Below are 57,671 nucleotides of genomic sequence, written 5' to 3'. Positions count from 1 at the left end.
CTCTTGCCCAGCACCGTGTAGGGCGATCGGTTGCCGTAGGCCGAGGGCGGTTCGGCGCGTGGCACGGGTTCGGCGATGCCGCTGATGTCGAGCGCATGTTCGGGGGCGCTGTCGCGCACGCCTGGCGCATAGAGGCCGCCGGGCGTGTAATCCTCGTCGCGGTGTTCGCGCACCTGCAGGCAGGCAGGCGGCACGCTGGAGGCCGGCGTACCGGCCTGGGCCGCTTCACGTGGCGCGTCGGCGCGCGGTTCGGACGCGACGGGGAAGGTTTCACCGGCTTGTCGGCGCAGCCCGCGAGCAGCGCCAGCGCGAGCAGTCCCGGGTGCAGCCTCATGGGGCGGCGGTGGACACCGCGCCCGCGGCGATCTCGCGGGAAAGCTGGTACACCGCCATCGCGTACATCGGCGAGCGGTTGTAGCGGGTGATGGCGTAGAAGTTCCGGAACCCGAGCCAGTACTCGGTGCCTTCGTTGCCTTCAAAGGTCACCAGCGTGGCGGCGAGGTCGTGGCCCTGTGCTTCGGTCGGGCGATACCCCTTGGCGCCGATCTCGGCCAGGCTGTACTTGGCTTCCAGCGTGTCGGGCACGAACGGCGCGACGCCGTCGGCGGCGATGGCGCGTGCGACGACGGGCTCGTCCTTCTGCCAGCCGTGGGCGACGAAATAGTTCGCGACCGAGGCAAAAACGTCGGGCAAGGAGTTGAACAGGTCGCGGCGGCCGTCGCCGTCGCCGTCGCGCGCGTAGGCGCGGTAGCTCGAGGGCATGAACTGGCCGTAGCCCATCGCGCCGGCGTAGCTGCCCTTGAGCGCGGCGAGATCGAGTTTTTCTTCCTTCGCCAGCAGCATCACCTGCGCCAGCTCGTCGCGGAAGAACCTGCCGCGCATCGTCTCGCGCTCGACCTTGGCCGGGTCGCCGCTGACGGGATAGAAAAAGCCCAATGTGTACAGCGCATCGAGCACGCGGTAGCTGCCGGTGTTGCCGCCGTAGCTGGTTTCGACGCCGATGATGGCGACGATCATTTCCGCCGGCACGCCGGTGTCGGCGGCGACCTGGTCCAGGTTGGCACGATGGCGGGCCAGGAAGGCCTGTCCGTCGCTGATGCGACGATCGGTGATGAAGATCGGCCGATAGTGTTTCCACGGCTTCACCGCCTCGGCCGGGCGCGACATCGCGTCCACGATGCTCTGGCGGTATTCGGACTGCGCCAGCCAGCCTTCGATCTCGTCCGGGGCCAGGCCGTATTTTTCCGCAGCCTCGGCAACGAAGGCGCTGCGCACGGCGGCGTCCGGCGCGGGCTGGGCGAAGGCGATGCCAGCGACCAGGGCCAGCAGCGGCGCGAGCAGTCGGAAACGGGTTCGGGGCATGGGTTTGTTCGGGTCCGGGATGCGGCAATTTAACACGCGTTGCCGCGGCCCGGCCCGGCTCAGGCGTGGGTTTTCCGGTGCGCCTGGGCCGACATCACCATGCCGAAGCCGGCCAGCAGGGACACCGCAGAGGTGCCGCCGTAACTCAGCAGCGGCATCGGCACGCCGACCACCGGCAGCAAGCCGGCGACCATGCCGCCGTTCACCAGCACATAGACCGAGAAAGTCATGGCCAGTGCACCGGCCAGCAGGCGCGAATAGCCATCGCGGGCCTCCGAGGCGATCCACAGGCAGCGGCCGACGATGAACAGGTACAGGGCCAGCACCACCACCACGCCAATCCAGCCCCATTCCTCGCTGAGCACCGAGAAGATGAAGTCGGTGGTGTGTTCGGGCAGGAAGTCCAGGTGCGCCTGGCTGCCCTGCCCCCAGCCCTTGCCGGAAAAACCGCCCGAACCGATCGCGATCTTGGACTGGATGATGTTCCAGCCCGTGCCCAGCGGGTCCGACTCCGGATCCATGAAGGTCAGGATGCGGTCGCGCTGGTAGGGCATCAGGAAATGCCAGCCCACCGGCAGCGCCGCCAGCCCCAGCCCGGCGAACAGGCCGATGCGCCACCAGGCGATGCCCGCCAGGAAGATCGCGAACACACCCGAGGCCGCCACCAGCATGCCGGTGCCCAGGTCGGGCTGCAGGATGATCATGGCCACCGGCAGGCCGATGATGCCGGCCGCCACCGCCAGCGTGCGCCAGCGTGGCGGCAATGGCACCGAGTGCAGGTACCAGGCCAGCATCATCGGCACCGACAGTTTCAGCAGTTCGCCGGGCTGCAGGTAGAACACGCCCAGGTCCAGCCACAGGTTGGCGCTGCGGCCGGAACCGAACACGAACACCAGGGCCAGCAGCGCCAGGCTGCCGAGATAGGCCAGCGGCGTCCACAGGCGCAGTTTTCCCGGCGGCAGGCGCGAGATCAGAACCATCGCTCCCAGGCCGACGCCGAAACGCACTGCCTGCGACAGCACCAGCCGCGAGTTCTCGCCCGAGGCGCTGGCCAGCACCACCAGGCTGACCAGCATCACGCAAAGCAGGGCCAGCAGCAGCGGCAGGTCCACCTTGTCGAACAGGCGCGCCGCCAGGTCACGCAACCAGCGCAGAAAGGCGATCATCGGCTGGTGTCCTCCGGCGGCGGCAGCAGCCAGGCATCGAGGATGCGCCGCGCCACCGGAGCGGCCGCGCCGGAGCCCGAGCCACCGTGTTCGACCAGCACCGCGACCGCGATGGTCGGGTTGTCCGCAGGTGCGTAGGCGATGAACCACGCCTGGTGCCGCAGGTGGAAGGGCAGCTGCTTCGGGTCCATGCGCTCCAGGCCCTTGCGGCTGGTGCGCTGTGCGGTGCCCGACTTGCCGGCGATCAGGTAGGACGCGCCCACGGCCGATGCCCGGCCGGAGCCGGTGGGGCTGTGCATCACCGCCACCAGACCGTCACGCACCGCCGCAAGGTGGCCATCGTCCTGCACGACACGCACGCCGGGCGGCTGCGGCTCCTGCACCTTGGGCTGGTTGAAGCCGGCCTGGCTGGCGCTGACCAGGTGCGGGCGATGACGTACGCCGCCGCTGGCCAGCATCGCCGTGGCCTGCGCCATCTGCAGCGGCGTCGTGACCCAATAACCCTGGCCGATGCCGACGTTGACGGTGTCGCCCGGGAACCATTCCTGGTTGAAGCGGCGCCGCTTCCAGACGCGCGAGGGGCGTACGCCTTCGATCTCGCCGACCAGGTCGATGCCCGTGCGCTCGCCGAAACCCAACCGGCCGAAGTAGCTGTCGATGCGATCGACGCCCAGCTCCACCGCCAGCTTGAAGTAGTAGGTGTTGACCGACTGCGCCAGCGATTCGCGCAGGTCCACGTAACCATGGCCGCCCGGCCGCCAGTCGCGATAACCGCGCGGCTGCCCGGGCAGGAAAAATTCGCCCGTGGAAAGCACGGTTTCTTCGGGCGTGATCAGGCCCAGCTCCAGGCCCGCCAGCGCCATGAACGGCTTGATGGTCGAACCCGGCGGAAACCCGCCCAGCACGTTGCGGTTGAACAGCGGCCGCGCCGGCGCCTGCAGCGCCTGCCAGTCCTTGTGGCTGATGCCGTTGATGAACAGGTTCGGGTCGTAACCCGGCAGGCTGACCATGGCCAGGACCTCGCCGGTGGCCGGGTCCAACGCCACCGCGGCGCCGTCCTGGCCTTCGAAGGCGTCCACCATCGCCTGCTGCAGGCGCATGTCCACGCTCAGCCACAGGTCGGCGCCGGGTTTGGCGTCGTGGCGGCGCACCACGCCCAGGGGCGCGGCCCTCGACATTGGTCTCGACTTCCTCGTAGCCGATCTCACCACGCAGGCGGGTTTCGTAATAACGCTCGAGGCCGGCCTTGCCGATGTGGGTCAGCGCGGCGTTGCGGCTGTCGCCCATCGCCTCGAGGTCTTCCACGTCCACGCGCCCGACGTAGCCGATGATGTGCGAGAACAATTCGCCGTAGGGATAGCGGCGCGTGAGGTAGGGCACCACTTCGACGCCCGGGAACCGGTGCCGGTTCACCGCCAGCCGGGCCAGTTCGCCCTCGTCCAGGCGCAGCTTGAGCGGGATCGGGCGGAAGGCGCGGGTGGCGCGCCGCGCGGAACGGAACCGTTCGAGGTCCTCGTCGTCCAGCCGCACCAGCTTGCCCAGGCCTTCGAGCGTGGCCTCCAGCTCGCCGACCTGTTCGGGCACGACTTCGAGGCGATAGGCCGGCACGTTGTCGGCCAGCAGGCGGCCATTGCGATCGTAGATCAGGCCACGCGCGGGCACGATCGGCCGTGGCTTGATGCGGTTTGCTTCCGAACGCGTCTGGTACTCCTCGTGCTGCAGTATCTGCAGCTGGAAGTAGCCCGCCGCCAGGCCGAGCATGGCCATGGCAATGCCGAGGAAGCCCAGCACCGCGCGGCGTCGGAACTGCTCGGCCTCGGCGTGCAGGTTCTTCAGCTTCTGCCGGCGCTGCGGTTTCATGCCGGCATCAGGGGCTGCGTTCGCGCAGGCGCAGACGCAGTTCGTCGAGCAGCAGGAACAGCCAGGGCCATAGCGCGAACCCCAGTACCGGCGACAGCCAGGTGGCCCAGGGCGCTGCGCCGTCACCCGCGGCCAGGCGGATGGCCAGCGCAATCAGACGGTCGTTGAGCAGCAGCGCGAATACCGCCAGCGCCTGCTGCCACAGCGGAAAGAAGCGCAGCCGGGCGCGGAAACGCTGCACCAGGAAGGCCAGCACCACCAGCCGCATGGCCTGTTCGCCGAACAGCGTGCCCGACACCAGGTCGGCCAGCAGGCCGGCCACGAAGGCCGTGCCCAGGCCGACATGGTCGGGCGCTTCGAGCAGCCAGTAACACAGCAGCATGGCCAGCAGGTAGGGCCGCGCCAGGTCGAAACCGGTGGGCAGCGGCAGCACCAGCACCAGCAGGCCGGTGAACAGGCTGCCGTAGATCACCCAGCCGGAAGGCGATCGGGTCATGGCCGGCGGGTCCCGGACGGGGCGGGGCCGGCATCATCGCCGGCCGGAGTGACAGCGGTTTCCGGCGGCGTTTCGGCGGCGGTTTCCGGTGGAGCTTCGGGGGCGGCAGGCGGCGGCACCGGCGGCCCGACATCGACCTCGTCCAGCGTGTTGCTGACCAGCAGCACCTCCAGGCCCCGGTCCAGGCGTGCCGCGGGCCGGGCCTCGGCGACCACGAACAGGCGCGTGTCGTCGGGATGCAGGCGCTCGACGGTGCCGACCGGAAACCCGGCGGGGAAACGCCCGCCGATGCCGGAGGTGACCAGGCGGTCGCCGACGCGGATGTCGGCGCTTTGCGGGATGTTGGGCAGGCGCAGCTGGTCGGTGCGGCCGGTGCCGAAGGCGATCGTGCGCAGTCCCGAACGCGCCACCTGCACCGGGATCGCATGTTCGGGATCGGTGAGCAGCAGCGCGGTGGCGCGGCGCGGCGTGACTTCGATCACCTGGCCCAGCACGCCGCCGGCGTCGATCATCGCCTGCCCCACTTCCACGCCGTCGCTGCTGCCGGCTTCCAGCAGGATGCGTTGCCGCGACGGGTCGAGGTCGATGTCGGTGATGCCGACGAGCTTGGCGGAAAGCCGGTAGCCGCGGGTGCCGCCCAGCAGTTCGCGCAGGCGCTGGTTTTCTTCCGCCACCGCCGCCAGCCGGTGCAGGCGGCTGGCGTTGACCTGCAGTTCCTGGCGCAGCGTTTCATTTTCACGCAGCAGCTGGCTGTGGGTCGTGACCAGGTCGCTCGCGCTCTCGGCCAGGCGGCCCGGTGCGGCGGCCAGCCACCACACCGGTTCGGCCAGCACGGAAAGTTTCTGCCGCGCCTGCGTGCCGAAGCCGCCGCGCTGGTCGGCGACCATGAGCATCGTCGCGAGCGCGAGGTAGGCCAGCAGCGGCAACGTGCCACCGGCACTGTCGCTCAGGCGTGCGGCAGGGGAGCCGGGGTAGGCCAAGGCGGCGGGATCACTCCGCCGAGAAGAACTCGTTGCCGTGCATGTCGATCAACTCCAGCGCACGGCCGCCGCCACGGGCGACGCAGGTGAGCGGGTCGTCGGCGACGTGCACGTGCAGGCCGGTTTCCTCGGAGATCAGCTTGTCCAGGTCGCGCAGCAGCGCGCCGCCGCCGGTGAGCACGATGCCGCGCTCGGCGACGTCGGCGCACAGTTCCGGCGGGGTCTGTTCCAGCGCCTGCTTGACCGCGCTGACGATGCCGCTGAGCGGTTCGTGCAGGGCTTCGAGCACTTCGTTGGAGTTGATCACGATCATGCGCGGCACGCCTTCGGCCAGGTTGCGGCCGGAGACTTCCATTTCCTTGACCTGGGTCTGCGGGAACGCGCAGCCGATCTCGAGCTTGATGCGCTCGGCCGTGGTCTCGCCGATCAGGGTGCCGTGGTTGCGGCGCACGTAGTTGATGATGGCGTCGTCGAAGCGGTCGCCGCCGATGCGCACCGACTGCGAGTAGACGATGCCGTTGAGCGAGATCACCGCGACTTCCGAGGTGCCGCCGCCGATGTCGATCACCATCGAACCGCGCGCCTCGTCCACCGGGATGCCGGCACCGATCGCGGCGGCCATCGGCTCCTCGATCAGGTAGACCTCGCGCGCGCCGGCCTCTTCCGCCGACTCCTTGATGGCGCGACGCTCGACCTGGGTCGAACCGCAGGGCACGCAGATCAGCACCCGCGGGCTGGGCCGCAGGAAGCGCGACGTGTGCACCTTCTTGATGAACTGCTTGAGCATCTCTTCGGTATGGGTGAAGTCGGCGATGACGCCGTCCTTCATCGGGCGATGCGTGGTGATGTTGCCGGGGTGCGGCCGAGCATGCGCTTGGCCTCGCCGCCGACGGCGGCGACTTCGCGGCCGCCCTGGCTGTGGCGCACGGCCACGACCGAGGGTTCGTTGAGCACGATGCCCTGGCCACGGACGAAGATGAGGGTGTTGGCGGTACCGAGGTCGATCGACAGGTCGTTCGAGAACAGGCCGCGGAGCTTCTTGAACATCAGGGGAAGCCTGTAGGAATGGGGGTTTCGGGGATTGTCTAGGGTAACAACCACCCCCGGTCCGGGCAAGGAAAACCCGCTGTTTTCCGTGCCTTGCCGGCACCGCCGCGGTACCATGGCCGCCTTTGCCGGCCCGGCCGGGCCCCTTGCCACGAGACCCCGAAGATGCCTTCTGCCCTGATCTGCGGTTCCCTGGCCTACGACACCATCATGGTGTTCCAGGACCAGTTCAAGAACCACATCCTGCCGGACAAGGTCCACATCCTGAACGTGTCCTTCCTGGTGCCGCGGATGCGCCGGGAATTCGGCGGCTGCGCGGGCAACATCGCCTACAACCTGAAGCTGCTGGGCGGCGACCCGGTGCCCATGGCCACCGTGGGCCAGGACTTCGCCCCCTACCGGGAGCACTTCGAGTCCTGCGAGATCCGCCTGGACCACGTGAAGGAGATCCAGGACCTGTACACGGCCCAGGCCTTCATCACCACCGACCTGGACGACAACCAGATCACGGCCTTCCACCCCGGCGCCATGATGCGTTCCTACGAGAACCACGTGCGCGACGTGAAGGACGTCGGTTTCGGCATCGTCGGCCCCGACGGTTACGAGGCGATGCTGCAGAACTCGACGGAGTTCGCCGAACTCGGCATCCCCTTCATCTTCGACCCCGGCCAGGCCATGCCGCTGTTCAACGGCAAGGAGCTGACCACGATGATCGAGCAGGCGACCTATGTCACGGTCAACGACTACGAGTCGAGCCTGCTGCAGGACAAGACCGGCCTGAGCGAAAAGCAGATCGCCGAGCGCGTGGACGCCTACATCGTCACCCGCGGCCCGACCGGATCGGAAGTGCACGCCAAGGGCGGCATGCTGCACATCCCCGCCGCCAATGCGATGCGCGTGGTCGACCCGACCGGCTGCGGCGACGCCTACCGCGCCGGCCTGATCTTCGGCCTGATGAACGGGATGGACATGGCCACCACCGGCCGTATCGCCTCGCTGATGGGCGCACTGAAGATCGAACACCTGGGTCCTCAGAACCAGCGTTTCGACTACGGCGAATTCGCCGAGCAGTTCCGCCAGCAGTTCGGCTACGCGCTGCGCTGATCCGGAAAAGAAAACGCCCCGCCGGCTTGCTGCCGGCGGGGCGTTTTTTATGGCTCAGAAGTCCTGCGAGAACCTGATGCCGTAGGTGCGCGGCGGCGCCACCACGGTGTAGGCCTGGTCGCCGCAGACCGCTTCGGCGCACTGGGTGAAGCGCGACAGCTCGGCCCGCTCGTCGAAGGGTTCTACCCCGTTTCCACGGACGGTTTGATTAAGGCCTGAAACTCCCGGTCACGCCGGGCAACTCTACGACGCATTCTCGGGTTGTGGAACCGCTCGAGGTAGCCGAAGACATCGGCCCGGGCCTCATCGCGGGTGCGGTAGCTGGTGTGGTGAATCCACTCGCGCTTGATGATCCCGAAGAAACCCTCGCAGGCCGCGTTGTCGCCGCAGTGGCCGACCGCGCTCATGCTGCAGACCAGGGCGTGGCCTCCGAGGAACTTCTGGTAAGTGTCGCTGATGAATTGCCCGCCGCGGTCGGAATGCAGGATCACCTCGTCGCCGCCTTCGCGCTGTCAAACGACACCCAGTTTCACGCATTAAGGCGACACCCAGATTTACGCACCTCGGGCCGGGGTGAAGGTCAGTTGCGGGGTGTTCCGAGGGTGGCTTCAAGGTCTCTGAGTCGGTAGCTCCTTCCCTTGATGTTGAGGACGTGGGCCTTGTGCAGCAGGCGGTCGAGGATGGCGGCGGCCAGGGCTTCGTCGCCGGCCAGCAGTTCGGTCCAATCGCGCACGGACTTGTTGGTGGTGATCAGGATCGCGCCGCGGCCGTAGCGGTAGGTGACCAGGCGGAAGAACAGGCTGGCCTCGTCGCGGGTCATCGGCTCGAAGCCCAGTTCGTCGATGACCAGCAGGGCGGTGGACAGGTACTTGCGCCGGCGCAGCCGGGCCGGCGGCAGGTGGGCGTCGGCCTTGAGCTGGAGCTTGAGCTCGTCGAAGCGGTAGAACTGGGCGGAGAACCCGTGTTCGACCGCCTTGATGCCCAGGCCGACGGCCAAGTGGGTCTTGCCGACGCCGGGCGGGCCTGGATCAGCACCGTCTCGGCGGCGCGGATGAAGGCGCAGGTGGCCAGGGTATCGATGCGCGAGCGCTCGATCGCCGGCTGGAACGCGAAGTCGAAGTCGGCCAGGGTCTGGCCGCTGGGCAGGCTCGAGAGGCGCAGCGCGGTGCGCACGCGGCGGCCTTCGCGGGCCTGGTGTTCGGCATCGAGCAGCGCGTCGAGGACCGCGTGCGGCGCCTGGCCCTCCTTGACCGCCTCGCTGAGCACGGGTTCGAGCTGGTCGGCGGCGTGGGCCAGGCCCAGTCCGAGCAGGCGTTCGCGGGTGCGGTCGAGGTCGAGCTTGCGCCGGCTCATCGGGCCACCTCCGCCAGGGCGGCGTAGAGGTCCAGGGGCCGGTGCTGGACCGGCATCGCGGCCAGTTCCTGCAGCCTTCGCCCCATCCGTCCCAGCGGCGTCGGGGCCTGCACGGTCGCGGTACTGGGGCCCTCGTAGTGCGCGGGATCGAGCAGCACGCGGCAATCGGTGTGGCGCGGATGCTGGGCGATGATCTGCTGGTCGGCCAGCACCTGTACGCAGCCGGCGGCGCCGCGCACTTCGACGGGGCGATCCAGATACGCGAACGGCACCGAGTACTGGCGGCCTTCGAAGGCGACCAGCCCGTCGCGGCCGACGCGGCGGGTGGCGACGTGGTCGAACGGGGCCGGCAGGATCGGCAACGGGGCCAGGGCCGGGCGTTCGGCCTGCCAGGCGTCGAACACGCTGCTGCCGGTGGCCGGACAGCGGCGACGGCGGGCGCTGTCGCGCAGGGCGTCGTCGGTGGCCGCCTGCAGCTGGTCGACGCTGTCCCAGGCTTGGCGGGCCAGGTCGACGCCGCGATGCGTGCGCACCGCGCGTTCCACCTTGCCCTTGTGTTCGGGGCTGTAGGGCGCGCAGGCATCGACGTGGAAGCGCACGGTGGTGGCATAGCGGCGGTAGCTGTCGTTGAGCTGGCCCCAGGCGCCGGCACCCCGGACCACGGCGGTCTTGGTGTTGTCCACCCGCAGTACCGCCGGGATGCCGCCGACGCGCTCGAACGCGGCGTTGTGCGCGGCCAGCCAGCACAGACTGTCTTGGGCCGGCATCCAGACCACGGCGCCGAAGCGCGAGTGCGAGAGCACCGGGTGGAAGGCGTGCAGCGTCACCGCCTGGCCGGCGACGACCATGCGCGGGAACTGCGCCCAGTCGACCTGCGCCTGCGCACCGGGCGGCGTCTCCACCCGGCGGCGGGCCCGCCGGGGCGGCGGCGGGTAGCGGTCGGCGACGAAGCGCTGCACCGAGCGCAGGCTGCCGGTGTAGCCGTGCTCCGCGGCCAGCCACGCGTGCAGCGCGGCGAGGTTGCTGCGGTCGTGGTGCGCCATCCAGTGCGCGATCGCGTCGGCGGCGACCAGCGCGTGGCGCGGCTGGTGGGCACGCCCGTCCAGGGCGCCGGCCGCCTGCCGGGCCAGGTGGTAGCGGACGGTGCCTTCGCTGAGGTCGAGCTGGCGGGCGATGGCCCGCCGGGGCAGCCCCTTGGCTGCCAGGGTCTTGATCGTCATGCGGATCTCCAGATCGGTGGTCGCCACGCCCGCTCCCGTCCAGGACGAAAGCCAACGAGGCTACGGGGTCGACCCGGAGGTGCGTAAATCTGGGTGTCGCCTTAGCGGCAGATTAGGTGTCGCCTTACACGCGCTGCCAAACGGCCATCTGCACGGCGCGCACGACCATGTGCCGGTCCTGGCGATGATGCATCGACCAGCCCATGACGAGCTTGTTGTAAAGGTCGAGTACGACGCATAAGTGCAGCTTGCCTTCCTGGGTGACGATCTCGGTGATGTCAGTGACCCACTTGGTCTCCGGCTCCAGCGCGGTGAAATCCCTTTCCAGCAAGTTCCTGACGCCGGCCGGCCGAGTGCCCGGCGGGCGCTTGGGCGCGCCCCGCTTCTTGCGGCGTGGCCAGCCCTGCAGGCCGGCCTTCGCCATGATCCGGGCCACCCGGTTCAGGCTGACCTTTTCGCCTTCGTCGGTCAGATCCTCATGCATGCGCGGCGCGCCCAGGATGCCCCGGCTGTCCTCGTGGATCTCCTTCATGCGCTCGAGCAGCCGTGCATTGGCCTGCGCCCGCGGGCCAGGCTTGCGCCCGGCCCACGCGTAGAACCCGCTGGTCGAAACATCCAGGCAGCAGCGGCACATCATCCCCACCGGGTATTCGCTGCGGCAACGCTCGATCACCGTGTACCGCTCGGTGACTGCTTCGCGAAGAACGTTGCCGCGTCTCTTAAAAAATCCCGCTCCTTCGTCACCCGACCCAGCTCGCGCTTGAGGCGGGCGAGCTCTTCATCGCGGGGCGTGCCACCCCCAGGAAAGGCCTTGGTTCCGCCGGCGTCGGCTTCCCGCACCCAGCGGGTCAGCAAGGCCGGGTTGACCCCGACCTCCAGGGCGATCTGGCGGCAGCTGGACTTCGACCGGCGGACCAGTTCAACCAGCTCGTGCTTGTACTCCGGGCTGTAACGCTTGCGCTTGGACATGGACACTCCTTTTCCCCAGTATGGGGCTTAGTGGAAGTGTCCGCAGAATCGGGGTAGAACCCTCGTTTGATATCACGACGTTAAGAAAATGTACACGCGGGGTGAACGTAATGTGGCGTACAGGCACAGGCTGCCTGTCGGCGGCTGGCACCGGCGCAAAGAAAAACGCCGCCCTTTGGGGGCGGCGTTTTAGGATAAAAAAACCCTGGCGATGACCTACTCTTGCATGGCTTAGGCCACACTACCATTGGCGCAGCTGCGTTTCACTTCCGAGTTCGGGATGGGATCGGGTGGTTCCACAGCGCTATGGTCGCCAAGGAGAGGGTGGAGGGTCGCAGTGGCTGCGTCGTATAGACGGAGTTATGCGCTCACGCTCTCAAAGGGGGACGTAGCGAACATTGTTTGGCGATACTTTCATCGACAACGTGTTGTCGAGGGTAAGGCGTCTTGAGGTTATATGATCAAGCCGCACGGATCATTAGTATCAGTTAGCTCAACGCATTGCTGCGCTTACACACCTGACCTATCAACCACCTAGTCTTGATGGTTCCTTTAGGGGACTTGTGTCCCGGGAGATCTCATCTTGAGGCACGCTTCCCGCTTAGATGCTTTCAGCGGTTATCGTTTCCGACCATAGCTACCCGGCAATGCCATTGGCATGACAACCGGAACACCAGGGTCGTCCACTCCGGTCCTCTCGTACTAGGAGCAGCCCCTCTCAAATCTCCAACGCCCACGACAGATAGGGACCGAACTGTCTCACGACGTTCTGAACCCAGCTCGCGTACCACTTTAAATGGCGAACAGCCATACCCTTGGGACCGACTACAGCCCCAGGATGTGATGAGCCGACATCGAGGTGCCAAACACCGCCGTCGATATGAACTCTTGGGCGGTATCAGCCTGTTATCCCCGGAGTACCTTTTATCCGTTGAGCGATGGCCCTTCCATACAGAACCACCGGATCACTAAGACCTACTTTCGTACCTGCTTGATCCGTCGATCTTGCAGTCAAGCACGCTTATGCCTTTGCACACAGTGCGCGATGTCCGACCGCGCTGAGCGTACCTTCGTGCTCCTCCGTTACTCTTTGGGAGGAGACCGCCCCAGTCAAACTACCCACCATACATGGTCCCCGGCCCGGATAACGGGCCCAGGTTAGAACGTCAAGCACATCAGGGTGGTATTTCAAGGATGGCTCCATGCGATCTAGCGACCACACTTCATAGCCTCCCACCTATCCTACACAGACGAACTCAACGTTCAATGTAAAGCTATAGTAAAGGTTCACGGGGTCTTTCCGTCTTGCCGCGGGAACGCTGCATCTTCACAGCGATTTCAATTTCACTGAGTCTTGGGTGGAGACAGCGCCGCTGTCGTTACGCCATTCGTGCAGGTCGGAACTTACCCGACAAGGAATTTCGCTACCTTAGGACCGTTATAGTTACGGCCGCCGTTTACCGGGGCTTCGATCAAGAGCTTCGCCTTGCGGCTGACCCCATCAATTAACCTTCCGGCACCGGGCAGGCGTCACACCCTATACGTCCACTTTCGTGTTTGCAGAGTGCTGTGTTTTTGATAAACAGTCGCAGCGGCCTGGTTTCTGCGGCCCTCACGAGCTCAGCCATGCATATGGCCACCCGTGAAGGCGCACCTTCTCCCGAAGTTACGGTGCCATGTTGCCTAGTTCCTTCACCCAAGTTCTCTCAAGCGCCTGAGAATTCTCATCCTGCCCACCTGTGTCGGTTTACGGTACGGTCTGCGTGACCTGAAGCTTAGAGGCTTTTCCTGGAAGCGTGGTATCAGTGACTTCGTCCGATAGGACTCGTCTCGGTGCTCGGCATAAAGAAGCGCGGATTTGCCTACGCTTCATGCCTACCTCCTTTCCCCGGGACAACCAACGCCCGGTACACCTAACCTTCTCCGTCCCCCATCGCAGTCACGCGAGGTGCTGGAATATTAACCAGCTTCCCATCGACTACACCTTTCGGTCTCGCCTTAGGGGCCGACTCACCCTGCACCGATTAACGTTGTGCAAGGAAACCTTGGGCTTTCGGCGTGCGGGCTTTTCACCCGCATTATCGTTACTTATGTCAGCATTCGCACTTCCGATACCTCCAGCCGACTTCTCAATCGACCTTCAACGGCTTACGGAACGCTCCTCTACCGCGCACACCAAAGGTGTGCACCCTAAGCTTCGGTATACCGCTTAGCCCCGTTAAATCTTCCGCGCAGGCCGACTCGACCAGTGAGCTATTACGCTTTCTTTAAAGGATGGCTGCTTCTAAGCCAACCTCCTGGCTGTCTGTGCCTTCCCACATCGTTTTCCACTGAGCGGTAATTTGGGGACCTTAGCTGTAGGTCTGGGTTGTTTCCCTTTTCACGACGGACGTTAGCACCCGCCGTGTGTCTCCCGTGTAGTACGTCTTGGTATTCGGAGTTTGCCATGGTTTGGTAAGTCACAATGACCCCCTAGCCATAACAGTGCTCTACCCCCAAGAGTATTCGCACGAGGCGCTACCTAAATAGCTTTCGAGGAGAACCAGCTATCTCCGGGTTCGATTAGCTTTTCACTCCTAGCCACACCTCATCCCCTACTTTTGCAACAGGAGTGGGTTCGGGCCTCCAGTCGGTGTTACCCGACCTTCACCCTGGGCATGGCTAGATCACCCGGTTTCGGGTCTATTGCCTGCAACTATGCGCCCTATTCAGACTCGGTTTCCCTTCGCCTCCCTATACGGTTAAGCTTGCTACAGACAATAAGTCGCTGACCCATTATACAAAAGGTACGCAGTCACCGAACAAGTCGGCTCCCACTGCTTGTACGCACACGGTTTCAGGTTCTATTTCACTCCCCTCTCCGGGGTTCTTTTCGCCTTTCCCTCACGGTACTGGTTCGCTATCGGTCGGTCAGGAGTATTTAGCCTTGGAGGATGGTCCCCCCATATTCAGACAGGGTTTCACGTGCCCCGCCTTACTCATCATCATCTACTAGGCCCTTTCACATACAGGGCTATCACCTTCTATGGCCGGCCTTTCCAAGCCGTTTTGCTAGAACCTAATAGACTTCAGGGCTGGTCCCCGTTCGCTCGTCACTACTGGGGAATCTCGGTTGATTTCTTTTCCTCCGGTTAATGAGATATTTCAGTTCACCGGGTTCGCTTCGTACGGCTATGTATTCACCGCACGATACTGCCGAAGCAGTGGGTTTCCCCATTCGGACATTTCCGGATCAAAGTCTGTTGCCGACTCCCCGGAACTTTTCGCAGGCTGCCACGTCCTTCATCGCCTCTGACCGCCAAGGCATCCACCGTGTGCGCTTATTCGCTTGACCATATAACCCCAAGTCGCCTCGGAGCCATCGTTTCGCAAATAGTTACAACGATTAAACTCAATAAGGAATCCCTAGCAAGGATTCCCGCCTTAGCCTCTACGACACGTCTTGATGACAGTTTCGTCTCAAACGCTCGCTACGTCCCATGTTTTCAAAGATCACGAAACCGGCCTCTGTGCCGGTTCGATAAACTTGTGTGTGCGCTGTCATTCCACATGACGACTAAGCCGGAAAGCCTGGTGGAGCCAGTCGGGATCGAACCGACGACCCCCTGCTTGCAAAGCAGGTGCTCTCCCAGCTGAGCTATGGCCCCGTGACAAGAAGTGGTGGGTCTAGGAGGACTCGAACCTCCGACCTCACCCTTATCAGGGGTGCGCTCTAACCACCTGAGCTACAGACCCAGGTCGGATCACGTTGTGGAATGCAGGAAACTTGTGCGGACGCCTGACAAGAGCGAACTCGTCGTTGCTCAAAAGGAGGTGATCCAGCCGCACCTTCCGATACGGCTACCTTGTTACGACTTCACCCCAGTCATGAATCACACCGTGGCAAGCGTCCTCCTTGCGGTTAGACTACCTGCTTCTGGTGCAACCCACTCCCATGGTGTGACGGGCGGTGTGTACAAGGCCCGGGAACGTATTCACCGCGGCAATGCTGATCCGCGATTACTAGCGATTCCGACTTCACGGAGTCGAGTTGCAGACTCCGATCCGGACTAGGATGGGGTTTCTGGGATTGGCTCCGCCTCGCGGCCTCGCGACCCTCTGTCCCCACCATTGTAGTACGTGTGTAGCCCTGGCCGTAAGGGCCATGATGACTTGACGTCATCCCCACCTTCCTCCGGTTTGTCACCGGCAGTCTCCTTAGAGTTCCCGACATTACTCGCTGGCAACTAAGGACAAGGGTTGCGCTCGTTGCGGGACTTAACCCAACATCTCACGACACGAGCTGACGACAGCCATGCAGCACCTGTCTCACGGTTCCCGAAGGCACTCCTCTATCTCTAAAGGATTCCGTGGATGTCAAGGCCAGGTAAGGTTCTGCGCGTTGCATCGAATTAAACCACATACTCCACCGCTTGTGCGGGCCCCCGTCAATTCCTTTGAGTTTCAGTCTTGCGACCGTACTCCCCAGGCGGCGGACTTAACGCGTTAGCTTCGACACTGAGCTCCTAATTGAGCCCAACGTCCAGTCCGCATCGTTTAGGGCGTGGACTACCAGGGTATCTAATCCTGTTTGCTCCCCACGCTTTCGTGCCTCAGTGTCAGTGCTGGTCCAGGTGGCCGCCTTCGCCACAGATGTTCCTCCCGATCTCTACGCATTTCACTGCTACACCGGGAATTCCACCACCCTCTACCGCACTCTAGTCCGCCAGTATCCACCGCCATTCCCATAGGTTGAGCCCGGGGCTTTCACGGCAGACTTAACGAACCACCTACGCACGCTTTACGCCCAGTAATTCCGAGTAACGCTTGCACCCTTCGTATTACCGCGGCTGCTGGCACGAAGTTAGCCGGTGCTTATTCTTTCGGTACCGTCATCCTCCCGACGTATTAGGTCGGAAGATTTCTTCCCGAACAAAAGTGCTTTACAACCCGAAGGCCTTCTTCACACACGCGGCATGGCTGGATCAGGCTTGCGCCCATTGTCCAATATTCCCCACTGCTGCCTCCCGTAGGAGTCTGGACCGTGTCTCAGTTCCAGTGTGGCTGATCATCCTCTCAGACCAGCTACCGATCGTCGCCTTGGTGAGCCTTTACCTCACCAACTAGCTAATCGGACATCGGCTCATCCAATCGCGCAAGGCCTTGCGGTCCCCTGCTTTCACCCTCAGGTCGTATGCGGTATTAGCGTAAGTTTCCCTACGTTATCCCCCACGACTGGGTAGATTCCGATGTATTCCTCACCCGTCCGCCGCTCGCCGCCAGGGTTGCCCCCGCGCTGCCGCTCGACTTGCATGTGTTAGGCCTGCCGCCAGCGTTCACTCTGAGCCAGGATCAAACTCTTCAGTTGAAGTTTTTAGCTTCGACTTACAGATGTCCGACCGTGGCTTTACGTCGCTTGCATAGCAATACAACTTAAAGCTTGTTGGCTAGACGTCTGCAAGAAATGGACTCGTCCATCCCTCGCCAGGCGCCCGCACAAATTTCCTGCGCACACTGTCAAAGATCAATGGGTTGGCACACTCTGCTCAACCCGGCCCAGAGGACGTTTCGTCCAAGGGAGCCGCACATTATAGGGCAATTTAGGAGCACGTCAACACCCCAAAACCGTCCTTTTTCTTCACCCGCCAGCCGCCAAACCAAGCCCGGCCGGTGAAGGGCCGCGAAGAATAGCGGCAAGTCCGCAGATTGGGAAGGGGCACGTGCGCTTGACAGTGGCAACGACCATCACCGAACGTCACGACACCACCCTTGGAGCCGCCCATGCGCCGAAGTTTTCCGCCCATGCTCGCCCTCCTGCTGCTGGCGCCACTGGCCGGCTGCGCCAGCGAAGGCCCCTGGGTCGAACTGAAGGGCCAGCGCTACGTGGTCGAAGTGGCCGACGACCATGCCGAACGCGCGCGCGGACTGATGTTCCGCGACCGGCTGGAGCCGGGCGCCGGCATGCTGTTCGTGCACGACATCGAGCAGCCGCTGGCCTACTGGATGAAGAACACCCGCATCCCGCTAGACATCTTCTACTTCGATGAAGACCGCAAGCTGGTGTCGGTCAGTCGCGGCGTGCCGCCGTGCTCGCTCGGCGACCGCTGCCCGAACTATCCAAGTCGTGCGCCCGCGTTATACGTACTGGAGCTCGACGCCGGCACCGCCGCGCGGATCGATGCGCGCGCCGGCGACACACTGACGCTGGGCCCGGGCATCCCCGAACGCGGAGCACCTTGATACCGTCACCGAAGGGGACCACATTGCCGTGATGAGCACCCACCCCTGCCCGACTGGAACATGCTGGCCACGCTCGGCGACGACGAGCTGCCGCTGCTCGACACCGCCCTGCTGATCGCCCGCGACGAATATCCCGACCTCGACGCCGCCGGCTACGCCGCGCAGGTCGAGACCTACGCCGAAACGCTGCGGCCCCAGCTCGACCGCGACATCGACCTGCCGGCGCGGCTGACCGCGATCAACCGCTACCTGTTCGAGGAAGTAGGCTTCGCCGGCAACAACGTCCAGTACGACGATCCGCGCAACAGCTACCTCAACCAGGTCGTGGACCGGAAGCTGGGCATCCCCATTTCGCTCGCCGTGATCCAGATCGAAGTCACGCGCCGGCTGGGCATGCCGCTGGACGGCGTGTCCTTCCCGGGCCACTTTCTGGTGCGGCTGCCGGTGGACGACGGCATCCTGGTGCTCGACCCCTACAACAAGGGCCGCCCTGTCAGCGCCGAGGAGCTGCGCGAACGCGCGTCACCGCACCTGGGCGGGCAGACGCCCGACGACCAGCAGCTGCTGCAGATCCTGGCGCCGGCGACGCACCGCATGATCCTGATGCGCATGCTGCGCAACCTGAAGGGCCTGTACCTGGAACAGGGCGACTGGGAGCGCGTGGCGCGCAGCGCCGACCGCCTGCTCAAACTGTCCCCCGACACCGCCGAAGCGCTGCGCGACCGTGGCCTGGCCTATCGCGAGCTCGGTTACACCAAGGGCGCGCGCGAGGATCTGGCGCGCTACCTGCAGCTGCTGCCGGAGGCCGACGACCTGGAATCGATCCGGTCCAGCCTGATCGACCTCAGCGGCGCGTCCACGCGGGTGAACTAGGCCGGCTCAGCCGACCGGCATCATCTCGAAGTCGTCCTTGGTGACGCCGCAGTCCGGGCAGACCCAGCTGTCCGGGATGTCTTCCCAGCGCGTCCCCGGGTCGATGCCTTCTTCGGGCAGTCCGTCCGCCTCGTTGTAGATGAAGCCGCAGACCACGCACATCCAGGTGCGGTAGGCGGCGGCGGTCGTGCTCGTGCTCATTTCGGTCTCGGGGGTCGGGGACGGCTATCATTCTCGCATCTTGCCGGCCCTACCGAAATGAAGCCCCCGTTCACCTGGCCGCGCCGCGGCCTGTACCTGATCACGCCGGACGAACCGGACACCGCGTCCCTGCTGGCCCGCGTGGCCGGCCCCTGGGCGCGGGCGTCGCGCTGCTGCAGTACCGGAACAAGGGTGCCGATGCCGCCTTGCGACGCACTCAGGCCACCGCGCTGTTGCCGCTGTGCCGGGCCGCCGGAGTACCGCTGGTGATCAACGACGACTGGAGGCTGGCCGTGGAACTTGGGGCCGAGGGCGCCCATCTGGGCGAAGACGACGGCCAACTGGCCGAGGCCCGCGCAGCACTGGGTCCTCATGGTCTGCTCGGTGCATCCTGCTACAACACACTGGCCCTGGCCGAAAGCGCCGCCATGGCCGGTGCCAGCTATGTCGCCTTCGGCGCATTCTTTGTTTCGGGCACCAAGCCGCTGGCCCGACGCGCGGACCCCGCCCTGCTGCGGGCCAGCGCCGGCCTGGGCCTGCCGCGGGTGGCGATCGGCGGCATCACCCCGGACAATGGCGCTTCCTGGTGGCGGCCGGTGCCGACCTGCTGGCCGTGATTGGCGGCGTGTTCGAGGTCGACGACCCGGTGTCTGCAATCCACGCCTATCAACGCTGTTTCGATCCCCTTCCCCGAGCATTCCATCCCGATGAACACCCGCACCAGCCACGAGCTTTTCACCCGCGCCCAGGCCCTGATGCCCGGCGGCGTCAATTCGCCGGTGCGCGCGTTCAAGTCGGTCGGCGGCGAACCCTTCTTCGCCCAGCGCGCCGAAGGCGCCTACCTGATCGACGTGGACGGCAACCGCTACGTTGACTACATCGGCAGCTGGGGCCCGATGATCGCCGGCCACGCGCACCCGAAGGTGCTCGACGCGGTGGCGCGCACGATGCGCGACGGCCTGAGCTTCGGCGTGCCCAATGCGCTCGAGGTGACCATGGCGGAGACCGTGAAGCGCCTGGTGCCGTCGATGGAAATGATGCGCATGGTGAACTCGGGCACCGAAGCCACGCTGTCGGCGATCCGGCTGGCGCGCGGCGCCACCGGCCGCAGCCGCATCGTCAAGTTCGAAGGCTGCTACCACGGCCACGGCGACAGCTTCCTGGTGAAAGCCGGCTCCGGCGCGCTGACCTTCGGCCTGCCGAACTCGCCGGGCGTGCCGAAAGCGCTCGCCGACCTGACGCTGACGATTCCGTACAACGATTTCGAAGCGGCCACGAAACTCTTCGACGAAGCGGGCAGCGACATCGCCGGCGTCATCGTCGAACCGATCGTCGGCAACGCCAACTGCATCCTGCCGCGCGACGGCTACCTGCGGCACCTGCGCGAGCTGTGCACGAAACACGGCTCACTGTTGATCTTCGACGAAGTGATGACCGGCTTCCGTGTCGCGCTGGGCGGCGCCCAGGCGCGCTACGGCATCACGCCCGACCTGAGCACCTTCGGCAAGATCATCGGCGGCGGCATGCCGGTGGGTGCCTACGGCGGCCGCGCCGAGTTGATGCGGCAGATCGCGCCCAGCGGCCCGATCTACCAGGCCGGCACGCTCAGCGGCAATCCGGTGGCGATGGCGGCGGGCCTGGCCACGCTCGAGCTGATCCAGGCGCCGGGTTTCCACGAGGCGCTGGAAGCGAACACGCACAAACTCTGCGACGGCCTGGAAGAGGCCGCGCGCGAGGCCGGTGTAGCCGTCACCACCACCCGCAGCTGCGCGATGTTCGGCCTGTATTTCACCGACCAGAAAGTCGAGACCTACGCCCAGGCGATCGCCAGTGACAGCGCCGCCTTCGGCCGCTTCTTCCATGCCATGCTCAAGCGTGGCGTGTATTTCGCACCCTCGGCCTTCGAGGCGGGTTTCCTGTCCAGCGCGCACGGCGACGCCGAGATCGGCCATACGATCGAAGCGGCGCGCGAGGCCTTCCGCGAGGTGCGCGGCTGATGCCGGCGCCGGCGCTCGTCCTGTTCGACCTGGACGGCGTGCTGGCGCACTACGACCACGCGCCGCGCCTGCGCACACTGGCCGAACGCAGCGGCGCCTCGTTCGAAGCCGTCGCCACCGAACTGTTCGACTCGGGCCTGGAACGCGCCGCCGACCTGGGCGACTACGACGCCGAAGGCCAGATGCAGGAACTGTCGCGCCGGCTCGGCGTGCCGGTGTCGGTGCAGGACGGCATCGCCGCGCGTGCGGCATCGATGGTGGCGGATCCCGACACGCTCGAGCTGGCGCTAGCCGTGCGTGCGGAAGTCGCGATCCTGACCAACAACGGCCTGCTGCTGCGCGACCACCTGCCGGAAATCTGCCCGCCGCTGTTCCCGCGTTTCACGGACCGGGTGTTCTGCTCGGCGCAGTTCCGGCTGGCCAAACCCGATCCCGAGATCTATCGCCGCTGCGTGGCCGACCTGGGCTTCACGCCGGAACAGACGCTGTTCATCGATGACAAGGCACAAAACGCCGACGGCGCGCGCAGCGCCGGCCTGATGACGTTCCATTTCCGCGACGCCGCCGGCCTGCGCGCCGAGCTGCTCGCCCTGGACCTGCTGGAGCCCGACGCATGACCCGTATTGAAACCCTGGCCGTGCACGCCGGCGCCGAACCCGACCGCGAAACCGGCGCGATCTCGCCGCCGATCCACCTGGCCACCACCTTCCAGCACGGCCCGGCCGGCGAACGGGTCGCGGGTTACGAATACCAACGCGAACACAATCCGACCCAGGCGCGCCTGGAAGAAACCCTCGCGGCACTGGAAGGCGGCGCCGCCGCGCTGGCCTTCGGCTCGGGCATGGCGGCCATGAACGGCCTGCTGGAATCGTTGCCGCCTGGCACCCACTTCCTCTACCCGCGCGACTGCTACACCGGCCTGCGCACGCTGGCGAACGAATTCCTGCCCGAACGCGGCATCACCGGCAGCGCCGTGGACATGGCCGACCTCGACGCGGTGCGCGCCGCGCTGCGTCCGGAGACGAAACTGATCTGGGCGGAAACGCCGTCCAACCCACTGCTGGAAATAGCCGACCTTTCCGCGCTGGCGACGATCGCCCACGGCCACGGCGCACTGCTGGCCTGCGACAACACCTTCGCCACGCCCATGCTGCAGCGCCCGTTGGCGCTTGGTGCGGACGTGGTGATGCATTCGACCACCAAGTACTTCGGCGGCCACAGCGATGTGATGGGTGGCGCGCTTGTGTTCGCGAAGGCGGACGACCTGCATGCGCGCGCCGCGCATCGCCGGCACGTTACCGGCGGCATCCTGGCGCCTTTCAGCGCCTGGCTGATCCTGCGCGGCTGCCGTTCGCTGCCGGCGCGCCTGGCCTGGCATTGCCGCAATGCCCGGGCGCTGGCCGAGCTGCTGGCCACGCATCCGGCGGTGGAAGCCGTGCATTACCCGGGCCTGCCCTCGCACCCCAACCACGCGGTCGCCGCCCGGCAGATGTCGGATTTCGGCGCCATGCTCAGCTTCCAGCTCAAGGGCGGTCGCGATGCCGCGCTGCGCGTCGCGGGCGCGTTTCAGCTGGCAATCAACGCCACCTCTCTCGGTGGCCCGGAAACGCTGGTGGAACATCGCGCCTCGGTCGAGGGCCGGCACCCGCACAGTGCGCAGAACCTGCTGCGCGTGTCGGTGGGGCTGGAACACATGGACGACCTGCGCGCGGATTTCCAGCAGGCGCTGGACCGCGCTTGACGCGGACTACCAGCTGCCGGTGTTCGGCATCGACAGCCACGGTTCCCGCGGCGGCAGCGCCTCGCCGTGCTGCAGAAGTTCGATCGAGATCGCATCGGGCGAACGCACGAAGGCCATGCGGCCGTCGCGCGGCGGGCGGTTGATCACCACGCCGTGCTGCTGCAGCCGTTCGCAGGTGGCGTAGATGTCGTCCACGGCGAAGGCCAGGTGGCCGAAGTTGCGGGCCGACCCGTAGTCCTCGTCGTCGTAGTTGAAGGTCAGCTCGACCTCGGCCTCGGGGTTGGCCGGCGCGGCCAGATAGACCAGGGTGAAACGGCCCTGCGGCACGTCCTTGCGGCGGGTTTCCACCAGGCCCAGCGCGTCGCGGAAAAACGCAGCGACGCCTCCAGGTCGCGCACGCGCACCATGGCATGCAGGTATCTCATGCGTGCAGCCCCTGCCCCAGTTCGGGATCGTCGAGGAAAAGATCGGCCAGCAGCGGCTGGGTCGTATCCACCGCGTAACGCGCGAAATCGGTGGCGCCCCGTTCGCGCAGCAATTCTTCATCGATGATGAAGCGGCCATTCAACTCGCGCGACGGTGTCGTCAGCACCGCATGCGCGGCATCGGCCAGGATTTCCGGCGTGCGGCAGCCGCCCACGCTCACGTCCGGGATCATCTTCAGCGCATCGGTGGCGATCACCGTGCGCGGCCACAACGCGTTCACCGCCACGCCCTGCGGACCGAACTCGGCGGCCAGGCCCAGGGTGACGAAACTCATGCCCATCTTCGCCAGCGTGTAGCCGGTGTGCGGGCCCCACCACTTCGGGTCCAGGTTGGGTGGCGGCGCCAGGGTCAGGATGTGCGGATTGGCGGACCTGAGCAGGTGCGGCAGGCAGGCCTGGGCGCAGAGGAAGCTGCCGCGGCTGTTGACCTGCATCATCAGGTCGAAACGCTTCATCGGTGTGTCCAGCGCACCGCGCAGCCAGATCGCGCTGGCGTTGTTGACCAGGATGTCGATGCCGCCGAAACGCTCGACCGTGGCCGCCACCGCGGCCTGCACCTGGTCTTCCTCGCGGATGTCGCACTGCAGGGCCAGGCCCTGGCCGCCGGCGGCATCCACTTCGGCCGCGGCCGTGTGGATGGTGCCCGGCAGTTTGGGGTTGGGCACGCCGGACTTGGCGGCGATGGCCACGTTGGCGCCGTCCCGGGCCGCACGCAGCGCGATGGCCAGGCCGATGCCACGCGAGGCACCGGTGATGAACAGGGTCTTGCCGCGAAGGTCGGACATGGGCGCTCCTAGGTCTTTGGTCCAAGTGTAAACCGGTGGCCGCAGCGGCCGGCCTATAATCCCGGCCATGGATTCCGCCCGCCTGGACGCTCTCGTCACCTGGATCGGCCAACACCCGATCGCCGCGGGACTGGTCATCTTCCTGATTGCCTTCGGCGACGCGCTGGTGATCGTCGGCGTGGCGATCCCGGCGGTGCCGCTGCTGTTCGCGGTCGGCACGCTGGTGGGCCTGGGCCACGTGGATGGCCTTTATGCGCTGGTCTGCGCCACCCTGGGCGCCTTCCTGGGGGCGATGGCATCAGCTACTGGGTCGGCCACCGGTACGGGCCGCAGCTGCGTCAGCGTTGGCCCTTCTACAAACACCCGCAGTGGCTCGAACGTGGCGAAATCACCTTCCGCCGGCACGGCATGAAGTCCATCGTGATGGCGCGTTATGTCGGCGCCATCCGTCCGTTCGTGCCCGCCATCGCCGGCATGCTGAAGATGAAGCTGCGTCAGTACGTGCCGGCCAGTGCGCTGGCGGCGGCGCTGTGGTCGGTGACCTTCCTGGCGCCGGGCTGGCTGTTCGGCGCATCCATTGATCTCGTGGCCGCCGTGGCGGGGCGGCTGGCGGTGGTGCTGGTGGTGGTGCTGGGACTGATCGCGCTGATCTGGGCAACCGTGTTCTACAGCTGGCGCTGGCTGGGCGCGCACACCACCGGCATGATCGAACGCGCCCTGGCCTGGTCGCACCGGCATCCGGTGCTGGGCAAGTATTCCGAGGCGCTGATCGACCCGAACCGGCCGGAATCGGCCTCGCTGTTGCTGCTGGGCGTGGTGCTGCTGGCGGCGGGCTGGGGGTTTTTCACCATCCTGATCTCGGTCGGCGGCGGCAGCGCGCCCTCGCAGCTCGACCTGGCCGTTCACCAGGCCATGTTCGGTCTGCGCAATCCGCTGGCCGACACGGCCATGGCTTTCCTGGCCACGCTGGGCGATGCGGTGGTGCTGACACCCGCCGTGCTGGGCGTGTTCGCCTGGCTGTGGTGGCGGCGCCGGCACGTCGCCGCCTGGCACTGGCTGGCGGCGCCGGCCTTCGCCCTGGTGCTGACCTGGTTCCTGGGTTATCTGCTCGACATGCCGAAACCGCCGGCCTCTACCGCGGTGCTGGGTTTCAGCTTCCCCTCCGCGACGGTGACGATGGCGACCGTGGTCTACGGATTTTTCGCCGTGCTGATCGCGCGCGAGCTGCCCGGCCGGGGGCGCGCCTGGCCCTACGTCGTCGCCGCGCTGGCGGTCACGCTGCTCGGTTTTTCGCGGCTCTACCTCGGCGCGCACTGGCTCAGCGACGTGCTCGCGGGCACGCTGCTCGGCGTGCTGTGGATCGCCGCACTGGGCATCGCCTACCGCCGGCGCGTGGTGCGTTCGTTCTGGGTGCGGCCGACCGCCACCATCTTCTTCGCCATCATCCTGGGCATGGCCTGCTGGCACGGCAGCCGCAGCACCGGCGCCCTGCTCGAACGTTTCGATCCGCCGCTGGTGGCCACACAGCTCTCGGGCGACACCTGGTGGCGGCAGGACTGGCAACTGGGCCTGCCCGACCGTCGCAACGAACTGCACGGCCGCGACGCCTGGCCGCTGAACGTGCAGCTTGCGGGTCCACTGGACGGGCTGCGCGCACGCCTGCTGCTCTCGGGCTGGGAAAACTATCGCACCGGCGGCTGGCACGGCCTGCTGCAGACGCTGGACAAACGCGCCACGCCGGACGACCTGCCGGTGCTGCCGGCCACACACCTGGGCCGTGCGGAGGTGCTGGTGATGGTGCGCCCGGGCAGCGCACCCGGACGCATGAAGGTGCTGCGGCTCTGGGCGACGCCGGTACAGCTGCAGCCCGGTGACGAGCCGCTGTGGATCGGCACGGTGCAGGAACTGGAGTTCACGCGGCGCCTGGATTTCGTCAGCTACTGGCAGGCGCAGCCGGGCGAGGACGCGCTGCTGGACGACCTGCGCGCCGATGCCCTGGGCCTTGAGTCGGCGCTGGAGGCGCGTGACGACGACGGCCAGCGCGTGCTGCGGCTGCGCGTTCCCGCGCCCGCCACCACCGACTGATCAGTCGGGCTGGAAATCCGGCAGCCGGTCCACCAGCTGCTGCAGGCGCTCGTGCGGATCATCGAGCTGCAGCAGCCATTGCCGCTCCGACGGCGTCAGCGGCAGCCATTCCGCCAGACGCCAGCCTACGTAAGCCGCCTCCGCCAGCCGGCCCTTGCCAATGCCGTCGTGTTCGATGCCGGCCTTGTCCAGGATGCGCGCCAGCAGCACGCCCAGCAGCGCGTGTTCGTCCCGCATCGCCTGCAAGCCGGGTTCGGGCAGCCAGCTGACGTCGGCGACGATCAGGCCGTCGTCGCGCACGCGCGTGCGTTCGACATGGAAACGCCGTCTGCCCTCGACCGTGATGCCCAGCAGGCCGTCGTCGGCCATCGCGAAATCGACGATCGCCGCTTCGGTGCCGTGCGCTGCGGGAATGGCCGGCGCGCCGGCTTCCTGGCCCTCAAGGATCAGGCAGATGCCGAAACCTTCGCCGCTGCGGCCGCAGCGTTTTATCAGGTCGAGATAACGCGGCTCGAAGATGCGAAGGCCCAGGCTGCCGCCCGGGAACAGCACCGAGGACAGCGGGAACAGCGGCAGTTCGCCGGTGGCCACCGGGCCCTCAGTCGCCCAGTTCGGCCAGGAAGCGCCGCGGCGCACCCTCGAAGCCGCCGTTGGACATGAACACCACGTGGTCGCCGCGGCCAGAGCGCGCCTTCAGCGAAGCGATCAATGCCTCCACCGACGGCACCGCCTCGCCGTCGCCGCGCAGCGCGCCGACCACCTTGCCGGCATCCCAGGCCAGTTCCGGCCGGTGCAGGAACACCACCGCGTCGGCCTGCTCCAGCGACGGCGCGATCTGATCGGCGTGCGCGCCCAGCCGCATCGAATTGCTGCGCGGTTCCATCGCCACCAGGATGCGCGCGCCGCCGACGCGCGCGCGCAGGCCTTCGAGCGTCGTGCGGATCGCAGTCGGGTGGTGCGCGAAATCGTCGTACACGGTCACGCCGCGCGATTCGCCCAGACGCTCCAGCCGGCGCTTCACGCTGACGAAGTCCGCCAGCGCCGGAATCGCCTTCGCCAGGTCCGCACCAACCGCGTTCGCCGCGGCGATCGCCGCCAGCCCGTTCATCACGTTGTGCCGGCCCACCAGCGACCAGCGCACGGTGCCCACCGAAACGCCGCGATGCAGTACGTCGAACACACTGCCATCGGCGGCCAGCAGCTTCGCCGTCCAGTCGAAATCGCCGTCCAGGCCGAAGCGTTCCACCGGCGTCCAGCAGCCCATCGCCAGCACCTCGGCCAGCGCGGCCTCCTCGCCATTGACGATCAGCCGCCCGCGCCCGGGCACGATGCGCACCAGGTGGTGGAACTGGCGCTGGATCGCCGCCAGGTCCGGGAAGATGTCGGCGTGGTCGTATTCGAGGTTGTTGAGGATCGCCACCACCGGCCGGTAGTGCACGAACTTGCTGCGTTTGTCGAAGAAGGCGGTGTCGTATTCGTCGGCCTCGACCACGAACTCGCGGCCGCCGCCGATGCGCGCCGACACGCCGAAGTTCTCCGGCACGCCGCCGACCAGGAAACCCGGATCGCGCCCGGCGGCTTCCAGCAGGAAGGCCAGGATGGACGTGGTCGTGGTCTTGCCGTGCGTGCCGGCCACCGCCAGCGTCTCGCGGCCCGGCAGCACGTGTTCGCTCAGCCACTGCGCGCCCGAGGTGTAGGCCAGGCCGTGGTCGAGCACGTGTTCGACCGCGGCATTGCCGCGCGACAGCGCATTGCCGACCACGACCACATCGGTGTCGGCGGCGAGATGCGCGGGCGAATAGCCGGAATTCAGGCCGATGCCCAGCTGCTCGAGCTGGGTGGACATGGGCGGATAGACGTTCTGGTCGGAACCGTCGACCGCATGGCCGAGTTCGCGCGCCAGCGCGGCCACCCGCCCATGAAGGTGCCGCAGATGCCGAGGATGTGCAGTTTCATGGCGCTCAGGATGTCAGGAAGCCGCGGCGCCGGAAACCGGCGGCACCAGCAGCAGGACCAGCAGGGCCTCGGCCAGCATCAGCACCACCGTCAGGGCATAGGCCGGCGCCGGCTGCAGGTCCAGGGCCTGGCGCCAGATCGCCGCGTCCACCCGCAGTTTCCAGAAGAACAGCACGATCGCGGTCAGGGCGTACACCATCACGCTGGCCGGCGGATCCTTGCTGCCGGCATGCGGCACCGGGGCCATGGCCGTCGGCATCATCGCCAGGGCGAACAGCAGGCCGGTGCCGGCCAGGGCCAGCTGGGTCTGCAGGGTGCGGTTCTCGAGGCCACGCATACGCAGCAGCCGCGCCGTGACGGTGAACAGCAGGAAGGCCGTGATCACGGCCCGCAGCGCCGTGCCCAGGGCCGTCACCCCTTGGGCGACCGCGAACAGGGCCTGCACGGAAATCAGGGCCGTCGCCGACAGCGCCAGCGCCTGCGGCGAATACGGCAGGTCCTGCGGACCGGCCCGCAGCAGGCACAACTGGATCAATTGGCGCAGCAGCGCGGCCACGGCGGGCCGGCTCAACCGATCTCGGGGGTCGGCGCCAGGGTGCTGAGGATGCGCGAGAACACCTCGTCCATGCTGCCGACGCCGTCCACGCAGGCCAGGCGGCCGGTGTTGCGGTAGAAGTCCACCACCGGCGCGGTCGCGTCGTCGTAGACCTTCAGGCGGTTGCGCACGGCTTCGGGGCTGTCGTCGGCGCGGCCTTCGGCCTGGGCGCGGCCGGCCAGGCGGCCGATCAGCAGTTCGGTGTCCACGTCCAGCTGCACGGCGATGTCCACCGGCTGGCCCAGCTTCCTGAGCAGGGCATCCAGCGCGTTGGCCTGGACCAGGTTGCGCGGGTAACCGTCCAGCACGAAGCCGTTGCCGGTGTCGCCGGCGGTCAGGCGCTCTTCCAGCATGCCCAGCACGATCTCGTCGGACACCAGGGGAGCCGGCTTCCATCACGGCCTTGGCCTGCAGGCCCAGCGGGGTGCCCGCCTTGACCGCGGCGCGCAGCAGCTCGCCGGTGGAAATGTGCGGCACCTGCAGGTGCTCGCGCAGGCGGGTGGCCTGGGTGCCCTTGCCCGAACCGGGCGCGCCGAGAAGTACCAGTCGCATTGCTCTAAAGCCTCTATAAACAAGGACGCACGGCGCCGTCCTCACCCCGTTTGGCTATAGTGGGGCCGCTGACTGGCCGTGCGGATGGTGAAACGCTACTGGCCGGGCCGGTCCAAGTCAATGAAAGGCAGGAAAACATGGGCAAAGGAACGCTCCTCTACGCGCAGTCCGGCGGGGTCACCGCCGTCATCAACGCCACCGCCGGCGCGGTGATCCAGGCCGCCCGGGCCCGCAAGGTCAAGGTGCTGGCCGCCCGCAACGGCATCCTGGGCGCCCTGCGCGAGGACCTGGTGGACACCTCGAAGGAATCCGCCGCCGCCATCCGCGGCCTGGCCCATACCCCGGGCGGGGCCTTCGGGTCCTGCCGCTACAAGCTCAAGTCGCTGGAACAGGACCAGTCCAAGTACCAGCGCCTGCTGGACGTTTTTGATGCCCACGACGTGCGCTGGTTCCTCTACAACGGCGGCAACGATTCCGCCGACACCGCGCTGAAGCTTTCGAAGATGGCCGCGGCGACGGGGTATCCGCTCACCTGCATCGGCGTGCCCAAGACGGTCGACAACGACCTCGTGGTCACCGACTGCTGCCCGGGTTTCGGTTCGGCCGCGAAGTACACCGCCGTGTCCGTCGCCGAAGCCGCGCTCGATGTCGCCGCGATGGCCGACACGTCCACCAAGGTATTCGTCTATGAAGTGATGGGCCGCCATGCCGGCTGGCTGGCGGCCGCCGGCGGCCTGGCCGGGACCGGCAAGGACGATGCGCCGCAGGTCATCCTGTTCCCGGAGATCGCCTACGACGAGGCGAAATTCCTCGCCCGCGTGCAGGAAACGGTGAAGCGGGTCGGCTGGTGCGTGGTGGTGGTGTCGGAAGGCATCCGCCATGCCGATGGCCGTTTCGTCGCCGACGCCGGCGGCGGCAAGGACGCCTTCGGCCACAGCCAGCTGGGCGGCGTCGGCCCGCTGCTGGCCGCGACCGTGAAGGACAAGCTCGGCCTGAAGGTGCACTGGACCGTGCCCGACTACCTGCAGCGTTCGGCCCGGCACCTGGCCTCGAAAACCGATCTGGCGCACGCCCAGGCCGTGGGCAAGGCCGCCGTCGAGTACGCGCTGAAGGGAATGAACGGCGTGATGCCGGTGATCGTGCGTACCAGTCAGAAACCCTACCGCTGGAAGGTCGAACCGGCCGCGCTGGAGCGCATCGCCAACCACGAAAGACCATGCCCAAGGGTTTCATCGACAAATCCGGCTACGGCATCACCGCCGCCTGCCGGACCTACTTGGAACCCCATGGTCCGCGGCGAAGCGCCGCCCCCTACGGCCCGGACGGCCTGCCGCGCTACGTGCGGCTGAAGAACCATGCGGTGCCGCGGAAACTGCCCGACTGGGCCGGCTGAAGCTTTCCGGGACGCCTGTTCCGGAGTTTTGTGGCGCCCCCTCCCCCTTTGCCATACTCGGGCGGAGCGGCCTTCCGGCCGCTTAAGTTTGTTCATGGTTTGAACTCTGGGGAGGGTTTGCATGTTCGAGCAATACGGTTTGCATCTCGCGATCGCCTGTGCGGCGGTCGCCATCCTTTACGGCATCGTGGTGGCGCGCTGGATCGTGGCGCAACCGGCCGGCAACGAAAAATGCAGAGCATCGCCGCGGCCATCCAGGAAGGTGCCGGCGCCTACCTGAGCCGGCAGTACCGCACCATCGCCATCGTCGGCGTGGTGCTGTTCCTTATGATCGGCTTCGTGCCGGTGCTGGGCTGGCCCACCGCGATCGGTTTCGCGATCGGTGCGCTGCTGTCTGGCGCGGCCGGTTTCATCGGCATGTTCGTCTCGGTGCGCGCCAACGTGCGTACCGCACAGGCGGCCACGGTGAGCCTGAACACCGCGCTCAACGTCAGCTTCAAGGGCGGCGCCATCACCGGCATGCTGGTGGTGGGCCTGGGCCTGCTGGGTGTCGCCGGCTACTTCTGGTACATCCTGGGCGGCAGCGGCGCGCAGAGCGCCGAAGCGGTGAACGCCGCGCTGCAGCCGATGATCGGCCTGGCCTTCGGCAGCTCGCTGATCTCGATCTTCGCGCGCCTGGGCGGCGGCATCTTCACCAAGGGCGCCGACGTCGGTGCCGACCTGGTGGGCAAGGTCGAAGCCGGCATCCCGGAAGATGACCCGCGCAACCCGGCGGTGATCGCCGACAACGTGGGCGACAACGTCGGCGACTGCGCCGGCATGGCGGCCGACCTGTTCGAGACCTATGCGGTGACCGTGATCGCGGCGATGCTGATCGCCGGCATCTCGTTCTCGCAGTTCGGCTGGGCGGGCGTGCTGTATCCGATGGTGCTGGGCGCGGTTTCGATCCTCGCCTCGATCGTCGGCACCTTCTTCGTGAAGGTGCGCGACGGCGGCAAGATCATGAACGCGCTCTACCGCGGCCTGGCCGTGTCGGGTGTGCTGGCGGCGGTGGCGTTCTGGTTCGTCACCGACGGCATGTTCGCCGATGGCGCCGGCATGCCGCTGTTCTACTGCGCACTGGTCGGCCTGGCGCTGACCGCGGCCATGGTGGTGATCACCGAGTACTACACCGCCACCGAATACGCGCCGGTGCAGCAGGTGGCCAAGGCCTCGGAAACCGGCCACGGCACCAACGTGATCGCCGGCCTGGCGGTTTCGATGAAGTCCACGGCGGCGCCGGTGCTGGCGGTGGTCGCGGCGATCTGGTGCTGCTACGAGATCGGCGGCCTGTTCGGCATCGCCATCGCGGCGACGTCGATGCTGTCGATGGCGGGCATGATCGTCGCGCTCGACGCCTACGGCCCGATCACCGACAACGCGGGCGGCATCGCCGAGATGTCGGGCATGGACAAGGAGATCCGCAAGACCACGGACGCCCTGGACGCGGTGGGCAACACCACCAAGGCCGTGACCAAGGGTTACGCCATCGGTTCGGCCGGCCTGGCCGCGCTGGTGCTGTTCGCGGACTACGCCCACAAGCTGCAGGAATCCGGGCAGCAGGTGAACTTCTCGATCGACAACCCGAACGTGGTGATCGGCCTGCTGATCGGCGGCATGATCCCCTACCTGTTCGGCGCCTTCGCCATGCAGGCGGTGGGCCGCGCGGCGGGTGCGGTGGTCGAGGAAGTGCGGCGCCAGTTCCGCGAGATCCCGGGCATCATGGAAGGCACCGGCAAGCCGCAGTACGACAAGGCGGTGGACCTGCTGACCAAGTCGGCGATCCGCGAAATGATCGTGCCCTCGATGCTGCCGCTCTTCATCCCGATCATCGTCGGCTTGGTGCTGGGCGCCGACGCGCTCGGCGGCCTGCTGATGGGCACCATCGTCACCGGTCTGTTCGTGGCCATCTCGATGTGCACCGGCGGCGGCGCCTGGGACAACGCCAAGAAGTACATCGAGGAAGGCCACCACGGCGGCAAGGGCAGCGAGGCCCACAAGGCCGCGGTCACCGGCGACACCGTCGGCGATCCGTACAAGGACACCGCGGGCCCGGCGATCAATCCGTTGATCAAGATCATCAACATCGTGGCGTTGCTGCTTATCCCGATGCTCTGACAGGTCCTGCGGAGTTGTGCGATTCTGGAAACCCCGGCCTGGCCGGGGTTTCTTTTTCCGGAGAGGCGCTCATGGCGACAAGTGGATGGATCGCGGTCCTGACGATGGCGCTGGCTCCGACCGCCGGCGCCGTCACTCTGCCCGTCGCCAATCCTGGATTCGAGGACGCACCTGTGGGCGAGTCATGGCAGGCGCCGGCCTGGTACGACGCTTCCGGCGCCGGGGGCAACTTCGTGGACGAAACGGTCGCCCATTCCGGAACCCGATCGCTCCGGCTTGAACACCGGGCACCGTTCGCCGGCGTGAGCCAGGGGCTGGATGCCCATGCCTACCGCGGTCAGAGACTCGTATTCCGCGCGATGATGCGCAGCCACGACCTTGCGGAAGGCACTTCCGGCCTGTGGATCCGCGCCGACACCGCCGCGGGCGAGGCCGCGGCCTTCGAGCACACGTACCTGCAGCCGATCGCCGGAACCCGCGACTGGGAATCGCGCGAGGTCGAACTGATCGTCCCGGCATCGGCCAGCACGCTGCAGTTCGGTATCGTGGCCGGCGCCGAAGGAAGCCTCTGGGTGGACGATGTCGAACTGTCGGCATCGCAGATGCAGGCACTGCCGGAGGGACTCACCGCCCGCCAGTATCTGGACAAGGCCCTGGACCTGATCCAGCAATATGCCTACTACTCGGACCGGATCGATTGGCCCAAGCTGCGGGCATCGAGCCACGCACTCAGCAAGGAGGCCGGGCAACCGGCCGATACCTACCCGGCGATCAAGCAGGCGCTGGCCGCACTCGACGACAACCACAGCCACTTCGTGTCGCCGCGGATGATGACGCACAGGCGCAGCGAAACGGTCCGCGAAGACTACGGTTTCCGTAGCGAGGTCCTGGGAACGGTCGGCTACCTCCGGGTGCCGGAGTTCATGGGCGGCGGCGAAGCGCCCAGCGCGGCCTTCGCCACGCAGATCCGAACGGCGCTGCGCACGCAGGCCGAGGGCGGCGCCTGCGGCTGGATCGTCGACCTGCGCGGCAACATGGGCGGCGCCATGCACCCGATGCTGTCCGGCCTGCGCGACCTGCTGGGCGAGGACGAGCTCGGCTATTTCGTCCATCGAGGCGACCGACGCCAGCCCTGGCGCGCGACGGGCGAGGGAAAACCCGCGCAGGTCGATGCTCCCGTCGCGGTCCTGATCGACGGCCAAACCGCCAGTTCCGGCGAAGCGGTGCTCGTGTCCTTCATCGGCCGGGCAAACACCCGCAGCTTCGGCACCGCGACCTACGGCGTCTCCACCGCCAACGCCCCGTTCCCGCTCGACGACGGCGCGGCGCTGGCCATCACCACCGCGCTGCAGGCCGACCGGACGGGCCGCACCTATGGCGGTGCCATCGCGCCGGACGAACCGGTGCGGAGCGATGCCACCGCCGTATCCCTCGCCGATGATCCGGTGGTGTCGGCGGCACGAACCTGGCTCCAGGCCCGACCCGCCTGCCAGCCGTCGGGAAAATGAAGGCATCAGGGGCGGAGAAGATGACAAACCCGTCGTCGCGAGATCTGGAGAAAGAGCCGGAATACACGCCCGCCGTTCGTTGGGGGTGGATCCACATGCTGGCCACCTGGCTGGCCTTGTGCCTGCTGCTGGTCTGGCCGACATGGCTTTGGCGTGCCTTCGGGCCGCCGACGGGATCCGACCCGCTGCACTGGCTCCAAGGCGGACTGATCTATTACTCGGCGATTTTTGTCGGCGCCGCCTGCGTGCTGCTGCGGGGCGCCTGGCGCATCGCGCGAAGCGGGCAGACGCCCTATCCCGGGGAATGGCTGTTCGCGCGCCGGCGCATCCGCCGCGGTTGGTTCGCGTACGCCGTCGCCGCGTGCAACGCGTTCGGTGGAGTCTGGCTTCTAGTGGCGGTCGTCGCCTTCTGGCTCGATATCCAGGCTCCGGCACTCTTTTTCGGTATCGGCACCTACGTGCCCGATCCGCCGGCCGGCTGTTGACCCGACCCGGGAAAACCGCCCTGGGACCGGCCTTCCAAACCCGCCAAACGGTTGATTGGAGTAGGGATTCAAATCCGGTCCGGGCCCGGAAAAATCTTCCCGGACCCCCTTGACTTCTTTTTAACACCGTGTTCATCTCGGCCCATGCCCGCCGCAACCGCCACCGCCACGACCCCGCAGCCGACCCTCAAGGTCCGGCTCATGGTCGCGTCCGTGACGCTGCTCGCCCTCGTCGTCGTCGTCCTTATTACCTCACTCCAAGGTGCGGGATAGACGAGCGCGAATAAGTAAAACAGCCCTCGAAACTAGAACCCCGCACCGGAAACGGTGCGGGGTTCTTCGTTTCGGGGTCCGGAATTCCGGGTCGGGGCTGAAGCCCCTCCCACAACCGTGATGTCAGGACCCAAGCCCAGTGAACAGCGACGCGATCAAGACAGGCCCCGCCCGCGCTCCCGCCCGCGCCATGCTGCGCGCCACCGGGCTGGACGATGCCGCCATCGCCAAACCGCTGATCGCGGTGGTGCACACCTGGTCCGACGTTTCGCCCTGCAACCTGACCCTGCGCGACCTGGCGCAGCACGCGCGCGCCGGCATCCAGGCCGCGGGCGGCACGCCGATCGAGTTCAACACCATCGCGATCACCGATGGCATCGCGATGGGGAGTGAGGGCATGCGCGCCTCGCTGGCCTCGCGCGAGGTGATCGCCGATTCGATCGAACTGGCCGTCAGCGGCCACTGTCTGGACGGCGTGGTGGTGCTGGTGGGCTGCGACAAGACCATCCCGGCCGCGGCGATGGCGCTGGCGCGGCTGGACCTGCCCAGCGCCATCCTCTACGGCGGCACGATCATGCCGGGCCAGTGCAAGGGCAAAAAACTGACGGTGCAGGACGTGTTCGAGGCGGTCGGCGCGTTTTCGGCCGGCAAGCTCGATGACGCCGGACTGGCCGAAGTGGAACGCCACGCCTGCCCCGGCGCCGGCGCCTGCGGCGGTCAGTTCACCGCCAACACCATGGCGATGGTGCTGACCTTCCTGGGGGCTGTCGCCGCTGGGCCTGAACGACATCCCCGCCCTGCATCCCGACAAGGCCGCGGCGGCCTTCGCCTGCGGCGAGCTGGTGATGCAGCGGCATCGCGACCAGGGCCCGACGCCATCGACGATCCTGACGCGGGCGGCATTCACCAATGCCGCCCGCGCCGTTTCCGCCACCGCCGGGTCCACCAATGCGGCCCTGCACCTGCTGGCGATCGCGCACGAGGCCGGGGTCGAGTTCACGCTGGAGGATTTCGAGCAGGCCGCGCGCACGCCGGTCATCGCCGACCTGAAGCCGGGCGGCCGTTACACCGCGGCAGAGATGTTCGACCTGGGCGGCAGCGCCCTGATCGCCAACGAGTTGCGTGCGGCCGGCCTGTTGCTGGATGGGGCGACGGTGACCGGCCGCACGCTGTTCACTGAGCTGGACGCCGTGCCCAAGCCGGCGCCGCAGGACTGCGTGTTCCCCGTGGCCAGGCCGCTGAAGCCGCGTGGCGGTTATTCCATCCTCTACGGCGACCTGGCGCCCGAGGGCTGCATCGTCAAACTCGCCGGCCACGGCCGCGACCACTTCGAAGGCCCGGCGCGTGTATTCGATTCCGAGGACGCCGCCTTCGCCGCCGTGCAGTCGCGCGCGATCCAGGCGGGCGACGTGGTGGTGATCCGCTTCGAAGGCCCGGCCGGCGGCCCCGGCATGCGCGAGATGCTGGCGGTGACCGCGGCGCTGGTGGGCCAGGGCCTCGGCAACGACGTGGCGCTGGTGACCGATGGCCGGTTCTCCGGCGCCACCCACGGTTTCATGGTCGGCCATGTCTCGCCCGAAGCCGCGCACGGCGGCCCGATCGCGCGCCTGCGCGAAGGCGACCGCGTGCGCATCGATGTCGCCACGCGGCGCATCGATGTGGATGCCGATCTCTCGACCCGCGAACCCGTGCGCATCGCGCCACGCGTGGCTGGCGGCGCCCTCGCCAAGTACGCACGCGATGTCGGATCTGCTTCGTTCGGCGCCGTCACTAGTCCGCCGCCTGCGCCGAAACCCACACGCATCGCCTTGCAATTGCTCGATCCGGAGCCCGCGAAACAAACCTCCGACGCCCTTCCCGCCTGACCCTCGACCCATCACCCAAGGACCCGCCGCCATGACCCAGCCCAACGCCAAGACCACCGAACAACTCCGCCCCCGCGTCGCCGTCGTCGGCTACGGCAGCCAGGGCCGTGCGCATGCGCTGAACCTGCGCGAGTCCGGCTTCGAGGTCACGGTCGGCCTGCGTCCAGGCGGCCCGACCGAGGCCAAGGCCCAGGCCGACGGCTTCACGGTGAAGACACCGGCCGAAGCCGTCGCAGGCGCCGAACTGGTGGCGGTGCTGACGCCTGACATGGTGCAGCCGCGGCTGTATCGCGAAGCCATCGAGCCGTACCTGGCGAAGGGCGCCTGCCTGCTGTTCGCGCATGGCTTCAACGTGCACTACGGCCAGATCGCGCCGCGTGCGGATCTCGATGTCGTGCTGGTCGCGCCCAAGGGCCCGGGCGCGCTGGTGCGTCGCGAATACGAGATCGGCCGTGGCGTGCCCTGCGTCTACGCCGTGCAGCAGGACACCAGCGGCCGCGCCGAGCAGCTGGCGCTGGCCTATGCCGCCGGCCTCGGCGGCGCCCGCGCCAACGTCATCAAGACCACCTTCAAGGAAGAAACCGAAACCGACCTGTTCGGCGAACAGGCGGTGCTGTGCGGTGGCGCCACCAAACTGGTGCAGGCCGGCTGGGAAACCCTGGTCGAGGCCGGCTACCAGCCCGAAGTCGCGTATTACGAGTGCCTGCACGAGCTCAAGCTCATCGTCGACCTGCTGTACGAAGGCGGCATCACCCGCATGCACGAGTTCATCAGCGAAACCGCGCAGTACGGCGACCTGACCCGCGGCCCCTACGTCATCGACGCGCACGCCCGCGCGCAGATGAAGAAGATCCTGACCGAGATCCAGGACGGCACCTTCGCGCGCCAGTGGATCGCCGAATACGCGGCCGGCAACGCCAACTACAAGGCGCTCAAGCAGGCCGACCTGGAGCACCCGATCGAAGCCACCGGCCGCAAGCTGCGTGCGGCCATGAGCTGGATCGGCGCCGACGGCAATGTGCAGCCCGCGCGGCCCGCCGCGCCCCGACCCACGGCGGAGGCCGCCGCCGCATGAGCACACGACAAAACGGCGCGCAGCTGCTGGCGCGATGCCTCGAGGCCGAAGGCACCGACCGCCTGTTCGGTTATCCCGGCGGCGCCATCATGCCCTTCTACGACGCCCTGCCCGGCTCGAAACTCCGGCACATCCTGGTGCGCCATGAACAGGGCGCGGCACTGGCCGCCAACGGCTACGCGCGCCAGCGGCCGGGTCGGCGTCTGCATCGCGACCTCGGGGCCGGGCGCGTCCAACCTGGTGACCGGCATCGCCGACGCTTTCCTGGATTCGGCGCCGATGGTGGTGATCACCGGCCAGGTCAGCACCGCGCTGATGGGCACCGACGCCTTCCATAACTGGACGTGTTCGGCATGACCCTGCCGATCGTCAAGCACAGCTTCCTGCTGCGCCATGTCGACGACCTGCCGGGCGTGGTGCACGAAGCCTTCCGCATCGCCCGCGAAGGCCGCCCGGGCCCGGTGCTGATCGACTTGCCAAAGGACGTGCAGCTGGCCGATGCCAGCCATCTTTCTCCCCGGATTCCCGCGGCGGCGGTTCCTCCCCCGCCGCCGTCGCGGGAATCGCTTTCCGCCGCGATCGCCGCGATCGAAGCGGCCGAACGCCCGGTGATCTACGGCGGTGGCGGCATCGCCCTGGCCGAGGCGGTGAACGCCTTCCGCGGCTTCGTCGACTCCAGCGGCATCCCGACCGTGCTGACCCTGCGCGGCCTGGGCGCCCTGCCCACCGGCCATCCGCTGCTGCTGGGCATGCTGGGCATGCACGGCTGCCGCGCCGCCAACATGGCGGTGCAGGAGGCCGACCTGCTGATCGTGGTTGGCGCGCGGTTCGACGACCGCGCGACCGGCAAACTGGCCGAGTTCGCGCCGCGCGCGCATCGTGCATCTGGACGCCGACCGCCGCGAGATCGGCAAGCTGCGCCACGCCGACGTCGGCGTGCCGGGCGATGTCGCCACCGCGCTGAAGTCGCTGACCGGCGTGCATCCGGACTGCACCGACTGGCGCCAGCACTGCCTGGAACAGCGTGAACGCCACGCCTCGCGTTACGACGCACCCGGCCGTGACGTGTACGCACCGGCCCTGTTGCGCCGGCTGTCCGAGATCGCGCCACGCGACGCCATCGTCGCCTGCGATGTCGGCCAGCACCAGATGTGGGTCGCGCAGCACTGGAAGTTCAGCCATCCGCGCAATCACCTGACTTCCGGTGCGCTGGGCACGATGGGTTTCGGCCTGCCGGCGGCGATCGGCGCGCAGTTCGCCTGCCCCAACCGCACGGTGGTGCTGGTCAGTGGCGACGGCAGTTTCATGATGAACCTGCAGGAGCTGGCGACGGTCGCGCGCTGCAAGCTGCCGATCAAGATGGTGCTGCTCGACAACCAGGCCCTGGGCATGGTTCGGCAGTGGCAGGAGCTGTTCTTCGACCAGAACTACAGCGAGGTGGACCTGAGCGACAACCCGGACTTTGCCGCGCTCGCCCGCGTGTTCGGGATTCCGGCGCTGCAGGTGGATCAGCGTGCCGACGTCGAGGATGCACTGCATGCGCTGATGTCGACGCCGGGCCCGGCCTTCCTGCACGTCGCCATCGACGCGCGCAGCAATGTCTGGCCGCTGGTGCCGCCCAACCACAGCAACGCGACGATGCTGGAAGGCGAACCCGCCGCCGTGCAGATCGCCGCGCCGGAGCCCGCCCATGCGTTACCGGCTTGACCTGGTGCTGCGCCCGGCCGAAGGCGCGTTGCTGCGCGTGCTCGGCACCGCCGAGCGCCGCGGTTTCACACCGCTGTCGATCGAAGGCGCGCAACCGCCCGACGGCGGCGACTGGCGCCTGCAGCTGACCGTGCGCGGCCAGCGCCCGCCCGAACCGCTGCAGCGCCAGATCGAACAACTGCACGACTGCCTTTCCGTGGAGATCGCCCCATGTCCCTGAATCTCTGGTTCGACGGCCGCATCGGCCCGCAGGACCAACTCGCCGCCCCGCTCACGACCCACGCCATGCACTACGGCACGGCCGTCTTCGAGGGCATCCGCAGCTACGCCACGCCCGACGGCGCCGCCGTGTTCCGCCTGCCCGAACACCTCGAGCGCATGCGCAAAGGTGCGGAAGCGTTCGGCGCGAAGTTCGATGTCAACGAAGCGGCCGCGGCAGTGATCGCCGTGCTGCAGTCCAACCACCACCGCGACGCCTACATCCGGCCGCTGCTCTGGTACGGCACCGGCTCGCTGGGCCTGGACGTGGCGCCGCTGAGCAAGCACCTGATGGTGGCCTCGATGCCGTGGAAGCCGCACCTGGGCGACAAACCCGTGCGTCTCACCGTCTCGCCCTTCCGCCGTAATCGCGCCGACGCAATGCCGCCGCTCAAGCTCAGCGGCGCCTACGTCAACTCGATTCTGGCCAAACGTGAAGCCGGAAGCCGGGGTTTCGACGACGCGCTGTTCCTGGACGACGCCGGCTTCGTGGTCGAGTGCACCGGCGTGAACGTGTTCCTGGTGAAGGCCGGACAGGTGACCGCGGTCGAACACTCCGACGCGTTGCCCGGCATCACCCGCGACACCATCGTCGAACTCGCGGGTGCGGCCTCGCGACCGGTCACGCTGGAAGAGCTACTGGAGGCAGACGAAGTCTTCCTCACCGGCACCTCGGCCGAGGTGATGCCGGTGGCGGCGCTGGACCGCAAGGACTTTGGCGCGACCCCGGTCGCGGACGAACTGCGCGCCCGCTACCTGCGGGTCGTGCGTGGCGGGTCACCGGCGCATGCGCGCTGGCTGACCCCGGTTTGAGGAGCACAGACCCCATGGAGAGCGATGTCCGCATCTTCGATACCACCCTGCGCGACGGCGAGCAGTCGCCCGGCTGCAGCCTGCGTCCGGCCCAGAAACTGGTGATGGCGCGCGCCCTCGCCGAACTGGGCGTGGACGTGATCGAAACCGGCTTCCCGGCCAGCTCGGCCAGCGATGTCGAAGCGACCCGGCTGATCGCCGCCGAGCTGCACCGGCCCATTCTCTGCGCGCTCTCTCGCTGCGCGCCGGGCGACATCGAAGCCGCGGCGAAAGCGCTGGAGAAGGCGCGCAAGCCGCGCATCCACGTTTTCATCTCCACCAGCCCGCTGCACCGCGAGCACAAGCTCGGCCTGAGCCGGCAGCAGGTGCTCGACCGCGCCATCGAAGGCGTGCGGCTGGCGCGCTCGCTGGTGGACGATGTCGAGTTCTCCGCCGAGGACGCGCTGCGTACCGAGGAGGATTTCCTGGTCGAGGTGTTCGGTGAAGCCATCGCCGCCGGCGCCCGCACCATCAACGTGCCCGACACCGTCGGTTACACCACGCCGGAGGAGATCCGCGGCCTGTTCCGCCGTCTGCGCACCAACGTGCGCGGTGCCGGGCAAGCGGTGTTCAGCACGCACTGCCACGACGACCTCGGCCTGGCCGTGGCCAATTCGCTGGCGGCGATCGAAGGCGGCGCGCGCCAGGTCGAATGCACCATCAACGGCATCGGCGAACGCGCCGGCAATGCCGCGCTGGAGGAAATCGTGATGGCGCTGAAGGTGCGCGGCGGCCTGTACGGCGCCGGCACCGGCATCGACACCCGCGCCCTGCTGCCGGCCTCGCGCCTGCTGTCGCGCCTGACCGGCATGGCCGTGCAGCGCAACAAGGCCGTGGTCGGCGCCAACGCCTTCGCGCACGAGGCCGGCATCCACCAGCACGGCATGCTGCGCAACCGCAACACCTACGAAATCATGCGGCCCGAGGACGTGGGCTGGCCGGCCTCGCAGATGGTGCTGGGCCGGCACAGCGGCCGGCATGCGGTGAACGAACGGCTGCGTGGGCTGGGTTTCGTGCTCGAGGAATTCGAGTTCGAGCGCGTGTTCGCCGCCTTCAAGAAACTCTGCGACCACCAGCGCCTGGTCGGCGACGCCGACCTGCAGCGCCTGGTCACCGGCGACGAAGGCAGCGCCGGCCGCGGCTACCGGCTGGCGGCGCTGTCGATGAGCGACAGCGGCAAACGCGCCCGCGCCCATGTCGAACTCTCGGATCCGGACGGCCACCTGGTGGCCGAGATCGCCGAGGCCGACGGTCCGGTCGCGGCGCTGTTCGAGGCCATGACCCGCGCCACCGGCGTCGCCCTGCAGCTCGAGAGCTACCAGGTGCACAGCATCGGCATCGGCGCCGATGCGCGCGGCGAAGCCAGCCTGAGCGTGCGCTGCGACGAGGTCGAGTACACCGGCATCGGCACCAGCCGCGACATCATCGAGGCCAGCGCCCTGGCCTGGCTGGACGTCGCCAACCGCGTGCTGCGCCAACGCGATGCCGCCACCGTCACCCAAACCGCCGCTGCGGCCATCGCCTGAGAATTCCCATGCCCACGCCCAAGACCCTGTTCGACAAACTCTGGGACGCCCACGTGGTGGTGCCCGAGACCGCCGAAGCGCCGGCGGTGCTCTACATCGACCTGCACCTGGTGCACGAGGTCACCTCGCCGCAGGCCTTCACCGAGCTGCAGGCCCGCGGCCTGAAACCGCGCCGGCCGGACCGTACGAAGGCCACCCTGGACCACAGCACGCCGACCCTTCCCGCCGGTGCCGACGGCCGCCTGCCCTATGCCAGCACGCAGTCCGAGGCGCAGGTCGAGGCGCTGCGCCGCAACTGCGCCGAGCATGGCATCGAGCTGTTCGACCTGGGCGATGCGCGCCGAGGCATCGTGCACGTGGTCGCGCCCGAGCTGGGCCTGACCCAGCCCGGCCTGACCATCGTCTGCGGCGACAGCCACACCAGCACCCACGGCGCGTTCGGCGCATTGGCCTTCGGCATCGGCAGCAGCGAGGTCGGCCATGTGCTGGCCACGCAATGCCTGCTGCAGCGCAAACCGAAGTCATTGGCGATCACGATTGATGGCCCGCTCGGCCCCGGCGTCAGCGCCAAGGACGTGGTGCTGCACGTGATCGGCCAGATCGGCGTCAACGGCGGCACCGGCCATGTCATCGAGTTCCGCGGCTCGACCGTGCGGGCGATGTCCATGGAACAACGCATGACCGTCTGCAACATGGCGATCGAAGCCGGCGCCCGCGCCGGCCTGGTGGCGCCGGACGCCACCACCTTCGACTGGCTGGCGAACACGCCGCGCGCGCCGCAGGACGAGGCTTTCGACGAAGCCGTGGGCCACTGGCTGGAGCTGGCCAGCGATCCCGACGCCGTGTTCGACCGGGAAGTCCATATCGACGCCCGCGCCATCCGCCCGACGCTGACCTGGGGCACGCATCCGGGCACGGCGATCGCCGTTGACCAGCGCGTGCCGGCGCCCACCGACAGCGCCGAAGCCAAGGCCCAGGCCTACATGGGCCTGGCTGCCGGCGCGCCGATCGCCGGCACGCCGGTGGACGTGGTGTTCGTCGGGTCCTGCACCAATGGCCGTCTCTCGGACCTGCGCGACGTCGCCCGCGTTCTCGACGGCCGCCATGTGCACCCGCGCGTGCGCATGCTGGTGGTGCCGGGTTCCGAACAGGTCAAGCGCGAGGCCGAGGCCGAAGGCATCGACGCCATCGTGCGCGCCGCCGGCGCCGAATGGCGCGAGCCGGGCTGTTCGATGTGCATCGCCATGAACGGCGACCTGGTCGCACCCGGGCAGTTGGCCGTCAGCACCAGCAACCGCAATTTCGAAGGGCGCCAGGGCCCCGGCGCCCGCACCCTGCTGGCGTCGGCGCTGACCGCCGCGGCCTGCGCGGTTGCCGGCGCCGTCGCCGACGTGCGCGAACTCGAAGCCGCCACGGAGGCCGCATGAGCACCGCCATCCGCAGCATCCGATCCGCCAGCATGGTGCTGGCGCAGGCCAACATCGACACCGACCGGATCATTCCGGCGCGGTTCCTGTCCACGACCACGCGGACCGGACTTGGAAAGCATGCCTTCGCCGATTGGCGAAAGAAAAGCGACGGCAGCGAGGATCCGGACTTCGTGTTCAACCTGCCGGAGAACGTGGGGCGCGCGATCCTCATCGCGGGCCGCAACTTCGGCTGCGGCAGCTCGCGCGAACACGCACCCTGGGCGCTCACCGACGCCGGCCTTCGCGCCGTGATCAGCAGCCAGGTGGCCGACATCTTCCGCGCCAACGCGCTCAAGAACGGACTGGTGCCGGTGGTGCTGGACGAAGACGTCGTGCAGGGACTGATGCAGCGGCCGGACGACGAACTCGAGATCGACATCGCCGCCGGTGAACTGCGCACGCCTTCCGGCGCCGTCCATGTTTTCCCGCTCGATGCCTTCGCCCGCACCTGTCTGCTCGAAGGCGTTGACGAACTGGGCTACCTGCTCGCCCGCGACGCCGACATCACCCGTTACGAATCCTCACGCACCCCGGAGTTCCGCCATGGCCTTTGAGATCGTTGTCCTGCCCGGGGACGGCATCGGTCCCGAAGTCACCCGCGCCGCGGTCTCCGTGCTGCAGGCGGTCGGGCGCCGCCACGACCACGCCTTCCGCTTCGACACCCAGCTGATCGGCGGTGCGGCGATCGACGCCACCGGCGAACCGCTGCCCGCCGCCACCCTGCAGGCCTGTCGCGACGCCGACGCCATCCTGCTCGGCGCGGTCGGCGGCCCGAAGTGGTCCGACCCTTCGGCGAAAGTCCGGCCGGAACAGGGCCTGCTGGCCCTGCGCCAGGAACTCGGCCTCTACGCCAACCTGCGGCCGGTGCGCCCGCATGCGGTGGCGCTGGGCGCCTCGCCGGTGAAACCGCACCTGCTGGCCGGCGTGGACCTGCTGGTGGTGCGCGAACTCACCGGCGGCCTGTACTTCGGCGAAAAGAAGCGCCACGCCGATCGCGCCAGCGACCTGTGCGAATACAGCGTGGCCGAGATCGAACGCGTGCTGCGCCGGGCCTTCGGCTTCGCCCGCGCGCGCCGCGGCAAGCTGGTGTCGGTGGACAAGGCCAATGTGCTGGAAACCTCGCGGCTGTGGCGCGAGACGGCGATCCGGCTCGGTCGCGACGAGTTCCCCGACGTCGCGCTCGACCATCAGCTGGTGGACTCGATGGCCATGCATCTGATCGCCCGCCCGCGCGACTTCGACGTGGTGGTGACCGAAAACCTGTTCGGCGACATCCTCACCGACGAAGCCTCGCTGCTCGCGGGTTCACTCGGCCTGCTGCCTTCGGCGTCGCTGGGCGAGGGCAGACGCGGCCTGTACGAACCGATCCATGGTTCGGCGCCCGACATCGCCGGACGCGGCATCGCCAACCCCTTCGCGGCCATCCTCAGTGCCGCGCTGCTGCTGCGGCATTCATTGGGACTGGAGGCCGAAGCCGTCGAGGTCGAACTGGCCGTGGCCGCGGCGCTGGACGAAGGTGCCCTGACGGCGGACCTGGCGGCCCCGGGACGCGCGGTGACCACGCAGGCCGCGACCGAGGCGGTACTGGAACGGCTGGAGCCCCGCTGCCACGTCAGCGAACTGCGCGACTGAGAAAGATCAGATCTGGGGGACTTCCTGCAGCAGCAGGATCAGCGCGTCGCGGGTGCGGCGACGCAGTTCATCCAGGCGGCCGGCCATTTCGGGCGCCTGCAGCTGGGCGGCGTCCAGGTGTTCCAGGCCATGGCAGACGTCCACCAGCTGCACCGCGCCCATGGCCAGGGCGGCGGAACGCAGGTAATGGGCCGCGTTGCCCAGGGCTTCGGGGTCCCCGGCCTGCTGGGCCTGTTCCATCTTGCGCACCAGGTCCGGCGCTTCGTGCACGAACACCCGCACGAACTCACTGAACGAGCCGGGCCGGTCGCGGTCGAGCATGCGCAGCAGTTCGAGCGCCTTCGGGTCGAGCAGGGATTCGGCCATGGCAGGGGGTTCCGATCGAGGTCGGGCCTATTCTGGCGGCTGGGCCCGGCCCTGCCTAGCCCGCCCCTGGCAGCCCGCCCGAGTGCGGGTGGCTGGCCTTTCAAACGCCCGCCCGAGTGCGGGCCACTGACCTTTCAAACGCCTGCCCGAGTGCGGGCTCCAGGCCTTTCCCGTATCCTTGCGCCCCCACTGGACACGCCCTCCCCGGGTAAGAACAAGGAGTTTCCCCATGGCCCTGGACCTGGTCCCGACCGGCCGCGACGTGCCGAACGAAATCAACGTCGTCATCGAGATCCCCAAGGACGCCGACCCGGTGAAGTACGAGGTCGACAAGGCCACGGGCGCCATCTTCGTCGACCGCATCCTGTCCACCCCGATGCGTTACCCCTGCAACTACGGTTACGTGCCCCACACCCTGTGCGGCGACGGCGACCCGGTGGACGTGCTGGTGATCCTGCCGCTGCCGCTGATCCCCGGTTCGGTCGTCCGCTGCCGCCCGGTCGGCATGCTGAAGATGAAGGACGAGGCGGGCGAGGACACCAAGCTGCTGGCTGTCCCGGTGGACAAGGTGTTTGGCGGCTACAGCCATATCAAGGACATCGGTCAGGTCAGCCCGCACTGGCTGGAGCGCATCGGACATTTCTTCGAGCACTACAAGGACCTGGAAAAGGGCAAGTGGGTCAAGCTCGATGGCTGGGAAGGCGTGGAAGCGGCCCGCCGCGAAATCCTCGAGTCGGTCGAACGTTTCGAGGCCAGTCCCGAGAAGCTCAACTTCTGACCTGCGCGCCGAAACAGGACAAGAAAAAGCCGCCCGAGGGCGGCTTTTTTCTTGTCCCGGTGTACCCAGGCGTCAGCCGCCACCGGCCCGGTGCGGATAATGGGCGAAGATCTCGGCGATGGTGGTGTTGATGCGCGCCGTGCGGTCCACCGATTTCATGTTGGACAGGCGGCCGACGGCGATGCCTTCCCAGACCAGGTTCTTGCCACGGGCATCGACCAGGTCGATGTTGAGCGTGCCTTCCTTGTAGTTGCGCACGTAGGTGTCGCTGCCCCAGAACCCACCCGGGTACCCGTAATAACCGTAGCCGCGGTACCCGTAATAGCCGTAGCCCATGTAGGGGTAGTCGATCACGTCGGTGCGTTCGGTGATGAAGGCGTTGATGTTGACCAGCAGGTCAGGCGCTGTCTCGTCGTAGACATAACCCCGGGCCTCCATCTCGCGCCGGGCCGCCGCCCGCATGGCCTGGGTCGAGGGGGTCGAATATCCCTTGTCCTCGGCCGCCAGCGGCGCATAGAAGCCGAAGCTGCGGTAGCTGGTGAAGTCCGCCCTCGGATCGGTGTCGAAGCTGTATTCGGGGCTGGTGACGCAGCCGGCGAGCAGCAGTGCCAGCAGTGCGAGGAGAAAGAGGCGGGCAGCGGGGCGGGCGTTCATGACGAGTCTCCGGGTACGTCGCAAGCCGACGCTACCACGCCGTGGCAATTCCGGATGAATACGGGCTGTCCATTCCCGGCACCGGCATGTCGTTCCCGACGAACGGCAGCGACCGGCCGGCACGGCGTATGCTTGCAGGGACTTCGACAGGAACGATCCATGAGCAGACCAATGGCCTCGATGCTGGTGTTGTTCGGTGCAACCGGCGACCTGGCCCAGCGGATGTTGCTTCCCGCCCTATACGAACTCCAGCGCGACCGCCTGCTGCCCGACGGCCTCAGGATCCTGGCCAGTTCACGCAGCGACCTGGACGACGCCGGCTTCCGCGCCCTGGCCGCCGGTTCAATCGAACGCCATGGCCATCCGCTCGATCCCGCCGTGCTGCGCGCCCTGGTCGACCGCATTCAATACCAGCCCGCCGACAGCCAGGACCCTGCCTCGATGGCGAAACTGGCCGCCGCCGCGCGCGACCGCCACGACGGCGACGTGGTCAGCCACCTGTCCACGGCGCCGCGGCTTTACGCCTCGATCTGCGAAGCGCTCGGCCAGCATGGCCTCGGCGGCAGCGACAGCCGGGTGCTGCTGGAAAAGCCCATCGGCCACGACCTGGCCAGCGCGATCGCCATCAACGACGGCGTTGCCCGCGTGTTCGACGAGGAGCGTGTTTTCCGGGTCGACCACTACCCGGGCAAGGAAGGTGTGCAGAACCTGATCTCGCTGCGTTTCGGCAACGCGTTGTTCGAGCCGCTGTGGAACGCCCGGCATGTCGAGCAGGTGCAGATCACCGTGTCCGAGACCGTCGGCGTCGAGGGCCGCGGCGACTACTACGACCATTCCGGCGCGATGCGCGACATGCTGCAGAACCACCTGCTGCAGCTGCTGTGCCTGGTGGCGATGGAACCACCCTCGCAGCTCGAACCCAGCGCCGTGCGCAACGAGAAGATCAAGGTGCTGCGTTCGCTCCGCGCGATCGAGGGCGCCGACGCCGCCAGCCACAGCGTCGCCGGCCAGTACACCGCCGGCGCCATCGACGGCCGCGCGGTGCCCGGGTACCGCGAGGAACTGGGCCGCGACAGCCGCACCGAAACCTTCGTCGCCCTGCGCGCCCACATCGACAACTGGCGCTGGTCCGGCGTGCCCTTCTACCTGCGCACCGGCAAGCGCCTGCCACGCCGCTGCACCGAGATCTACCTGCAGTTCCGGGCCGTGCCGCATTCGATCTTCGGCGGTGTCGAGACCCAGCCCAACGCACTGGTGATCCGCCTGCAACCCGAGGAGCGCATCTCGCTGACGCTGATGAGCAAGACCCCGGGCCTGGACCGCCAGGGCCTGAAGCTCTCGCAGGTATCGCTGGACCTGGACCTGCACGATGCCTTCGAGAAGGTGCGCCGGCGCAGCGCCTACGAACGCCTCTATCTGGATGCACTGGAAGGCAACGGCACCCTGTTCGTACGCCGCGACGAAACCGAAACCGCCTGGCAGTGGGTGGACGGCATCCTGCATGCCTGGCACCAGCAGGGCCTCGCGCCCAAGCCCTACCCGGCCGGCACCTGGGGGCCGAGCGCCGCGGTGACGCTGACCGAACGCCACGGCCACAGCTGGCGGGAATAAGGCAATCCGATGCCCTGGCGACTGCACGAACACGCTGACGGCAACGCACTCGCGGCGGCCTGTGTGGACATCCTGCGCGAAACCGCGGGCACCGCGCTGCGGGAACGTGGCCAGGCGCAGCTGGCGCTCGCGGGTGGACGCACGCCGCTGCCGGCGTACCGGCGATGGGCCGAAGGCATGCCGGCGGACACGCGCATCGCCATCGCACCGACCGACGAACGCTGGGTGGCCGCGGACCATCCGCACAACAACCTCTCGCAACTTCAGGCCTGCTTCGCCGGCGAAACGCAGCCACGCTGGCTCCCGTTGGTGCCGGAACGGCCCGGCGCAGAACCCGACCTGGCGCAGGCGCGGCGGAGCCTGTCCACGCTCGGCGGAGGCTGGGACCTGGTGCTGCTGGGCATGGGCGAAGACGGCCATTTCGCCTCGCTCTTTCCCGGCGACCCCGGGCTCGCCGCCGCACTCGATCCCGACGCGGCCGCCGATGCGGTGATCGGCCGGCCCGATCCGCTGCCGCCGGAAGCGCCACATCCGCGCATCAGCCTCAACCTGGCGAACCTGCTGCACAGCCGGCGCCTGCTGCTGGTCGTGTCCGGCGCCCGCAAACACGAATTGCTCGCCCGGGTGCAACCGCACCCGGACCCGTCCCGCTGGCCCGTTTCCGCGCTGCTGCACAGCCGCGCCACCGTCGAGATCCACTGGAGTCCCTGACATGTCCCTGCATCCCGTCGTCGCGCGCGTCACCGAGCGCATCCGCCAACGCAGTGCCGGCCCCCGCGCCGACTATCTGGCCAGGATCGACGACGCCCGTGAACGCGAGCCGGCCCGTGGCCGCCTGAGCTGCGGCAACCTGGCGCATGGTTTCGCCGCCGCCGAAGACGACAAGCCGCGGCTGCGCAGCGTGCGCGGGCCGAACATCGGCATCGTCACCTCTTACAACGACATGCTGTCGGCGCACCAGCCGTTCCGTTTCTATCCCGAGCTGATCAAGATGGCCGCGCGCAACGCCGGCGGCAGCGCCCAGGTGGCGGGCGGCGTGCCGGCGATGTGCGACGGCGTCACCCAGGCCGGCCGGCGATGGAACTGTCGCTGCAGTCGCGCGACGTGATCGCGATGGCGACGGCGGTGTCGCTGTCGCACGAGATGTTCGACGCCGCGCTGCTGCTGGGCGTCTGCGACAAGATCGTGCCGGGCCTGCTGATGGGCGCGCTGTCCTTCGGCCACCTGCCGGCGATCTTCGTACCGGCCGGGCCGATGCCCTCGGGCCTGCCCAATGCCGAGAAGGCGCGCGTGCGCCAGGCTTACGCGGAAGGCAAGGCCACGCGCGAGGAACTGCTGGCCGCCGAAGCGGCCTCCTACCACTCCGCCGGCACCTGCACCTTCTACGGCACCGCCAACTCCAACCAGATGCTGCTGGAGATGATGGGCCTGCAGCTGCCGGGCACGTCCTTCGTCAACCCGAACACGCCGCTGCGCGACGCACTGACCGTCGCCGCCGCCGAACGTGCATGCGCCATCACCGGCCAGGGCGAACAGTTCACGCCGATCGGCCACACCGTGGACGAGAAGGCGATCGTCAACGCCATGGTCGGCCTGGCGGCCACCGGCGGCTCCACCAACCACGCGATCCACCTGGTCGCGATCGCGCGCACCGCCGGCCTGCTGATCACCTGGGACGACCTGGACGAACTCTCGCGCGCGACGCCGCTGCTGGCCCGCGTCTATCCCAACGGCCAGGCCGACGTGAACCATCTCGCCGCGGCCGGCGGCCTGCCCTTCGTCATCCGCGAACTGCTGGCCGGCGGCCTGTTGCATCCGGACATCGCCTGCGTCGGCGGCGGCGACCTGCACCAGCAGGCGCGCGAGCCGTGGCTGGACGACGGCGTGTTGCGCTGGCGTGATCCGCCGGCACATTCGGGCGACGCGAATGTGCTGCGTCCCTTGAGCGATCCTTTCGACCCCGAGGGCGGGCTGCGCTGCCTGAGCGGCAACCTGGGCCGCGCCATCGTCAAGGTGTCGGCAGTGAAACATGAACACCGCCGCATCGAGGCGCCGGCGCGCATCTTCGGATCGCAGGACGCCCTGCTCGCGGCCTTCAAGGCCGGCGAACTCACCGGCGACCACGTGGTGGTGGTGCGCGGCCAGGGCCCGCGCGCCAACGGCATGCCCGAACTGCACAAGCTGACGCCGACCCTGGGCGTGATGCAGGACCGCGGCCAGCGCGTGGCCCTGCTCACCGACGGCCGCATGTCCGGCGCGTCCGGAAAGGTGCTGGCGGCCATCCACGTGGTGCCGGAAGCGGTGTGCGGCGGCGCGATCGCCAAACTGCGCGACGGCGACCTGGTGCGCATAGACAGCGAGGCCGGCGTGGTCGAGGCGAAGGTGCCGGCGGCCGAATGGGCCGCGCGTGAAGCGAGCCGCCCCGACACCGCCGGCAACCGCCATGGCGTCGGTCGCGAACTGTTCGGCCTGATGCGCGCGCACGCCAACTCCGCCGAAGAGGGCGGCAGCGCCTTGTTCGTCGAAGGCTGAGGCACCGCCGGCCCACTGCGGGACGGCGGCGCGCCCGGGCTCAGTCGCGCCGGTACAGCTGGGCGCCCTGGGCGCGGAACTCCTCGGCCTTCTCGGCCATGCCCTGCTCCAGCGCGGCGGCCTCGTCGGCGACGCCGTGGCTGGCGGCGTACTCGCGCACGTCCTGGGTGATCTTCATCGAACAGAAGTGCGGGCCGCACATCGAGCAGAAGTGCGCGACCTTGTGCGCGTCCTTGGGCAGGGTCTCGTCGTGGTATTCGCGGGCGCGCTCCGGGTCCAGGCCCAGGTTGAACTGGTCTTCCCAGCGGAACTCGAAGCGCGCCTTGCTGAGCGCGTTGTCGCGTGCCTGCGCGCCGGGATGGCCCTTGGCCAGGTCGGCGGCGTGCGCGGCGATGCGGTAGGCCATCAGGCCTTCGCGCACGTCGTTCTTGTCGGGCAGGCCCAGGTGTTCCTTCGGCGTGACGTAGCAGAGCATGGCGGTGCCGAACCAGCCGATCATCGCCGCACCGATCGCCGAAGTGATGTGGTCGTAGCCCGGCGCGATGTCGGTGGTCAGCGGGCCCAGGGTGTAGAACGGCGCCTCGCCACAGACGGCGAGCTGCTTGTCCATGTTCTCCTTGATCAGGTGCATCGGCACGTGGCCGGGACCCTCGATCATGGTCTGCACGTCGTGTTTCCAGGCGATCTTGGTCAGCTCGCCCAGGGTCTCGAGCTCGCCGAACTGGGCGGCGTCGTTGGCGTCGGCGATGCTGCCCGGACGCAGGCCGTCGCCCAGCGAGAAGCTGACGTCGTAGGCCTTCATGATTTCGCAGATTTCCTCGAAGTGCGTGTAGAGGAAATTTTCCTTGTGGTGCGCCAGGCACCACTTCGCGAGGATGCTGCCGCCACGCGACACGATGCCGGTGACGCGCTTCGCCGTCAGCGGCACGTAGCGCAACAGCACGCCGGCGTGGATGGTGAAGTAGTCCACGCCCTGCTCTGCCTGCTCGATCAGGGTGTCGCGGAAGATCTCCCAGTTGAGTTCCTCGGCCTTGCCATCGACTTTCTCGAGCGCCTGGTAGATCGGCACGGTGCCGATGGGAACGGGCGAGTTGCGGATGATCCACTCGCGGGTTTCGTGGATGTTCTTGCCGGTGCTCAGGTCCATCACCGTGTCGGCGCCCCAGCGGATCGACCAGACCAGCTTCTCCACTTCCTCGGCGATGCCCGACGACACGGCGCTGTTGCCGATATTCGCGTTCACCTTGGTCAGGAAGTTGCGGCCGATGATCATCGGCTCGAGTTCCGGGTGGTTGATGTTGGCCGGAATGATGGCGCGGCCGCGGGCGACTTCGTCGCGCACGAATTCAGGCGTGATGGACTTCTGGATGTTGGCGCCGAAGGTTTCGCCCGGGTGCTGGCGCAGCAGGTGCGCCTCGGTGATGGCCTCGATGCGCTGGTTCTCGCGGATGGCGATGTATTCCATCTCCGGCGTGATGATTCCACGCCGGGCGTAGTGCATCTGGGTGACGTTGGCGCCGGCTGTCGCCCGGCGCGGCGGCCGCAGCGCGGGGAAACGCACGCTGTCGAGCTTGTGGTCGGCGGCACGTTCGCGGCCGAAGGACGAACTCAGGCCGGGCAGCGGTGCGCTGTCGCCACGTTCGGCGATCCACTGCGCACGCAGCGCGGCCAGGCCGGCACCCAGGTCGATGACCGCGTCCGGGTCGCTGTACGGGCCGGAGGTGTCGTAAACGGTGAAGGGCGCGTTCGGCTCCTGGATGCCGTACATGCGCGGCGTCGGGTCCAGCGCGATCTCGCGCATCGGCACCTGGATGTCCGGGCGCGAACCCTCGACGTGGACCTTGCGCGAGCCGGGGATCGGCCGGGTCACGGATTCGGAGAGTTGCTGCGCCTGGCGCAGCAGTTCGGTCGGCAGGGCATTCATGCGTTTCGTCCTCTGTAGCCCCGGGCGGGGCGGAACGAAGCGGCGGCGCGACAAGAAATCCGGGGTCAGAGTGCATTTATCTGATCGCGGCCAGATAAATGCACTCTGACCCCGGATTTCTTCGCGAAGCTTCCCTACGCCGGTACCAGCCGGATCAGGTTCGAAGGGTATATCTCAGCCCGCATCCCGCCGGGCACCCCCGCTTCCGGGGGCCATTCTTCCACAAGTCGGCGGGCAGCCCCAGCGGTACCGGCCCGGGCCGCCGCTGATAAGCTCGGCGGGACCCCGGGAGCCCTGCCATGACACCGATCCGCGCCGGTATCGCCGCCTGCCTGCTGTCCGTCTTCCTGGTTCCGTTCGCCCATGGTGCTCCTGCCCCGGTCGAGGTCGAGGCCCGCGCCATGCTGGAAGACCTGGTGGCCTTCCCGACCACCGCCGACGGCGATGCCGTGCCGCGCATGGCGGACTATCTGCGCGGACGTTTCCTCGCCGCCGGGTTCGCGCCGGAAGACATCGAGCTCGTGCCTGCCGGAAAGTCCGTCGGGATGCTGGTCCGTTACCGCGGCGCGGCCGGCTCACCGCACAAGCCCGTGGTCTTCATCGCGCACATGGACGTGGTCACCGTGCAGCGCGAAGACTGGAACACCGACCCCTGGACGCTGACCGAGAAGGACGGCGCGCTCTACGGCCGGGGCGCGGTCGACAACAAATACGGGCTGCTCACGGTCGCCCAGGCCTTCATGCGCCTGAAGCGCGAGGGTTTCGTGCCCGATCGCGACCTGGTGGCCGCCTTCACCGGCGACGAGGAAAGCGGGATGCTGACGACGCAGGCGCTGGCGCAGCGCCTGCAGGGCGCCGCGTTCGCGCTCAATGCCGACGCCGGAGGCGGCTTCCGCGCCGCCGACGGCAAGACCTCCTACGTCTACCAGGCGTCGGAGAAGACCTACGTGACCTTCGAACTGACCGTGCGCAACTCCGGTGGCCACTCTTCGGCGCCGCGCAAGGACAACGCCATCTACGAACTGTCGACCGCGCTGCAGCGCATCGCCGCCCATCGTTTTCCGGTGAAGTGGAACGACATCTCGCTCGCCAGCCTCGCCGCCATCGTCGATGCCGTCGAGGGCGAGTCGCGCGCGTCGCTGCAGGCCTTCATCGCCCGGCCCGGCGACGAAGCCGCGGTCGAGGTGCTCCAGGAAGACCCGTACATCGACCGCGAACTGCGCACGACCTGCGTCGCGACCATGCTGCGGGCCGGCACGGCCGAAAACGCCCTGCCCGCCAGTGCCACCGCGACCGTGAACTGCCGGCTCTTCCCCGGCGAGACCGTCGCGCAGACCCTCGCCGTGCTGAAGGACGTGGTCGGCAACCCGGAGGCGGAGTTCGCCACCCTGGCGATCCCGTCGAGAGCCCGGCGTCGGAGATGCCGGCGGAAGCGCTGGCCGCGCTGGAAACCGTGATCGCGGCACGCGCACCGGGCACGAAGATCACGCCCTACCAGGAAGCCGGCGGCACCGACGGCCTGCGCTTCCGGCGCGCCGGCATTCCCACCCTGGGGGGTCGGTCCGCTGTTCGCGACCGTGGACAGCGAATACAACTTCCACGGCAACAACGAGCGGCTGCCGCTGGATCAGTTCCGCGACGGCCTCGACCACATCTACCTGCTGATCAAGGCGCTTTCCGGCAGCGGGGACTGAGGGCAGGCCCGGGCCAGTCCCTTTCAGCGCAACGAGGTGTTGATCCGCTCCAGCGTCGCGCAGCCGGGGAAAGTTCCTCCGGCCCCAGGGGTGTTCAGCGGTGCCGGTACGGTTCCCAGGTGGGCGTGCAGGTCCTCGGCGCCCGGGTCGAGGTAGAGCAGCCCCGTCGCGACTTCTCCGCGGGCGTGCCGCTGCTGGATCAGGTTCATCGCCGCGATGCGGTCGCGGGGATCGTAGCCTGCGTCGAGCTTGTGCAGCCGCAGCACCGAACCGTCGTGCTGCGGCACGTCGATGCTCTCGCCGTGCCCGTAGTCGGCCACGATCGCCGTGCGCGGCGGCATCACGTCCAGGCGGTTCACCGCCTCGTTGTGCTCGCGCACGTAGTCGTAGCTCTTGGTGCTGCCGTCGTGGTTGTTGAAGGCCACGCAGGGGCTGATGATGTCGAGGAAGGCCGCGCCGCGATGCATCAGCGCGCCCTTGATCAGCGGCACCAGCTGCGCCTTGTCGCCCGAGAACCCGCGCGCGACATAACTGGCGCCGAGCTGCAGCGCCATCGTCACCATGTCCAGCGGGCTGTCGCTGTTGGCCACGCCCCGCTTGGACACCGAGCCCTGGTCGGCGGTGGCCGAGAACTGGCCCTTGGTCAGGCCGTAAACGCCGTTGTTCTCGACGATGTAGGTCATGTTCACGCCGCGGCGGATGGCATGCACGAACTGGCCGATGCCGATCGAGGCCGAATCGCCGTCGCCGGACACGCCCAGGTAGATCAGTTCGCGGTTGGCCAGGTTGGCGCCGGTGAGCACCGAGGGCATGCGCCCGTGTACGGTGTTGAAACCGTGCGACTGGCCGAGGAAGTAGTCCGGCGTCTTCGAGCTGCAGCCGATGCCCGAGAGCTTGGCGACGCGGTGTGGTTCGATGTCCAGCTCCCAGCAGGCCTGGATGATCGCGGCCGAGATCGAGTCGTGTCCGCAACCGGCGCACAGCGTGCTGATCTTGCCCTCGTAGTCGCGGCGGGTGAACCCGATCGCGTTGCAGGCCAGGGTCGGATGGTGCAGCTTGGGTTTGGCGATGTAGGTCATCAGGCCACCTTTTCCCGTTCGCCCCGCGGCCGCAGCTGCGCCGCGATGGCGTCGGCGATGAAACGTGCGGTGATCGGCGTTCCGTCGTAGTGCAGCACCGGCACCAGCCGCGCCGGGGCGATGCCGAATTCGTTCACCAGCAGCGTGCGCAGCTGGCCGTCCCGGTTCTGCTCGACCACGAACACCGCCTCGTGTGCGTCGATGAAGTCGCGCACGCCGTCCGGGAACGGGAAGGCGCGCACCCGCAGCGTGTCCAGCGCGATGCCATCGTCCTGCAGGCGGTCGATGGCCTCGGCCATCGCCGGGCTGGTCGAGCCGTAGAAGATCGCGCCGTGCCGCGCCGGCATCCCGGCCCGGGACAGCACCGGCTGCGGCACCAGCGCCTTGGCGCTATCGAACTTCCGCAGCAGCCGCTCCATGTTGTAGACGTAGTCCGGCCCGCGCTCGGAATAACGCGCCGACGGGTCACGCGAGGTGCCGCGGGTGAAGTAGGCGCCCTTGTCCGGATGGGTGCCGGGCCAGGTGCGCCAGGGAATGCCGTCGCCGTCCACGTCCTTGTAGCGCGCGAACTCCGCGCCCGCCTCCAGCTGCTCGGCCGTCATCACCTTGCCGCGGTCGTAACGACTGGCGTCGTCCCATTCGAAGGGCGCGCACAGGCGCTGGTTCATGCCGATGTCCAGGTCGCTCATGACGAACACCGGCGTCTGCAGGCGGTCGGCCAGGTCGAAAGCGGCGACGGCGAAGGTGAAACACTCGTGCGGATCTTCCGGAAACAGCAGCACGTGTTTGGTGTCGCCATGCGAGGCGTAGGCGCAGGCCAGCACGTCCGACTGCTGTGTGCGCGTGGGCATGCCGGTGGACGGGCCGCCGCGCTGCACGTCGATGATGGTCACCGGGATCTCGGCGAAATAGGCCAGGCCGATGAACTCGTTCATCAGCGAGATGCCCGGGCCGGCGGTGGTGGTGAAGGCGCGCGCGCCATTCCAGCCGGCGCCGACCACCATGCCGATCGAGGCGATCTCGTCCTCCGCCTGGACCACCGCATAACGCGCACGGCCTTCGCCATCCACCCGGTATTTCTGGCAGTCCTTCTGGAAGGCCTCGGCCAGCGACGAGGACGGCGTGATCGGATACCAGGCGCAGACCGTGGCGCCGCCGTACACGCAGCCGAGCGCGGCGGCGGCATTGCCCTCGACGAAGATGCGGTCGCCCACCGCATCGGCCTTGCGCAGGCGCAGGCCGATCGGGTGCGGCAGGTGTTCGCGCACCCAGTCGCGGCCCAGGTGCAGCGCTTCGATGTTCGGCCTGAGCAGCTTCTCCTTGCCCCGGTACTGCTCGCCGACCAGGGTCTCGATGATCGCCGGGTCGACTTCGAGCAGTGCGCTCAGGGCGCCGACGTACATGATGTTCTTGAACAGCTGGCGCTGGCGCGGATCGCTCCAGGTCTCGTTGCAGATCCCGGTCAGCGGCACGCCGATGACGGTGATGTCGTCGCGCACCCGCGATCTGCTCAGCGGCCGCGTGCTGTCGTATAGAAGGTAGCCGCCGGGTTCGATCGCGGCGACGTCCTCGTCCCAGGTCTGCGGATTCATCGCCACCATCAGGTCGACGCCGCCGCGGCGCCCCAGCCAGCCGCGCTCGTTCACCCGCACCTCGTACCAGGTCGGCAGACCTGGATGTTGGACGGAAAGATGTTGCGCGGGCTGACCGGCACGCCCATGCGCAGGATGGCCTTGGCGAAGAGTTCGTTGGCCGAAGCCGACCCCGAGCCGTTGACGTTGGCGAAC

At 67.7% G+C, this 57,671-nt stretch carries 40 protein-coding genes, 2 tRNA genes, 3 rRNA genes, 14 pseudogenes and 1 riboswitch (2 of these 60 only partly in view); of the genes and pseudogenes, 28 read left to right on the top strand and 31 right to left on the bottom strand.

Annotated elements, in window-relative coordinates; genetic code table 11:
- From FRZ33_RS17250 to FRZ33_RS05105, 8 genes and pseudogenes are all read right to left on the bottom strand, one after another.
- Nucleotides 1-194 carry the beginning of a septal ring lytic transglycosylase RlpA family protein gene (locus FRZ33_RS17250; protein WP_194163163.1) on the bottom strand. The gene continues 610 nt to the left of window position 1, outside the view, so only the first 194 of its 804 coding nucleotides appear in the window; it begins with the start codon at nt 192-194; its stop codon lies beyond the left edge, outside the window.
- A 136-nt stretch (nt 195-330) separates the two neighbouring features.
- Nucleotides 331-1,390 (bottom strand): annotated as a pseudogene (mltB, locus tag FRZ33_RS05130) (lytic murein transglycosylase B).
- A gap of 31 nt (nt 1,391-1,421) precedes the next feature.
- On the bottom strand, nt 1,422-2,528 hold the full coding sequence (gene rodA, locus FRZ33_RS05125; protein WP_146908093.1) for a rod shape-determining protein RodA: 1,107 nt from the start codon (nt 2,526-2,528) through the stop codon (nt 1,422-1,424).
- Nucleotides 2,525-3,706 carry a penicillin-binding protein 2 gene (gene mrdA, locus FRZ33_RS16040; RefSeq protein ID WP_227978142.1) on the bottom strand — a complete coding sequence of 394 codons (1,182 nt, stop codon included), beginning with the start codon at nt 3,704-3,706 and terminating at the stop codon, nt 2,525-2,527. The genes rodA and mrdA overlap by 4 nt, the downstream gene beginning before the upstream one ends.
- A gap of 46 nt (nt 3,707-3,752) precedes the next feature.
- Nucleotides 3,753-4,289: pseudogene (locus FRZ33_RS16035) on the bottom strand (penicillin-binding protein 2); the annotation flags it as partial.
- Between the two features lie 106 nt (nt 4,290-4,395).
- Nucleotides 4,396-4,884: a rod shape-determining protein MreD gene (gene mreD / locus FRZ33_RS05115; protein ID WP_146908091.1), complete on the bottom strand. Its 489-nt coding sequence runs from the start codon at nt 4,882-4,884 to the stop codon at nt 4,396-4,398.
- Nucleotides 4,881-5,864 carry a rod shape-determining protein MreC gene (gene mreC / locus FRZ33_RS05110; protein WP_146908090.1) on the bottom strand — a complete coding sequence of 328 codons (984 nt, stop codon included), beginning with the start codon at nt 5,862-5,864 and terminating at the stop codon, nt 4,881-4,883. Before mreC ends, mreD begins: the two co-directional genes overlap by 4 nt.
- A gap of 10 nt (nt 5,865-5,874) precedes the next feature.
- Nucleotides 5,875-6,911 (bottom strand): annotated as a pseudogene (locus FRZ33_RS05105) (rod shape-determining protein).
- A 165-nt stretch (nt 6,912-7,076) separates the two neighbouring features.
- Here FRZ33_RS05105 and FRZ33_RS05100 point away from each other — a divergent pair.
- The gene (locus FRZ33_RS05100) at nt 7,077-8,015 is read left to right on the top strand and encodes a carbohydrate kinase family protein (protein ID WP_146908088.1); all 939 of its coding nucleotides are present in this window, start codon (nt 7,077-7,079) and stop codon (nt 8,013-8,015) included.
- A gap of 182 nt (nt 8,016-8,197) precedes the next feature.
- On the opposite strand, the pseudogene FRZ33_RS05095 reads toward FRZ33_RS05100, so the two are convergent.
- The 10 genes and pseudogenes from FRZ33_RS05095 to FRZ33_RS05045 form a co-directional block, all read right to left on the bottom strand.
- Nucleotides 8,198-8,527, bottom strand: a pseudogene (locus FRZ33_RS05095) (IS3 family transposase); the annotation flags it as partial.
- A gap of 68 nt (nt 8,528-8,595) precedes the next feature.
- The gene (locus tag FRZ33_RS17940; RefSeq protein ID WP_146908828.1) at nt 8,596-9,012 is read right to left on the bottom strand and encodes an ATP-binding protein; all 417 of its coding nucleotides are present in this window, start codon (nt 9,010-9,012) and stop codon (nt 8,596-8,598) included.
- A gap of 41 nt (nt 9,013-9,053) precedes the next feature.
- A pseudogene (locus FRZ33_RS17935) lies at nt 9,054-9,368 on the bottom strand (ATP-binding protein); the annotation flags it as partial.
- Nucleotides 9,365-10,615: an IS21 family transposase gene (gene istA, locus FRZ33_RS05080; RefSeq protein WP_146908084.1), complete on the bottom strand. Its 1,251-nt coding sequence runs from the start codon at nt 10,613-10,615 to the stop codon at nt 9,365-9,367. The gene istA and the pseudogene FRZ33_RS17935, both read right to left, overlap by 4 nt.
- A gap of 103 nt (nt 10,616-10,718) precedes the next feature.
- Nucleotides 10,719-11,557 (bottom strand): annotated as a pseudogene (locus FRZ33_RS05075) (IS3 family transposase); the annotation flags it as partial.
- A gap of 203 nt (nt 11,558-11,760) precedes the next feature.
- A 5S ribosomal RNA gene (gene rrf, locus FRZ33_RS05065) occupies nt 11,761-11,875 on the bottom strand.
- Between the two features lie 139 nt (nt 11,876-12,014).
- Nucleotides 12,015-14,891: ribosomal RNA gene (locus FRZ33_RS05060) — 23S ribosomal RNA — on the bottom strand.
- Nucleotides 14,892-15,128: 237 nt separating this feature from the next.
- Nucleotides 15,129-15,204, bottom strand: a tRNA-Ala gene (locus FRZ33_RS05055).
- 11 nt (nt 15,205-15,215) lie between these two features.
- Nucleotides 15,216-15,292: transfer RNA gene (locus tag FRZ33_RS05050), tRNA-Ile, on the bottom strand.
- A gap of 71 nt (nt 15,293-15,363) precedes the next feature.
- Nucleotides 15,364-16,904: ribosomal RNA gene (locus tag FRZ33_RS05045) — 16S ribosomal RNA — on the bottom strand.
- The 16S, 23S and 5S rRNA genes sit together here with 2 tRNA genes alongside, the layout of an rRNA operon.
- A gap of 434 nt (nt 16,905-17,338) precedes the next feature.
- Between FRZ33_RS05045 and FRZ33_RS05040 the strand changes: the two genes are divergently transcribed.
- On the top strand, nt 17,339-17,776 hold the full coding sequence (locus tag FRZ33_RS05040; protein WP_425480618.1) for a DUF192 domain-containing protein: 438 nt from the start codon (nt 17,339-17,341) through the stop codon (nt 17,774-17,776).
- A gap of 60 nt (nt 17,777-17,836) precedes the next feature.
- Nucleotides 17,837-18,649 (top strand): SirB1 family protein, encoded by an 813-nt coding sequence (locus FRZ33_RS05035; RefSeq protein ID WP_146908076.1) that lies wholly within the window; start codon nt 17,837-17,839, stop codon nt 18,647-18,649.
- Between the two features lie 6 nt (nt 18,650-18,655).
- Here FRZ33_RS05035 and FRZ33_RS05030 read toward each other — a convergent pair whose 3' ends face one another.
- On the bottom strand, nt 18,656-18,850 hold the full coding sequence (locus tag FRZ33_RS05030) for a rubredoxin (protein ID WP_146908074.1): 195 nt from the start codon (nt 18,848-18,850) through the stop codon (nt 18,656-18,658).
- Between the two features lie 57 nt (nt 18,851-18,907).
- Here FRZ33_RS05030 and thiE point away from each other — a divergent pair.
- The 4 genes and pseudogenes from thiE to FRZ33_RS05010 all read left to right on the top strand — a co-directional run.
- Nucleotides 18,908-19,529, top strand: a pseudogene (gene thiE / locus FRZ33_RS05025) (thiamine phosphate synthase); the annotation flags it as partial.
- Nucleotides 19,530-19,557: 28 nt separating this feature from the next.
- Nucleotides 19,558-20,847, top strand: a complete 1,290-nt coding sequence (gene hemL, locus FRZ33_RS05020; protein ID WP_146908072.1) for a glutamate-1-semialdehyde 2,1-aminomutase — start codon at nt 19,558-19,560, stop codon at nt 20,845-20,847.
- A complete protein-coding gene (locus FRZ33_RS05015) occupies nt 20,847-21,464 on the top strand; it encodes an HAD family hydrolase (RefSeq protein WP_146908070.1) in 618 nt (205 codons plus the stop codon). The genes hemL and FRZ33_RS05015 overlap by 1 nt, the downstream gene beginning before the upstream one ends.
- Nucleotides 21,461-22,588: a trans-sulfuration enzyme family protein gene (locus FRZ33_RS05010; protein ID WP_146908068.1), complete on the top strand. Its 1,128-nt coding sequence runs from the start codon at nt 21,461-21,463 to the stop codon at nt 22,586-22,588. The genes FRZ33_RS05015 and FRZ33_RS05010 overlap by 4 nt, the downstream gene beginning before the upstream one ends.
- Nucleotides 22,589-22,594: 6 nt before the next feature.
- On the opposite strand, the pseudogene FRZ33_RS05005 reads toward FRZ33_RS05010, so the two are convergent.
- Both FRZ33_RS05005 and FRZ33_RS05000 read right to left on the bottom strand, forming a co-directional pair.
- Nucleotides 22,595-23,013: pseudogene (locus FRZ33_RS05005) on the bottom strand (VOC family protein).
- Entirely contained in the window at nt 23,010-23,858 is an 849-nt protein-coding gene (locus FRZ33_RS05000) for an SDR family oxidoreductase (RefSeq protein ID WP_146908066.1), read from the bottom strand. The pseudogene FRZ33_RS05005 and the gene FRZ33_RS05000 overlap by 4 nt, the downstream one beginning before the upstream one ends.
- A gap of 67 nt (nt 23,859-23,925) precedes the next feature.
- Between FRZ33_RS05000 and FRZ33_RS04995 the strand changes: the two genes are divergently transcribed.
- Both FRZ33_RS04995 and FRZ33_RS04990 read left to right on the top strand, forming a co-directional pair.
- On the top strand, nt 23,926-24,270 hold the full coding sequence (locus FRZ33_RS04995; RefSeq protein ID WP_146908064.1) for an SNARE-associated domain-containing protein: 345 nt from the start codon (nt 23,926-23,928) through the stop codon (nt 24,268-24,270).
- The gene (locus tag FRZ33_RS04990; protein ID WP_227978282.1) at nt 24,156-25,943 is read left to right on the top strand and encodes a bifunctional DedA family/phosphatase PAP2 family protein; all 1,788 of its coding nucleotides are present in this window, start codon (nt 24,156-24,158) and stop codon (nt 25,941-25,943) included. The genes FRZ33_RS04995 and FRZ33_RS04990 overlap by 115 nt, the downstream gene beginning before the upstream one ends.
- Here FRZ33_RS04990 and FRZ33_RS04985 read toward each other — a convergent pair whose 3' ends face one another.
- From FRZ33_RS04985 to FRZ33_RS04970, 4 genes and pseudogenes are all read right to left on the bottom strand, one after another.
- Nucleotides 25,944-26,534, bottom strand: a complete 591-nt coding sequence (locus FRZ33_RS04985; RefSeq protein WP_146908060.1) for an LON peptidase substrate-binding domain-containing protein — start codon at nt 26,532-26,534, stop codon at nt 25,944-25,946. It abuts the gene before it with no gap.
- Nucleotides 26,535-26,541: 7 nt separating this feature from the next.
- Nucleotides 26,542-27,855 (bottom strand): UDP-N-acetylmuramate:L-alanyl-gamma-D-glutamyl-meso-diaminopimelate ligase, encoded by a 1,314-nt coding sequence (mpl, locus tag FRZ33_RS04980; protein ID WP_425480617.1) that lies wholly within the window; start codon nt 27,853-27,855, stop codon nt 26,542-26,544.
- 57 nt (nt 27,856-27,912) lie between these two features.
- A complete protein-coding gene (locus FRZ33_RS04975; protein WP_227978140.1) occupies nt 27,913-28,470 on the bottom strand; it encodes a hypothetical protein in 558 nt (185 codons plus the stop codon).
- Nucleotides 28,467-29,046: pseudogene (locus FRZ33_RS04970) on the bottom strand (adenylate kinase). Before FRZ33_RS04970 ends, FRZ33_RS04975 begins: the two are co-directional and overlap by 4 nt.
- Nucleotides 29,047-29,183: 137 nt before the next feature.
- Here FRZ33_RS04970 and FRZ33_RS04965 point away from each other — a divergent pair.
- The 14 genes and pseudogenes from FRZ33_RS04965 (at nt 29,184) to leuB (ending at nt 45,246) form a co-directional block, all read left to right on the top strand.
- Nucleotides 29,184-30,439 (top strand): annotated as a pseudogene (locus FRZ33_RS04965) (6-phosphofructokinase).
- Between the two features lie 121 nt (nt 30,440-30,560).
- Nucleotides 30,561-32,596 (top strand): annotated as a pseudogene (locus FRZ33_RS04960) (sodium-translocating pyrophosphatase).
- 104 nt (nt 32,597-32,700) lie between these two features.
- Nucleotides 32,701-34,104, top strand: coding sequence for a S41 family peptidase (locus tag FRZ33_RS04955; RefSeq protein WP_158637090.1), 1,404 nt, complete (start codon nt 32,701-32,703; stop codon nt 34,102-34,104).
- Nucleotides 34,105-34,199: 95 nt separating this feature from the next.
- Nucleotides 34,200-34,589, top strand: coding sequence for a hypothetical protein (locus FRZ33_RS04950; protein WP_146908050.1), 390 nt, complete (start codon nt 34,200-34,202; stop codon nt 34,587-34,589).
- Between the two features lie 463 nt (nt 34,590-35,052).
- Nucleotides 35,053-35,577 (top strand): annotated as a pseudogene (locus FRZ33_RS17245) (dihydroxy-acid dehydratase domain-containing protein); the annotation flags it as partial.
- A gap of 49 nt (nt 35,578-35,626) precedes the next feature.
- Nucleotides 35,627-36,727: a dihydroxy-acid dehydratase domain-containing protein gene (locus FRZ33_RS17240; protein ID WP_322619036.1), complete on the top strand. Its 1,101-nt coding sequence runs from the start codon at nt 35,627-35,629 to the stop codon at nt 36,725-36,727.
- A 31-nt stretch (nt 36,728-36,758) separates the two neighbouring features.
- Entirely contained in the window at nt 36,759-37,802 is a 1,044-nt protein-coding gene (ilvC, locus tag FRZ33_RS04940) for a ketol-acid reductoisomerase (protein ID WP_146908048.1), read from the top strand.
- Nucleotides 37,799-39,509: pseudogene (ilvG, locus tag FRZ33_RS04935) on the top strand (acetolactate synthase 2 catalytic subunit). Before ilvC ends, ilvG begins: the two are co-directional and overlap by 4 nt.
- Nucleotides 39,493-39,729 (top strand): ACT domain-containing protein, encoded by a 237-nt coding sequence (locus tag FRZ33_RS04930; RefSeq protein ID WP_146908047.1) that lies wholly within the window; start codon nt 39,493-39,495, stop codon nt 39,727-39,729. The pseudogene ilvG and the gene FRZ33_RS04930 overlap by 17 nt, the downstream one beginning before the upstream one ends.
- The gene (locus FRZ33_RS04925) at nt 39,720-40,580 is read left to right on the top strand and encodes an aminotransferase class IV (RefSeq protein ID WP_146908045.1); all 861 of its coding nucleotides are present in this window, start codon (nt 39,720-39,722) and stop codon (nt 40,578-40,580) included. The genes FRZ33_RS04930 and FRZ33_RS04925 overlap by 10 nt, the downstream gene beginning before the upstream one ends.
- A gap of 14 nt (nt 40,581-40,594) precedes the next feature.
- Nucleotides 40,595-42,145, top strand: a complete 1,551-nt coding sequence (locus FRZ33_RS04920; protein WP_146908043.1) for a 2-isopropylmalate synthase — start codon at nt 40,595-40,597, stop codon at nt 42,143-42,145.
- 8 nt (nt 42,146-42,153) lie between these two features.
- Nucleotides 42,154-43,572, top strand: coding sequence for a 3-isopropylmalate dehydratase large subunit (gene leuC, locus FRZ33_RS04915; RefSeq protein ID WP_146908041.1), 1,419 nt, complete (start codon nt 42,154-42,156; stop codon nt 43,570-43,572).
- On the top strand, nt 43,569-44,168 hold the full coding sequence (gene leuD / locus FRZ33_RS04910; RefSeq protein WP_146908040.1) for a 3-isopropylmalate dehydratase small subunit: 600 nt from the start codon (nt 43,569-43,571) through the stop codon (nt 44,166-44,168). Before leuC ends, leuD begins: the two co-directional genes overlap by 4 nt.
- Nucleotides 44,158-45,246: a 3-isopropylmalate dehydrogenase gene (leuB, locus tag FRZ33_RS04905; RefSeq protein WP_146908038.1), complete on the top strand. Its 1,089-nt coding sequence runs from the start codon at nt 44,158-44,160 to the stop codon at nt 45,244-45,246. The genes leuD and leuB overlap by 11 nt, the downstream gene beginning before the upstream one ends.
- Nucleotides 45,247-45,252: 6 nt before the next feature.
- On the opposite strand, the gene FRZ33_RS04900 is transcribed toward leuB, so the two are convergent.
- Nucleotides 45,253-45,612, bottom strand: a complete 360-nt coding sequence (locus tag FRZ33_RS04900) for an Hpt domain-containing protein (protein ID WP_146908036.1) — start codon at nt 45,610-45,612, stop codon at nt 45,253-45,255.
- A 229-nt stretch (nt 45,613-45,841) separates the two neighbouring features.
- On the opposite strand from FRZ33_RS04900, the gene ppa reads away from it, so the two are divergent.
- Nucleotides 45,842-46,390 carry an inorganic diphosphatase gene (ppa, locus tag FRZ33_RS04895; protein ID WP_146908035.1) on the top strand — a complete coding sequence of 183 codons (549 nt, stop codon included), beginning with the start codon at nt 45,842-45,844 and terminating at the stop codon, nt 46,388-46,390.
- 72 nt (nt 46,391-46,462) lie between these two features.
- Here the strand turns inward: ppa and FRZ33_RS04890 are convergent, their stop codons facing one another.
- Entirely contained in the window at nt 46,463-47,044 is a 582-nt protein-coding gene (locus FRZ33_RS04890; RefSeq protein WP_146908033.1) for a DUF4136 domain-containing protein, read from the bottom strand.
- 159 nt (nt 47,045-47,203) lie between these two features.
- On the opposite strand from FRZ33_RS04890, the gene zwf reads away from it, so the two are divergent.
- The 3 genes and pseudogenes from zwf (at nt 47,204) to edd (ending at nt 51,187) form a co-directional block, all read left to right on the top strand.
- Nucleotides 47,204-48,655 carry a glucose-6-phosphate dehydrogenase gene (gene zwf / locus FRZ33_RS04885; RefSeq protein WP_146908031.1) on the top strand — a complete coding sequence of 484 codons (1,452 nt, stop codon included), beginning with the start codon at nt 47,204-47,206 and terminating at the stop codon, nt 48,653-48,655.
- A gap of 9 nt (nt 48,656-48,664) precedes the next feature.
- Complete coding sequence (locus FRZ33_RS04880) at nt 48,665-49,366, top strand: 6-phosphogluconolactonase (RefSeq protein WP_146908029.1); 702 nt, start codon at nt 48,665-48,667, stop codon at nt 49,364-49,366.
- 1 nt (nt 49,367) lies between these two features.
- Nucleotides 49,368-51,187: pseudogene (gene edd, locus FRZ33_RS04875) on the top strand (phosphogluconate dehydratase).
- Between the two features lie 40 nt (nt 51,188-51,227).
- Here the strand turns inward: edd and thiC are convergent.
- Nucleotides 51,228-53,111 (bottom strand): phosphomethylpyrimidine synthase ThiC, encoded by a 1,884-nt coding sequence (gene thiC, locus FRZ33_RS04870; protein WP_146908027.1) that lies wholly within the window; start codon nt 53,109-53,111, stop codon nt 51,228-51,230.
- Nucleotides 53,112-53,224: 113 nt separating this feature from the next.
- Nucleotides 53,225-53,322, bottom strand: a riboswitch (TPP riboswitch).
- An 88-nt stretch (nt 53,323-53,410) separates the two neighbouring features.
- Between thiC and FRZ33_RS04865 the strand changes: the two genes are divergently transcribed.
- Nucleotides 53,411-54,568 carry a M20/M25/M40 family metallo-hydrolase gene (locus FRZ33_RS04865; RefSeq protein ID WP_146908025.1) on the top strand — a complete coding sequence of 386 codons (1,158 nt, stop codon included), beginning with the start codon at nt 53,411-53,413 and terminating at the stop codon, nt 54,566-54,568.
- Between the two features lie 260 nt (nt 54,569-54,828).
- Here FRZ33_RS04865 and FRZ33_RS04860 read toward each other — a convergent pair whose 3' ends face one another.
- The 3 genes in view from FRZ33_RS04860 to FRZ33_RS16030 are tightly spaced (each overlapping or abutting the next) and all read right to left on the bottom strand, a layout consistent with a single transcriptional unit that may run on beyond the window.
- Entirely contained in the window at nt 54,829-55,884 is a 1,056-nt protein-coding gene (locus FRZ33_RS04860) for a 2-oxoacid:ferredoxin oxidoreductase subunit beta (RefSeq protein ID WP_146908023.1), read from the bottom strand.
- On the bottom strand, nt 55,884-57,554 hold the full coding sequence (locus tag FRZ33_RS04855; protein WP_227978279.1) for a 2-oxoacid:acceptor oxidoreductase subunit alpha: 1,671 nt from the start codon (nt 57,552-57,554) through the stop codon (nt 55,884-55,886). The genes FRZ33_RS04860 and FRZ33_RS04855 overlap by 1 nt, the downstream gene beginning before the upstream one ends.
- Nucleotides 57,527-57,671, bottom strand: partial view of a hypothetical protein gene (locus FRZ33_RS16030; RefSeq protein ID WP_227978371.1) — the 3' portion only. The gene runs 50 nt beyond the window's last position; only the last 145 of its 195 coding nucleotides appear in the window; its start codon lies beyond the right edge, outside the window; it ends in the stop codon at nt 57,527-57,529. The genes FRZ33_RS04855 and FRZ33_RS16030 overlap by 28 nt, the downstream gene beginning before the upstream one ends.

The organism is Arenimonas daejeonensis, assembly GCF_007993735.1.
Lineage (GTDB): Bacteria > Pseudomonadota > Gammaproteobacteria > Xanthomonadales > Xanthomonadaceae > Arenimonas > Arenimonas daejeonensis.
This window is presented reverse-complemented; position numbering and strand designations above follow the sequence as displayed.

Coding starts and splice junctions, on each gene's coding strand:
- ppa (WP_146908035.1), top strand. CDS start 45,842: ATGGCCCTGGACCTGGTCCCGACCGGCCGCGACGTGCCGAACGAAATC.
- FRZ33_RS05015 (WP_146908070.1), top strand. CDS start 20,847: ATGCCGGCGCCGGCGCTCGTCCTGTTCGACCTGGACGGCGTGCTGGCG.
- ilvC (WP_146908048.1), top strand. CDS start 36,759: ATGACCCAGCCCAACGCCAAGACCACCGAACAACTCCGCCCCCGCGTC.
- FRZ33_RS04860 (WP_146908023.1), bottom strand. CDS start 55,884: ATGACCTACATCGCCAAACCCAAGCTGCACCATCCGACCCTGGCCTGC.
- FRZ33_RS04950 (WP_146908050.1), top strand. CDS start 34,200: ATGCTGGCCACCTGGCTGGCCTTGTGCCTGCTGCTGGTCTGGCCGACA.
- FRZ33_RS05040 (WP_425480618.1), top strand. CDS start 17,339: ATGCTCGCCCTCCTGCTGCTGGCGCCACTGGCCGGCTGCGCCAGCGAA.
- FRZ33_RS04890 (WP_146908033.1), bottom strand. CDS start 47,044: ATGAACGCCCGCCCCGCTGCCCGCCTCTTTCTCCTCGCACTGCTGGCA.
- FRZ33_RS04900 (WP_146908036.1), bottom strand. CDS start 45,612: ATGGCCGAATCCCTGCTCGACCCGAAGGCGCTCGAACTGCTGCGCATG.
- leuC (WP_146908041.1), top strand. CDS start 42,154: ATGCCCACGCCCAAGACCCTGTTCGACAAACTCTGGGACGCCCACGTG.
- thiC (WP_146908027.1), bottom strand. CDS start 53,111: ATGAATGCCCTGCCGACCGAACTGCTGCGCCAGGCGCAGCAACTCTCC.
- FRZ33_RS05030 (WP_146908074.1), bottom strand. CDS start 18,850: ATGAGCACGAGCACGACCGCCGCCGCCTACCGCACCTGGATGTGCGTG.
- rodA (WP_146908093.1), bottom strand. CDS start 2,528: ATGATCGCCTTTCTGCGCTGGTTGCGTGACCTGGCGGCGCGCCTGTTC.
- hemL (WP_146908072.1), top strand. CDS start 19,558: ATGAACACCCGCACCAGCCACGAGCTTTTCACCCGCGCCCAGGCCCTG.
- FRZ33_RS04865 (WP_146908025.1), top strand. CDS start 53,411: ATGACACCGATCCGCGCCGGTATCGCCGCCTGCCTGCTGTCCGTCTTC.
- FRZ33_RS04930 (WP_146908047.1), top strand. CDS start 39,493: ATGCGTTACCGGCTTGACCTGGTGCTGCGCCCGGCCGAAGGCGCGTTG.
- FRZ33_RS05010 (WP_146908068.1), top strand. CDS start 21,461: ATGACCCGTATTGAAACCCTGGCCGTGCACGCCGGCGCCGAACCCGAC.
- FRZ33_RS04995 (WP_146908064.1), top strand. CDS start 23,926: ATGGATTCCGCCCGCCTGGACGCTCTCGTCACCTGGATCGGCCAACAC.
- zwf (WP_146908031.1), top strand. CDS start 47,204: ATGAGCAGACCAATGGCCTCGATGCTGGTGTTGTTCGGTGCAACCGGC.
- FRZ33_RS05035 (WP_146908076.1), top strand. CDS start 17,837: ATGCTGGCCACGCTCGGCGACGACGAGCTGCCGCTGCTCGACACCGCC.
- mrdA (WP_227978142.1), bottom strand. CDS start 3,706: ATGTCGAGGGCCGCGCCCCTGGGCGTGGTGCGCCGCCACGACGCCAAA.
- FRZ33_RS04955 (WP_158637090.1), top strand. CDS start 32,701: ATGGCGCTGGCTCCGACCGCCGGCGCCGTCACTCTGCCCGTCGCCAAT.
- FRZ33_RS04925 (WP_146908045.1), top strand. CDS start 39,720: ATGTCCCTGAATCTCTGGTTCGACGGCCGCATCGGCCCGCAGGACCAA.
- mreD (WP_146908091.1), bottom strand. CDS start 4,884: ATGACCCGATCGCCTTCCGGCTGGGTGATCTACGGCAGCCTGTTCACC.
- leuD (WP_146908040.1), top strand. CDS start 43,569: ATGAGCACCGCCATCCGCAGCATCCGATCCGCCAGCATGGTGCTGGCG.
- FRZ33_RS04880 (WP_146908029.1), top strand. CDS start 48,665: ATGCCCTGGCGACTGCACGAACACGCTGACGGCAACGCACTCGCGGCG.
- FRZ33_RS04920 (WP_146908043.1), top strand. CDS start 40,595: ATGGAGAGCGATGTCCGCATCTTCGATACCACCCTGCGCGACGGCGAG.
- leuB (WP_146908038.1), top strand. CDS start 44,158: ATGGCCTTTGAGATCGTTGTCCTGCCCGGGGACGGCATCGGTCCCGAA.
- FRZ33_RS05100 (WP_146908088.1), top strand. CDS start 7,077: ATGCCTTCTGCCCTGATCTGCGGTTCCCTGGCCTACGACACCATCATG.
- FRZ33_RS05000 (WP_146908066.1), bottom strand. CDS start 23,858: ATGTCCGACCTTCGCGGCAAGACCCTGTTCATCACCGGTGCCTCGCGT.